Source organism: Nocardia sp. NPDC055050 (genome assembly GCF_053608345.1).
In genome coordinates this window covers 1-56254 of the sequence record NZ_JBSGVG010000036.1, presented here as the reverse complement: position 1 = coordinate 56254, position 56254 = coordinate 1, and the positions used below count along the sequence as shown (strand labels likewise).

The following is a 56254-nucleotide window of genomic DNA, read 5'->3' as shown; positions in this document are numbered from 1 at the left end:
TCCGTCCAGGACCAGCACCCGGCGGATGTGGCGATGCAGATCGTGTTCGGCGGTGAAGCCGATGCCGCCCAGCGTCTGCTGACAGTGCCGCGCGGTGATCAGGGCGGCCCGCCCCGCGGCGGCCTTGGCCAGCAGCGAACCGAGATCGTCGGTGGCCGCGGCTAAGGTGGCCTCGGCGCCCTCGATCGCGACGAAGGTTTCGGCGAGGCGGTGCCGGATCGCCTGGAACGAGGCCACCGGCCGCCCGAACTGCACGCGATCGACGGCGTGGGTGCGGGCGAGGGTCAGCATGGCCCGGCTCGCGCCGGTGAGCCACCAGCCCAGCGCCCGCCGGCCCTCGGCCAGTGGGATCGGCGTCCCCGCCGGGACCGCGCGGATCGGCAGATCGGCGTCCAGGGTAGGGGATCGGTCAGCGCCGGACGCGTCGTCGGCGTGGTCCCAGCGCACCCAGGTCCCCCCGGACCAGGGCAGCGCGACCGGGTCGTCGGCGGACAGTCCGCCCGCCACCCGGATGACGTCGTTGAGCAGCGGCGCGTGCGCGCCGGTCTCGCCGAGCAACCGGAACACCAGGGGGACAGTGGCATCAGGCGCGTCGGTCAGCATCTCCTGCCAGCCCAGGTCGACGAGCGCTGTGTGCAGCTCCGCGCCGGAGGCGTCGCGCATGGTCTTGCGCAGCGTCTGAGCCAGCAGATCGAGTTCGGCAGCATCCACGGTTCACTCTTTCCCCAGGTCGAGCAGTCGACGCGCGATGATGTTGCGTTGGATCTCGGCGGTGCCGCCGTAGATCGTCGCGGCGCGCGAGTACAGGTATTCCGCGCGCCACGGTGAATCGGCGAGCTCGATGACGCCGGGCAGCAGATCGCGGACGGTGTCGAACAGGTGCTGTTCGGCCGTGGCGAGCAGCACCTTGTCGACGGAGGTCTCCGGCCCCAGCTTGCCGCCGGCCGCCAGACGTTCCTGCGTCGCCAGCGAGCGGCAGCGGATGGTGTGCAGGGCCAAGTGGACGGCGCCGAGTTCGGCGTCGTCGTGGCCGGCCCGGTCGTCGTGCGCGGTCTGCTCGAGCAGCTGGTCGAATCGCGTGTAGAGATAAGCGATCCGGTGCCAGAAGCAGGTGGAGCGCTCGTGTGGGAGCAGATCCATCGCGATCCGCCAGCCGTCGCCCGGTCGGCCGAGCATGCGGTCGGCGGGCACGACGACCTCGTCGAAGTACACCTCGGCGAATTCGTCGATGCCGTGCATCGTGCGCAACGGCCGCACGGTGATGCCGGGGGAGTCCATGTCGACGAAGAACGCGGTGATCCCGTCGTGGCCGATTCCGGTGCGGGTCAACAGGACACAGCGCGCCGCGTACTGGGCGAGACTGGTCCACACCTTCTGGCCGGTGATCACCCAGTGATCACCGCGCTGCTCGGCCTTGGTGCTCAGGGACGCGAGATCGCTGCCCGAGCCGGGCTCGGAGAACCCCTGGCACCACTGTTCCCGGCCGCTGAGCAGTCGCGGCACCATTTCCGCTGCCAGCTGCGGGCCGGCGTAGGAGATCATCGTGGGCGCGAGCACCTCGATCATGGAGTAGATGCCGGGCTCGGCGAGGTCGCGGGTCGCGACCTCCTCGCCGAGGATCGCCCGCAGCACCGCCGGTCCGCCGAGACCTCCCACCTCGGCGGGCCAGCCGTACCGCATCCAGTCCGCGTCGAAGAGCGCGCGCCGGACCCTGGCCAGTTGCTCGACCTGTGCGTCGAGCGAATGGTCGGGCCCCGCGGACAGGTCGTTCGCGTCGAGCCAGGACCGCAGACCGGTCCGGAAGTCGGCGCGGTTCACGCACTCGGTCGTTCGAAGGCGTGCGGACGGCCGGAATCGTGGTCGCCGTTGCGACGGATGAACGTCATGGCCCTGGTGCGCAGCCGCCAGCCCGCGTCGGTGCGCGCGTAGGTGTCGCTGTAGTAGCCGATCCGCATGTCGTGGGTCGACTGCTCGATGAAGCACAGCGGCTGGGTGCCGCTGGCGGTGTCGCCGTCGATCTCCAATGCCGGTGTGCCGGTGAGGAACAACCCCTTCGGCGCCGCGGCGACGAGATCGGGGAACTCGTCGAGCGGGTAGGTGTCGCCGAAAGCGCTGTAGTTGCCGTCGGGGGTGAACACCGCGATCAGGCCCTCGATGTCGCCCTTGGTGATGGTGACCGCGTACCGCGCGAGCAGCTGTTCCAGCTCGATCACGTCGTCAATTCTGGACAAAGACTTTTCCGCCTTTCATCACGAACCGCACCCGCTGGGTGACGGTGATGTCGGTGAGTGGGTCGCCGGGAACCGCGATGATGTCGGCGAGCAGACCCTCGGCCAGCCGGCCCCGGTCGGTGACATCGATCAGTTCGGCGGCCGTGGTGGTCGCGGCGCGCAGCACGGCCAACGGGCTCATGCCGCGGTCGACGAGCGCGACCAGCTCGTCGGCGTTGCGGCCGTGCGGGATCGCGGGGGCGTCGGTGCCCACCGCGATCTTCACCCCGGCCTTGTAGGCGGCCAGCACCGAGGTGCGGGCGCGCGGGAACATCTGTGCCGCCTTGGCCTGGAGCTCCGGCGGTGCTTTCGACACGTCCATGGCGTCGGCCAGGCGGGTGGTCGGCACCAGGTAGGTGCCCTTCTCGACCATCAGGGCGATGGCGTCGTCGTCGATCAGGAAGCCGTGTTCGATGCAGTCGATCCCCGCCTCGACCGCGGCGCGCACCGCGTCGGCGCCGTGGGTGTGGGAGGCGACCCGCAACCCGCGCCGGTGCGCCTCGTCGACGATCGCCCGCAGTTCCTCGGACGAATAGTGTTGCGCCCCAGGCGCTCCGGTGAGCGACATGACGCCGCCGGAGACACAGACCTTGATCAGCTGCGCGCCGTGCTTGATCTGGTACCGGACCGCCTTGCGCACCTCATCGACACCGTTGGCGATGCCCTCCTCGATGCTGAGTTCCAGCACGTGCGGGGCGAACGCGGCGAACATCGTCGGATCGAGATGTCCGCCGGTCGGGGTGATCGCGTGCCCGGCGGGCACGATGCGCGGACCGTCGACCCAGCCTGCGTCGATGGCCTTGCCGAGCGCGACGTCGAGCAGATACCCGCCGGTCTTGACGAACAGACCGAGGTTGCGCACGGTCGTGAAACCGGCCCGCAGCGTGCGGCGGGCATTGCCCACCGCACGCAGCATTCGCAGCGGGGGATCATCCTGAACGCTGGAGGCCAGCCCGGTCTCGCCGCGCCCGCCCATCAGGAGGTTGACCTCCATGTCCATCAGGCCGGGCAGCAGGACGGCGTCGCCGAGGTCGATGATCTCGCCCTCGGGTTCGCCGCCGAGGCCGACGATCCGATCACCCTCGATCCGGATGACTCCTGGTCGGACGATCTCGCCGGTGTCGATGTCGAGGTACCCGGCAGCCAACAGCGTCAGCATGATCAGACCACCGGCTCCCGGATGAGGTGGACCATGGCGGCGCCGGAGTCGGGCACCCGCGCCTGCTTCCAGACCTCGACGGGGAAGGACACGTTCACCAGCGACTGCATCAGATGCAGCAGTGCGCGGGCATCCTCGGGCAGGTCGTCGAGCGGGAACTTGTCGCAGTAGGTGATCGCGTCCTCCAGCCGGGGGAACGCCTTGTCGTAGAACTCCTGCATGTCGGGCATGCTCGAGGCGAGACGCTTGGTGTAGCGCTGCGGCTCGGTGGGCAGGACCCAGTCGGAGAACTGCTCCAGATCAGCGAATTCAGCGGGCAGCAGTGGCATCTCGGTACTCCTGAACCTTGTCCTTGGCGACCTTGTGCAGGTGGCGCAGCAAGATCTCCTGGTCGTTGAGGGGGAAATCGGACACGATGCGGGTGGCCAGCATCGTCTGGGTGGCTTCGAGGGTGTTCGCGTCCTGCAGCGCGTACTCCTTGAAGGTGACCGCGGCCAGCTCCTGGCCCAGGCGTTCGCGCGCGGTCTTGGGCGGCACGAAGTACAGGTTCGCCTCGAAGATGTGCTTGTTCACCGCGGTCGGCCAGTAGTGGTAGGTGAGGTACCAGCCGGGCTCCCAGAACAGCAGCGACATGTTCGGGAAGATCTCGAACTCGTCGACGCCCCAGGCCCGGTGGCGGGCGGGGTTGATGCCCTCGGGCAGCTTGTCCAGGCCCTCGATGTCGGGCTTGTCCCACGGTCCGAACAGGCCGCTGCGCAGCACGCGCTCGATCGGCTTGACCATGTTGGGGTCCTTGGGCGGGGCCATGCCGCCCCACGAGGAGATCATCGAGTGCGGGCTCTGCAGCTCGTAGTGCAGCGCCTCGTAACCGGTGCCCGCCAGCTTGTCGGCCTCGTCCTTGACCGCCTGCTTCATGTGCAGGATCGGCGCGTGGTAGAACTCGGCGAACGCGTCGATGAACAGCTTCCAGTTGCTGCCGATCTCGGCGCGGTAGCTGTAGACCTCGGTGAACTCGTGGAACGGGTAGCCTTCGACGCCGGCGACGAGGGTGCCCAGGTACTCGGTGAGCGGCGGGGCGTCCTCGTCGAGGTTGACGAAGATGAAGCCCTCCCATACCTCGCAGCGCACGGTCTTGAGGCCGTAGAGCTGCTTGTCGAGGTCGAAGAACTCCTTCTCCTGCTGGACGAAGTTCACCTCGCCCTCGAGGCTGTAGCGCCAGGCGTGGTACTTGCAGGTGAACTGGCGGCACGTGCCCGAGGTCTCCTCGTTCGGGAAGTCGTCCCAGACCAGCTTGTTGCCGCGGTGGCGGCAGATGTTGTGGAACGCCCGCACGACCTGATCGTTGCCCTTGGCGATGATGAGCGAGGTGCCGACCGAGGGCAGTTCCCTGGTGAAGTAGCTGCCGACCTTCGGAAGTCGTTCGACGCGACCGATATTGAGCCAGGTCTTCTTGAAGATGGCGTTGCGCTCGTCCTCGTAGAAGTCGGGGTCGATGGAGTCGGTGTAGTCCACCGGCTCGGTGCCGAGCTCGGGGTAGTGCTCCGTCCAGCTACCCGCTGTCGGCTTGGTGAAGTGGGCCAAAGGATTACCTTTCCGTGTGTTCGACTTCGACGCCGAAGGTGTTGAAGGCCATGGCCAACATGCCGTAGCCGCCGACCGTGAAGACCAGATCCATGCACTGCCGCTCGTCGAGGTGCGCGCCGAGGGCGGCCCAGGTCGAATCGGACAGGTTCGCTGTGGTGTCGAGTTCGTCGGTCGCGGTGAAGATCACGCGATCGAACTCGTCGGTGGGAGGCCCGCCCTGCGCCGCCGCGATATCGGCGGCGCTCACGCCGGACTCGTGGGCCATCTCCACGTGATGGGCCCACTCGTAGGCGCAGCCGCGTCGATGGGCGACGCGCAGGATCGCCAGTTCGCGTACCCGCGCCGGCAGTGTCGACCGGAACAGCAGGTGCACACCGAGGCTCAGGTAGGCCTTCGTCAGGTCTGGATGGCGGACCAGGGTGGACAGTGCGTTTCCGGCGTCCGCCGGGTTCTGCCGGTCCCGGGGCAGCAGGCCGGACAGGGCGCGCTGAACCTGCTCGTCCCATTGGTCCGCCGGCAGCGGGGGTAGGCGCATCACTGCCTCCTCTCGATTCGGAGAATCACATTCTCGTATTTGAACTGTAAGATTTCCACGGGTTGGGCGGATAGTCAACGGGTCATTGATTCTCGCTGAATGAGAAGCTAGTTTTCATTGAGAGAGAGCGACGTAACCTCAGGAAGGGAGATCCACCATGACCGCAGTGCCACTGCGTCCCGGTGATCAACTCGCCAGCACCGTCTGCGGTACGCGAGTGGTGGTGATCCGGGTACCGGCCAACCGCACGCCCGTGATCACCTGCGGCGCGAGCCCGATGATCCCTGCCGTCAATGCCCCCACGGTCGCCGCGAGTGGTGCGCCGAGCACGGTGATCGGCAAGCGATATGTGGATGTGGCCGAGCACGTCGAGGTGCTGTGCATCGCGGCGGGCGCGGGCTCGTTGAGCTGCGACGGCGAGCCGATGACGGTGAAGGCGGCCAAAGCGCTGCCCGCCTCGGATTGATGGGGGAAGTACGCATGGCCGGTGGGATGAGTTTCGCGCTGAGCGAGGATCAGCAGCTGATCCGCGACTCGGTCGCCGAGCTGATGAAGAAGTTCGACGACAAGTACTGGATGGAGCGCGATCAGGCCCACGAGTTCCCGGCGGCGTTCTACGACACCATCGCCGCGGGCGGCTGGCTCGGCATCACGATTCCGCCGGAGTACGGCGGGCACGGGCTGGGGATCACCGAGGCGTCGATATTGCTCGAGGAGGTCGCCCGCTCCGGCGGTGGGATGAACGCGGCCACCGCGATTCACCTGTCGATCTTCGGCATGCATCCGGTGGTGGTGCACGGATCCGAGGAACTCAAGCGCCGGACCCTGCCCCGCATCGTCAGCGGTGATCTGCACGTGTGTTTCGGGGTCACCGAACCGGGTGCGGGTCTCGACACCACCCGGATCAGTACGTTCGCCCGGCGCGAGGGCGATCACTACGTGGTCAACGGGCGCAAGGTGTGGATCTCCAAAGCCATGGAGTCGGAGAAGATCCTGCTGCTCACGCGCACCACCCGGTACGAGGACGTCGAGAAGAAGACCGACGGCATGACCCTGTTCCTCACCGATCTCGACCGCACCAAGGTCGACATCCGGCCGATCGCGAAAATGGGTCGCAACGCCGTCACCTCGAACGAACTGTTCATCGATGACCTGCGGATTCCGGTCGAGGACCGGGTCGGCGAAGAGGGCATGGGGTTCCGGTACCTGCTGGACGGGCTCAACCCCGAGCGGATGCTGATCGCCGCCGAAGCACTCGGCATCGGCCGGGTCGCGCTGGATCGGGCCGTGCGCTACGCCGGTGACCGCGAGGTCTTCGGCAGGCCGATCGGGATGAACCAGGCCATCCAGTTCCCGCTCGCCGACTCGTTGACCCATCTCGACGCCGCCGAGCTGGTCCTGCGTAAGGCCACCTGGCTCTACGACAACGGCCAACCGTGCGGTCGCGAGGCGAACACCGCCAAGTATCTGTGCGCGGAGGCGGGTTTCACCGCCGCCGATCGCGCGCTGCAAACCCACGGCGGGATGGGTTACGCCGAGGAGTACAACGTCGCCCGCTACTTCCGCGAGGCGCGCGTGATGAAAATCGCGCCGATCAGTCAGGAAATGATCCTGAACTACCTGGGATCGCACACGCTGGGAATGCCGAGGAGCTACTGAAATGACCGTCAACACAGCACTGTTCGATCTGACCGGACGATCGGCACTGGTCACGGGCGCGGCAGGCGGCATCGGTGCCGCTGTCGCGCGGGCCCTGGCCACCGCGGGCGCCGCGGTGCTGGTCACCGATGTCGACGGCGCCGCCGCGGCCGTGGTCGCGGAGAAGATCGTGGCCGAGGGCGGCACCGCTCGCAGCGCGGCGCTCGACGTGCGCGACCGGGCGTCCGCGGACGCGGCCGTCGCCGCGGCGGCCGAGCTGGCCGACGGGGTGCTGCACATTCTGGTGAACAACGCCGGTGTGACCGCTCCGGCCATGTTCGCCGAGACCAGCGAGGAATCGGTGTCGCTGTTGCTCGACATCCACCTGATGGGCACATTCCGGTGCTCGCAGGCCGCGCTGGCGAAATTGGCGACCGACGGTACCGGCCGGATCATCAACGTCACTTCCTCGGCGGGCATCGTCGGCACGCTCGGCCAGGTGAACTACTCCGCGGCCAAGGCCGGCATCATCGGCGTCACGAAGTCGCTGGCGCGCGAGCTGGCCCGCAAGCAGATCCTGGTGAACGCGCTCGCCCCGCTGGCGGCGACTCCGATGACGAGCACCCTGCGCACCAACGAGAAGTTCTCCGCGCAGATGCTGAACCGAATTCCGTTGCGCCGCTGGGCGGAACCGGATGAGGTGGCGGGCGCCTTCGTGTTCCTCGCCTCCGACGCGGCCTCCTTCGTCACCGGGCAGGTGCTGCCGGTCGACGGCGGCATGGTGATGTGATGGCCGCACACGCGGCGGCGGACCCCGCGCCGTTGGCCGGTGTCACGGTGGTGGCGCTGGAGCAGGCGGTGTCCGCGCCGATGTGCACGCGCACCCTGGCCGATCTCGGTGCGCGGGTGCTGAAGATCGAGAACCCGGACGGGGGCGATTTCGCCCGGTACTACGACGATGTGGTCGACGGCCTCGCGGCGCACTTCGTCTGGGTGAATCGTGGCAAGGAATCGGTGGCGCTGAACCTGAAATCGCCGGCCGGAATGGAGGTGCTGCACCGGCTGCTCGACCACGCCGACGTGCTCGTCTCCAATCTCGCTCCCGGCGCCACCGCGCGGCTCGGTATCACCCCGGCCGACCTCGAGCACAGCCATCCCGATCTGATCGCGGTCGAGATCGACGGCTTCGGCGCCGGCGGCCCACTGTCGGGCAAACGCGCGTACGACCTACTGGCACAGGCGGAATCGGGAGTGTGCGCGGTGACCGGTGCGGCGGGCGCGCCCGCCAAGCCCGGTCCACCGGTCGCCGATGTCTGCTCCGGTCTGTACGCGGCGATCTCGATCCTGGCCATGCTGTCCGCGCGCGACCGGCGCACCCGGAAGGGGGCGGCGGTCACGGTCAGTCTGTTCGACACGATGGCCGAGGTGATGGGCTACCAGCTCACCTACACCCGGCACTCCGGCATCGATCAGCAGCCGCTCGGCATGAGTTCGCCCGCGGTGGCGCCCTACGGCGCGTACCCGACCGGTGACGGGCAGACCGTCGTGCTCGGCACCACCAATGACGGGGAATGGCAACGTCTCTCGCGTGAGCTGCTGGGACGAGCGGATCTGGCCGACGACCCACGATTCCGGAGCAATTCCGACCGGGTTCGTCATCGCGAGGTGCTCGACGCCGAGATCGGCGCGTGGTGCGCCGGCCACGACCTGGCCCACATCCAGCAGGCCGCCGACACCGCGGGCATCGGCAACGCCCGCTACAACACCCCGAGCGAAGTGCTGGATCATCCCCAGCTGACCGAGCGCGATCGCTGGCGTCGGATCGATACCCCGGTCGGGCAGATCCCGGCGCTGCTCCCGCCCCCGATCATCAGCGGGTTCGATCCGCCGATGGGCGCGGTGCCCGCGCTGGGCGAACACACGAACGCGGTGCTCGCGGAGTTCGGTCTCACCGACGACGAGATCGCCCTGCTGCGCCTGCACCGTCTCATCGCCACGGCCGCGCCCTGATGGATCAGATCCTGCTGACCGAAGACCGCAACGGGGTGCGCACGCTGACCCTGCATCGTCCGCACCGCAAGAACGCGATCAATCGCGAACTGTGGGCGGCGCTGCGGGAGGCACTGGACGCGGCAGGCCGCGATCGCGACGTCCGCGCCCTCGTGCTCACCGGCGCGGGCGGGGCCTTCTGCTCCGGCGCGGATATCGCCACACCCGACCCCAGCCATCCCCTGCACAAGTTGCGCGCGCTCACCGATGTCGCGCTGCTGCTGCACGAGTTGCCGATTCCGACGATCGCCAAGGTGCACGGGGTGGCGGTGGGCGCGGGCTGGAATCTGGCACTGGGCTGCGATCTGGTGGTCGCGACGCCGGAGTCGCGGTTCTCGCAGATCTTCACCCGTCGCGGGCTCTCGCTCGATCTCGGCGGGTCCTGGTTGCTGCCCAAACTCGTGGGACTACAACAGGCCAAGCGGCTGGCGCTGCTGGCCGAGACGATCGACGCCGAGCGGGCGCACGCGCTGAACCTGGTGACGTGGGTTGTCGCCGAATCCGAGCTCGACGCCTTCGTCGTCGAGCTCGCCGAACGGCTCGCCGCCGGACCGCCGGTGGCGCTGGCCCAGACCAAGGCACTGCTGAACGAGGGCGCGGACCGCACCCTGCGCGACGCGCTGGCCAATGAGGCCCGGGCGCAGGGGGTGAACTTCGCGACCGCCGACGCACCGGAGGCCTTCGCGGCGTTCGCGGCCGCCCGGGAACCGGAGTTCACCGGCCGCTGGGCGATCGCCCGGCAGACCGAACACAACGATGACTAGTTCGAATGGAGAGCGCCATGCGTGAGGTAGTAGTGGTCGAGGCGGTGCGCACGCCGTGGGGCAAACGCAACGGCGGACTGGCGGGGACCCATCCGGCGGATCTGTCCGCGGTGGTGCTCAGCGCACTGATCGAGCGCACCGGGATCGACCCGACCGTGATCGACGACGTGATCTGGGGCTGTGTCTCCCAGGTCGGTGACCAGTCGAGCAATATCGGGCGTTACGCGGTGCTGGCCGCCGGATGGCCGGAGAGCATTCCCGGCACGACGGTGAACCGGGCGTGCGGCTCGAGCCAGCAGGCGGTGGATTTCGCTGTGCAAGCGGTGATGTCGGGGCAGCAGGATGTCGTCGTCGCGGGTGGGGTCGAGGTGATGAGCCGGGTCCCACTCGGCGCGGCGAAGGAGGGTGGGGCCCCCTACGGCCCGAAAGCCCGTGCGCGCTATGAGGATTTCTCGTTCAACCAGGGCATTTCCGCGGAGCTGATCGCCCAGAAGTGGGGGCTGGATCGTCATCGGCTCGACGAATTCGCCACGCTCTCGCACGAACTGGCCGCGGCCGCCCAGGACCGTGGCGCGTTCGACGCCCAGCTCGTGCCCGTCGAGACCGAAGCGGGGACGGTGACCGCCGACGAAGGCGTGCGCCGTGGGACGACACCCCAGACCCTGGCCAAACTCAAGCCGGCCTTCCAAGCCGACGGCGTGATCCACGCGGGTAACTCCTCCCAGATCTCCGACGGCGCCGCCGCCGTGCTGGTGACGACACCGGAGCGGGCCCGCGAACTGGGGCTGACACCGCTGGTGCGCTACCGCGCGGGCGCGGTGACCGGCGCCGACCCGGTACTCATGCTGACCGGTCCGATTCCGGCGACCGAGAAGGTCCTGCGCAAAGCCGGTCTCGATCTCGCCGAGATCGGCGTCTTCGAGGTGAACGAGGCGTTCGCGTCGGTGCCGCTGGCCTGGCTCGCCGAAACCGGCGCCGACGCACAGCTGCTCAACCCGCTCGGCGGCGCCATCGCGCTCGGTCATCCGCTTGGTGGTTCGGGGGCGGGTCTGCTCACCCGGATGGTTCATCACATGCGCGACAACGGAATTCGCTACGGCCTGCAAACGATGTGTGAGGGCGGCGGCACCGCCAACGCCGCCATCGTCGAACTGGTCGCCTGAGCAACAAGGAGACATCGGTGCGCCGAGACATCTACACCGAGGACCACGAAGCCTTCCGCGGGCTGGCCAGGGAATTGATCGACAAGGAGATCGCGCCCCACTACGCCGAGTGGGAAAAGGCCGGGCAGATGCCGCGCGAGGTCTTCGAAAAGCTCGGTGCCCTCGGCATTCTCGGCGTCGCCATCCCACCGGAGTACGGGGGAGCGGGCCTGCGGGACTACCGCTACAACGCCGTCCTGCAGGAGGAAGCGGCGCGGGCGCTGGTGACGCTGAGCACGGTGCGCACCCAGCTCGATGTCATCCTCCCGTATTTCCTGGCCTATGCCGACGAGCAGCAACGTGAACGCTGGTTCCCAGGGCTGGCGAGCGGTTCGTTGCTGACCGCCATCGCGATGACCGAACCCGGCACCGGCTCCGATCTGGCCGGGATGCGCACCTACGCGGTGCACGACGGCGACGACTATCTGCTCAGCGGCGCGAAGACGTTCATCACCGGCGGCCTGCTCGCCGATCTGGTGATCGTGGTGGCGCGGACCTCGACCGATCCGGAGAACCGGCGCGCGGGTCTGACCCTGCTGGTGGTCGAGGACGGCATGCCCGGCTTCGAGCGCGGGCGGGTGCTGGACAAGATGGGCTGCAAGGTGCAGGACACGGTCGAGTTGTCGTTCGACGCGGTCCGGGTTCCCGTGGCGAATCGGCTCGGGACCGAAGGCGAGGCCTTCGGCTACCTCGGCAACAATCTGTCGCAGGAACGGATGACGGTGGCGGTCGGCTCGGTTGCCCAGGCGCGGGCCGCGATCACCGCCACGATCGACTACGTCAAGGAACGCAAGGCCTTCGGGAAACCGGTCGCGTCCTTCCAGAACACCAAGTTCGAACTCGCCGCGATGTCGGCCGAGGTCGAGGCGGCGCAGGCCATGGTGGATCGTGCCGTGCTGGATCTGGTCGATGGTGAACTGTCCGGCCCCGACGCGGCACGCGTGAAGCTGTTCACCACCGAAGTGCAAGGCCGGGTGGTCGATCGGTGTCTGCAGCTGTTCGGTGGTTATGGCTATATGAGCGAGTACCCGATCGCACGGTTGTACACCGACGCGCGGGTGGCCAGGATCTACGCCGGAACCAGCGAGGTCATGAAGGTGATCATCGCCAAATCCCTCGGCCTCTGAGATACCGACGAAATCCGCCCCACGACAATCCTTGTCGTGGGGCGGATTTCGTTGATCGGCGATCTCAGCGGCGCGCGATCACGCATTCCTCGATGAACGACATCACCCGGAGGTGATAGGCGGTCGCCGAATGCCCCATGCTCAGATTGTGGCCCGCGTCGGCCTGCTCGTGGAGCAGCACGCGCGGCGCGGCCGTGAACAGCGCGGTGATCTCGCCCAACGCGAGTGGGTCGGTGCGCCAAACCTTTTCGTACGCGCCCACGGTGAACTGGACGGGAACGCGGACCTTCGCGGCGGTGTGCTCGAAATCGTGCGCCACCCACTGCGGCATCATGGTGGCCTCGTACGCTGGGCCCGGCGACGCGATCGCGGCGCCACCGAAGACCTCGGCCGGGTACAGACGGCTCGGCTGCCAGAGCAGTTCGCGCAGACGTTCGCCGCGCCCCGGCCCGGCCGCTGTCAGGTTGCTGATGGCTTCGGGGTGGTGTTTCCTGCCGGTGCCGGCGAGTTCGATGCCGAGCAACTGCGCGCCGCGCTCGTCGGCGGCCATCCGGACGGCCAGTTCACACCCGGCGGAATGCGCGAGGATGAACATCCCCGCTCCGCGCTCGCGCGTCCCGAGCACGCGCTCCACCAGGGCGTAGGCGAGGTCGACGCGGCGGGCGGCCGGTGCGATGTCGGCCGCGTGCGGCGCCGAACTGCCGTAGCCGGGGCGGTCGATCGCGACCACCGTGAACCCGAGCGCGGGCGCGGTGCGCAACAGCGACAGCCGGGGGTGGCCGGGGCAGTCGAAGTAGGCGGAGGTCGTCACGCCGCCGTGGACGGCGATGATGACGGCGCGCGGGTCGGCCGCCTCGGCGACCGTGGCCGACATCGGGATTCCGTCGATATCGACGACGTAGGAGCTGATCGGTACCTCGTGCGGTAGCCGCACCAGATCGGAACCGGCACTGGTCATGGTGTGGAGTCGCCTTCGGAGTCGGTGGGGGTGAGGGTGAGATGGCCCGCCTCCGCGGAGACGAGCACGGCACAGGCAGCGATCGTGAGATCCGGCAGCACCGCCGTGCCGTAGTGGTAGGCGTACGCGCGCAGGCGCCCGATGACGGTGATGCCGCCGCTGGGCAGCGGGAGAGTTGTCCCAGTCATGAGACTCCCCATTCAATTGTCGGAAAGATCCAGGGAGCGGATCGCAATGTCACCGATTCCGGCCTGTTGCTAGACTGCATTCTCTAATATGAGAATCACATTATCACCTAGGTCGGGAGAGCACGATGCCGTTGATCGCTTCGGTCGGTACCTATCTGCCGTGCTGGGGTACCGCCGAACAGCGCGTACCCGGTGACGACGAGGACGCGATCACCCTCGCCGTCGAAGCGGGGCGGGCCGCGATCGCCTCGGGGGCCGGGGTGGAGCACGTCGTGCTGGTCAGCCGGGATCTGCCGCTGCTGGAAGGCGGCAACGCCGCGGTACTGCTGGCAGGCCTCGGTCTGGATTCCGAACTGGAGGTCACCGAGCGGCTCGGCGGCGCACCCGCGACCCTCGACGCACTCGGCTCTTCGCGGCCGCGAACCCTGGTGATCGGCGTCGACCTCGATCCGGCCGGCGCGGCCGCCGCGGTGACGGGCGAACGAGGACTGCAGGTGCGCACCGCGGCGCGCGTCGCCCGGAGTCTGCCGGTCCGGACCCGCTACGCCACCGGCGTCGTGCACGACTACGGCGACCCCCGACTGTTGCGCGAACGCGGACTTCTCGGGTCACTGGCCGCGTCCTGGCTCGACACCCCGGTCGCGGTGGCCGGTGTCGATCACGAACAGGCCACCGACCTCTGTATCGGCACCCCGCCGCCGCTGCCTACCTTGGGGGCGAGTTCTGGATTGTTCGCGCTGGCGGCGATGGTGGACGCGGGACAGGCCGGCCCGCTGGTCGGAGTGGAACAGGGCAGTCTGTCCGGCGTCACGGTCGCGGCGGGCGCGGTGCCGGTGCATCGGCGCGAACCGCCGCCGCGGGAGAAACCGGTGACGAGCTTCGTGCCCGGGGCCGACATCCCGATCTCGCTGGCCGCCTATGAGCGCGCGTTCGAGGCGAAAGTGCGCTGGGCGGCCGGACGCCACGACGGCACCGACGAACTGGACTTCCCACCCCGCTATCGGGTGGACGACGACGGCACTTTGCGCACCGACTACACGCTGGTGCCGTTGCCCCGCACCGCCACCGTGTACACGTCGGTGACCGTGCACGTGCCGGTGCCCGGGCTGAAAACGCCGTATTCGCTGGTCATCGTCGAACTCGACGAGGTCGGCGTGCGCGCGCTGGTGAAAGTGACCAGCGCCGAACCGGGTTCGGTGGACATCGGCGATCGCGGCCGCATGGTGTTGCGGCGCGTGGCGGTGCGCTCCGGCGTGCCGGACTACGGCTACGCCTTCGAACCGGAAACCCCCGAACGACAGGAGTCGGCAGCATGAGAAGAGTCGCCATCGTCGGCGCCGGAATGACGCCCTTCGCCGAGCATTTCGCGCTCGGTATCAAAGATCTGGTGCCGATGGCCTTCGCCGACTGCGCGCGCACCATCGACAAGGGGTTCCGAAAATCCGACATCCAGGCGGCGTGGTTCGGTGAGCTCGGCACCGCCGACGGGTTCGCCTCCGGCATTCTCGCCGACACCCTCGGGCTGCCCGACATTCCGGTGACCCGCGTCGAGAACGCCTGCGCCACCGGGCACGACGCGGTCCGCAACGCGCTGCTCGCGATCGCCTCCGGCGCTATCGACGTGGCCCTGGTGGTCGGCGCGGACAAGCTGCGTGAGTCGGCATCCAAGGACATGCTGTGGGAGTGGGAGGCGATGACCCGTGACATGGCCTGGGACTACCCGCTCGGGCTGGTCGCGCCTGCCGGGTTCGCGCTGCACGTGGCACGGTACCTGCACGAATCGCCTGCCACGCGCGAACACATGGCCATGGTCGCGGTGAAGAACCATCGGCACGGTGTCCGAAACCTCAAGGCGCGGTTGCGCTTCGAGATCAGTATCGAGGAAGCGCTCGCGGCGCCGACGGTGGTCACGCCCTTCGGGCTCTACGACTGCGCGCCGCAGAGCGACGGGGCGGCGGCGCTCGTGCTGGCCGCCGAGGACGTGGTCGATCGCTACACCGACCGCCCCGTGTGGATTCGCGGGGTGGGACTCGGCATGGATTCGGTGATGCACCAGCACAAGCGGGACATGACGACATTCCCCGCCACGGTCCGCGCCGCGCGCCAGGCGTTCGGCATGGCCGGGCTGACCCCGTCGGACATCGATGTCGCCGAGGTGCACGACTTCTTCACCGGCATCGAGTTGATGAGCTACGAGGATCTCGGGTTCGCCGATCGGTTCGAGGCCCACAAGCTCGTCGAAGCGGGCGTCACCAGCGTGGGCGGCGCGCTACCGGTCAATCCGAGCGGCGGCTTGAAGTCGAAGGGACATCCGCCGGGCGCCACCGGGGTGGCGCAGTGCGTGGAGTTGTTCGAGCAGTTGCGCGGCGACGCGGTGAACCAGGTCGACCGGGCCCGAATCGGGTTGGCGCACTCCATCGGTGGTCCCACCGCGGTCGCGGCCGTGACGATCCTGGCCGGGCCCGACGCGCGAGACACGACTCAGTCGTAGGCGGGTCCGTCGACGACGGTGGCCGCGATCGCTGAGTCGATCAGCACAGTATTGGCGGCAATGCCAGGTGATCGCATCTCGCTTCGGGTTGATGCGGTCATCAGATCGAGCCGCCGGTTCGGGCTACCCGCAGCGTGTGCCGAGTAGTCCGAACCGGCGGGGATCATCCGATTTGTTCAGCCGCGTCGAGTACGTCGGCCGAGATGGTTTCGCGTGCGCCGATCACCTCGATGCCGAGTAACACGCCATCGCCATCGAAATCCAGGATCATCTCGGCCCCGTCGAGTGGTACTGCTTGTTGCCGGACGGCTTGTCCGGGACCGATGCGATCGGCGAGGTAGATCATCGCGGCGTTTGCCGTCGAATCGTAGGTCATCCGCACAAGGACAACTCCTGTCGAGTTGGTTCCGACGTCAATTGCCCATTGTCGTTGATTCTTGATCGGATTACGCACTAGTACTGGCGCGGGCGTCGCTGGAAATGAGCGATGGGTACCAGCGTGTCGGACGACTTCGATGGCCGATCCGCAGGAGGTCGTAGCCGTACAGGCCAGCGGGCGAGTTGAGACCTGATCGCCCGGTATCGACTTTGCTGGAAATCGAGGGTGGCCAAGCGTTCTCGAGCTGCGCGCCGATGGCGTCGGTTCGGCACCATCGGCGCGCTGATGCGAGCCTGTACGTGGTCGCTGCGTGGGCTTTCGCGGCTCTACGTCTGGGCGCGGGAGTTCAGCCGTTCATCGGTTGGCGGTCGGCGATGTTTCGTCGGACGTGGAACTTCTGCACTTTGCCGCTGGCGGTTCGGGGGAAGTCCTCGACCTGGTGCAGCTCCTCGGGCCACTTCTGTTTAGCGACACCGGCTTTGTCGAAATGCGTACGCATCTCGTCGATGGTCGGCATCTCGTGGCCGGTGCGCAGCCGCACCACAGCGGCGGCGTGCTCGCCGAGGCGGGCATCCGGTGCGGCGACGACGACTGCCTCGGCGATTCCGGGCATTGTCAGCAGGACCTCCTCGACTTCGAGGGCGCTGATGTTCTCGCCGCCGCGGATGATGATGTCGGCCTTGCGGTCGGTGATCGTGAGGTAGCCGTCGGCGTCTAGTTCGCCGATGTCGCCGGTGCGGTACCAGCCGTCGGCGTCGAAGGCGGCGGCGGTGAGGGCGGCGTCGGTGTAGCCGAGGCACAATTCCGGTCCGCGACTGAGGATTTCGCCGTCGGGGGCCAGGCGGATCTCCACTCCGGGTAGGACATCGCCGTCGGTGAACAGGCGTTTGTCCGAGGCCGCGGTGATCTGTGACCCGGTGATCGACGGGTGCTCGGTGCTGCCGTAAGAGCGGAAGACCGTGATACCCAGATCGTCGAGCCTGCGGGTGACCGCCGCGGGGACCGACGATCCGCCCAGGCCCGCGTACCGCATCCGGGGCAGATGCGCGGCGGTGAAATCGGGGTGGTCGAGCAGGCTGGTGACGAAGTACGTCGCGCCGCCGCCCACGGTGAGTCCGTCGCTGTGCATCAGCGCGAGGACGCGCTGCGGGTCCCACACATCGGCCAGGTTCACCGGCGACGCGTCCAGCACCGGGATCAGGAAGGCGTTCACCATGCCGATGAAGTGCCCGACGGGCGCCGCGGTGAGTTGTTTGCCGCGGTCGGGCGAGTACCAGGCGGACAGCTGCCGGGTTTCGTGACCGAGGGTTTCATGGCTGTGTACGACGCCCTTGGGCGCGCTGGTGGTTCCCGAGGTGAAGGCGATCAGTGCGGGGCCGCCCGGATCGGTCGGGAGGAATCCGGGCATCGGTTCGTCGGCGAGCAGGTCGTCGAAGTCGCGTCCCACCACGCCGACGATCGGGATATCGGCGCAGAGATCGGCCTGGAACTCGAGGCGCCCGAAGCGCTCCGCTCCGATGAACACCCGTGGCGTGGTCGCCTCGAGGATGTAGGTGAGTTCCTTGCGGCCGTAGAAGTGCACGATGGGCACTACCACCGCGCCGAGGAAGGCCGACGCCCAGAAGGTGGCGGCGGCCTCCATCCAGTTGGGCAGCTGGAAGGCCACGACGTCGCCGGGCCCGACGCCGCGAGCGCGCAGGCCCGCGGCGAGGCGACGGGCCCGGTGCTCGACCTCGCCGAAGGTGCCCGACCAGGGACGCTCGGCGGAGTGCACCCGGAATTCGGTGTCCGGGGCGGCGGCGAGGCCGCGCGTCAGCAGCTCGCCGATCGGTTCGCCGGTCCACCAGCCCTGCGTTCGGTAGTGCTCGACCAAGTCGGCGGGAATGCTGCGCACGTGAGACTCCAATGCCCGATCCGAAGTTCTGCGGCGATGATGTTATTCTCTGAAAACAAGAATGACAATCTCGTGATGGGAGAATCTTAGATGGTCGAGCTCGAGCTGGACGAGGGCGTCGCGGTCATCACGATCGATCGACCGCACGCGCGCAACGCCATCGCGCCCGTCACGATGGACGAGCTCGACGAGGCGCTCGACAAGGCGGCGGGTGCGCGTGCTCTCGTCGTGCGCGGAGCCGGTGAGCGCGCGTTCGTCTCCGGCGGTGACCTGAAAGAACTCAGCGCTCTGCGCACCGAGGAACAGGCCGCCGCGATGGCCTGGCGGATGCGCTCGATCTGCGACCGGCTGGCGAGTTTCCCCGCCCCCGTGATCGCCGCGCTCAACGGGCACGCGCTCGGCGGCGGCGCCGAGTTCGCGGTGGCCGCTGACATCCGCGTCGCCGCCGACGATATCAAGATCGGCTTCAACCAGTCCGCGCTGGCGATCATGCCGGCCTGGGGCGGCGCGGAACGCCTCGCCGCCCTCGTCGGCAAGAGCCGCGCGCTGCTGCTCGCCGGGTCCGGCGCGATCCTCGACGTCGTCGAGGCGCAGCGCCTCGGCCTGGTGGATCGGGTGCTGCCGCGCGCGGAGTTCGAGGACGGCTGGCGCGCGCTGGCCCGATCGCTGGCCACCCCGCAGGCCGCCGAGATCAAGCGCGTCGTCGGCGGGGTGTCGGCCGAGGAGGCCGTCACGGCCTTCGCTCGCCTGTGGGTGGCGGACGAGCACTGGGCCGCGGCCGACGCAGTGCTCGCCCGACGCGGCTAGTTCGCGCTCACCTGCCCGCGCTCACTCCGGTGCGGGCAGGTACGGAACCAGCGCGGCTTCGGCCGCCACGGCGAACGAGCTCAGAGCCATGGCGAGCATCGCGTACATGCCCACGGTGAACACCACATCCATCAGCTGGTGCTCGTCGAACTCGGTCGCCAGGGCGGTCCAGGTCGGGCCGCTCACGGCCCCGTCGCCGAGCAGCTCGTCGACGGCGGCCAGCAGCGCGCCGTCGATCGCCGACCACCCCGACGCGCTCGGACCCCGTTCGATTCGGGCGATCTCCTCGGGCTCCAGGCCCGCGTCGGCGGCCAGGATCGAATGCTGGGCCCACTCGTAGCCGCAGCGCTGGACCGCCGCCACCCGCAGCACCAGCAGCTCGCGCTGCCGGGCCGAGAGCGTGGAGCCGTAGAGGAAGTGCCCGTTGAAGGTGAGGAACGGTTTGGCCAGCGCCGGGTATCTGGCCAGCGTGCCCAGCAGGTTCGCCCCGCTCTGCCGCCCGGTCGACGGCTTGTCGCCGATCGCCGCGCTGCGATACTCGGCCATGAACGTGGTCATCTCCGTGGACCATTCCGCCTTCGGCAACGGCGCGATGCGGGGCTCTTGCGCCGCTGTCACGTGTTCCGCCCGCCGTTGACGCCGATGATCTGACCGGTGAGATAACCGGCCTCCTCGCTCACCAGGAACGCGCAGGTGGCGGCCACGTCGGCGGGTGTGCCGATCCGGCCGACCGGGGTGCGCGCGATCTGCGCCTCGACGTCGATGAACCCCCGGTCCACGGTGTGGCGCAGCATCGGGGTGTCGATGAAGCCCGGCGGGATGGTGTTCACCGTGATCCCGCGTTTGGCGAACTCGAGCGCGAGCACCTTGGTCAGACCCACCACGCCCGATTTCGCCGCGACGTACCCGGCCAGCCCGGCCGCGCCGCTGTGCACGCTCGACGACGAGATGTTGACGATGCGCCCCCAGCCCTGCTCGATCATGTCCGGGATCACCGCCTGGCAGCAGTCGAAGGTCCCGGTGAGATTGATCGCCAAGGCCCGGTTCCAGGTCTCGGCGCTGATCTCGAGGAACGGTCCGTCCAGGGTGAGACCGGCGCTGTTCACCAGCACCGCCGGTCGGCCGAGCCGGGCGCGGACCTCGGCGACCCCGGCGTCGATCGCCGCGCGGTCGGTGACGTCGACGGGCAGGCCGATCGCCCGACCGCCGGTGTTCTCGATCGCGGCGGCGGCGTCCTTGGCCGCGTCACCGTTGAGGTCGAAGATGGCGACGGATGCCCCGTCGGCGGCGAGCCGTGCGCTGATCGCGCCGCCGATCCCCGACGCGCCGCCGGTGACGATCGCGGTGCGGGCGCTCATTTGATGGCCTCGTCGCCGGCGAGGGTGGTGCGGTGCATCCGGCGCGGTTCACGCCGGTCGAACTCGCACGCCCGGTGGACCAGGCCCCGGTTGTCCCAGATCACCAGATCGCCCACCGACCAGGCGTGGCGCAGCACGCGCTCCGGTGCGGTGGCGCGCGCCTGGAGGTCGTCGAGCAGTGCGCGCCCCTGCTCGGGGTCCATGTCGACGATGTGGGACGTGGTCGCCCCGAAGACCAGGGAGCGCCGCCCGGTGTCGTGCTGCCACACCAGCGGATGCTCGCGCACGGTGCGCGAGGCCCATTCGGTGAGCTGCTCCTCGGTGGGGTCCGGGTAGGTCAGGCGCTGGATCGCGGCGAAGGTGTGCACCACCCGCAGGTCGGCGAAGCGCTGCCGCTCGTCGTCGGAGAGGTTGTCGTAGGCCGCGTAGGTGCTGGCGAACTCGGTCTCGCCGCCCTCGGTGGCGATCACGTGCGCGCTGAGCATCGACGCCTTGGCCGGGATGGCGTCCAACGCGCCGTCGAGGTGCCAGAAATCGTTGCTCGCGAAGTACTCCGCGTTGGGATTGTCGGGGTCGAAGCTGATCTGCATGACATCGGGGTTGGCGTAGAGCGGGAACTGCACCAGCTCGCCCAACCGCCGCCCGAACGCCGCCTGCGCCTCGTCGCCGATGTGCAGTTCGCGAAACAGCAGCACGCCGTGCTCCTCGAGCGCCGCCATGCACGCGGCCGGAATGTCGGGGTCGTGCAGCAGCCGGTCGGCGTCGGCGTCGAGCACCTCCACGCCGACGGCGTCGCTCAGTTTCTTCGTGGCCAGGGTAGGCATCGGTCGCCCTCTCATTCTTCCGGCGGCGCGTAACCGAGCACGCCCTTGATCTCGAGGTAGTCGTGGAAGCCGAAATCGCCCCACTCGCGGCCGTTGCCGCTCTTCTTGTATCCGCCGAAGGGCGTGTGGAAATCGAACCCGTCGTTGATCGCGATCGACCCCGCCCTGATCCGGCGGGCGACCGCGCGCGCCTGCGCCAGGTCGGTGCCGGCGACGAAGCCGGCCAGGCCGTACTCGGTGTCGTTGGCGATCTCGACGGCGTGGTCGAGATCGTCGTAACCCAGGATCGTCAGGACCGGCCCGAAGATCTCCTCGCGGGCGATCGTCATGTCGTTGGTGACCTCGGCGAAGACGGTGGGCCGCACGTAGTAGCCGGTGCTCAGACCGTCCGGTTTGCCGGGTCCGCCTGCCACCAGTGTGGCTCCCTCGCCGATGCCCTTGGCGATCAGTGTCTGGATCTTGTCGAACTGGTTGGCCGAGACCACCGGGCCGATGGCGAACTCGCCGTGCGGATCGCCGACGGTGACCCCCTCGGCCGCACCGCGGGCGACCTCGATCGCCTCGGCCATCCGCGCGGCGGGCACCAGCATGCGCGAGGGCGCGCTACAGGTTTGGCCCGAGTTGAGCATCATGCTCACCACGCCCTTGCCGACGTTCGCGGCGAAGGCATCGTCATCGAGGATGATGTTGGGGTTCTTGCCGCCGAGCTCCTGGGTGACCCGCTTGACCCCGGCCGCCGCGTTGCGCGCGATGTCGATGCCCGCCCTGGCCGAGCCGGTGAACGAGACCAGGTCGACGTCGGGATGACTCGCCAACGGCACGCCGACGGCGAGGCCGTCGCCCTGCACCAGGTTGAACACCCCGGCCGGAACACCGGCGGCATCGAGGATCTCGGCGAAGATCTGTCCGGAGAACGGCGCGAGTTCGGAGGGCTTGAGCACCATCGTGCAGCCGGTGGCCAGCGCGGGGAAGACCTTCACCGCGATCTGGTTCAACGGCCAGTTCCACGGGGTGATCAGGGCGCAGACCCCGATCGGCTCCTTCACGATCAGTGACGCGCCGCGCTGTTCCTCGAAGCGGAATCCCTCGAGGACCTCGATCGTGGTGCTGAGGTGGCCCGTCCCCAGGTCCACCTGGAAGCCGTTGGCCAGGGCGGCCGGTGCCCCCAGCTCCTCGATCAGCGCCGCCCCGAGATCGGGGGCGCGTTTCTGATATTCGGCGAGAACCGCGCGCAGCAGCGCGAGCCGTTGCGCGGGCTCGGTGCTCGACCACCCGTCGAACGCGGCGCGCGCGGCGGCGACCGCGCGGTCCACGTCCGCCGCCGTGCCGACGGCCACCGTGCCGCACACCTGCTCGGTGGCCGGATTCACCACGTCGATGGTGTGGGGCTCGGCGGGGTCGGTCCACTGCCCGTCGATGTAGAGCTTCAGATATTCACGCATGATTTCCTCACTGAGTGCCTTCCGCGTACCAGGTGCGGAATTCGTCGTAGCTCGGCATTTCTTCCGAATTCGCCTTCGGGTCGACCGCGACGTGGATGACGCCCGGTCGCCCGCTGGCGTAGGCGCGTTTGATGGCGGGGGCGATGTCCTCGTCGCGCTCGACGTATTCGCCGTAGCAGCCGAAGCCCTCGGCGACCTTGTCCAGCCGGGTGTTCTTGCTCCAGTGCACGCCCGTCTCGAGCGAGCCCTGCCCGTAGGTGCGCTTGTAGACGCCGACCTCGAGCCCCCAGGCGTAGTCGACCGCGACCACACAGACCAGAGGGAGGTTCAGTCGCGCGGCGGTTTCGAGTTCGGCGATGTGGAACTGGAACGAGGAGTCGCCGGTGATCAGCATCATCGGTCGTTTGCCGCCGTCGGCCACGCCCGCGCCTACCGCGTAGGGCAGTCCGGTGCCCAGGTGCCCGAAGTTCTGATTCCACATGACGTCGTGCGGTTTGGCTTGCGAGTAGGTCCAGCCGAAGATCGTCGTGGCGCCGCCGTCGCGCACCATGATGCCGTCGGCCGGAAACGCCTGCGTCGCCTCCACGATCAGCCGCGCAGGGTGCACCGGCGACATCCCCGACGGCGCGGTCTCGGCCAGTTCCGCAAGCTGGGCCGCGTCCTGTTCGATCCAGCCCGCGAGCTCGGGGGTGGGGGTGCGTGGGGTCTCGCGCAGCGCCTCGACCAGCTGCGGGACGATCGCGCGCAGGTCACCGACCAGCGGCACGTCCACCGATCGGTTCACCCCGATGGCCTCGGGGTCCTGCTCGACGAGGATCCACTTGCGGTTGGCCTCGTTGTCGACCCAGTGCCGTCCGCGCCCGTAGTGCACCGGTTCGCCCAGTTCGGTGCCGACGGCCAGGCACAGGTCGGATTTCACGACCGCGTCGATCGCCGCCGCCGAGAACCCGTACGGGAAGGTGCGGTCCTCGAGCCCGGGGATGAAGGAGGTGCCGCCCGAGGTCTGGATGACCGGGCAGGCCATGGCCTCGGCCAGCGCGCGGACCGACTCGCCGGCGCGCGTGGTGTGCACGCCGTGTCCCACGAGCAGCACGGGCTGGCTCGCCGCGCGGATGTAGTTCACCGCCTCGGCGATCCGGTCCGCACCGGCCGTCTGCCCGACCAGGCGATACGCCGACGGCGCCAGCGCGGGCCCGACCTCGAGTTCCTCCTGGATGACGTGCGAGGGGTACTCGATGTACACCGGGCCGGGGGTGCCCGAGAGCGCCTTGCGCAGACCCTGCCGGATGACCTCGTCGGTCTGGTCGGCGTATTCGATACTGGCGCAGTACTTCACCGACGGCTCGAACAGTTCCGCCTGCTTGACGAACTGGATGCGACCGCGCCGCACCCGCTGTTCGGTGATCCGCGCGCGCTGCCCGCCCAGGAAGATCACCGGCGAGTTCTCGACCTTGGCGCACATCATGGCCCCGGCCAGGTTGGCGACGCCGGGGCCGAGGGTGCCGATGCACACCGCGGCCTTGCCGGTCATCCGGGACACCGCCTCGGCCATGAAACCGGCCGACTCCTCGTGGTGCGGGGCCACCACCGTCCAACCGCGTTCTTCGGCGAGATGGAACATGTGCACGAAGTTGGGGTCGGGAATGCCGAACAGGGTGTTGATGCCCTCGGCTTCGAAGAGTTGCAGAATGCGTTCGTAGACTTTAACCGACATGCGTGCTGCCCTTCATAGCTGTCGCGAAGCTCTTGGTGATGTGGTCGATGTGTCCGGAGGGGACGACCGGCAGGATCCAGGGATCCTCGGTCGCCCGGATGTCGTCGATCCGCGCGCCGACCTCCTCGATCGACCAGCTCGGCTGGTACACCCCGGGGGTCTCGGCGATGAACGCCCGCGCCACGCGTCCGGCGATCGACACCAGCATCTCGCCGGTGATCGAGCAGGATTCGTGCGCGAGCCACCCCACCACCGGCGCCGCCAGTTCCGGGTCCATGGGCGGATAGGCCGAGGTGTCGATGCCCTCGGCGAGGCGGGTGAGCGCGGCGGGCACGATCACGTTGCAGCGCACGCCGTGTTCGGCGCCCTCGAGCGCGATCACGTTCGACAGTCCGATCAGCCCCGCCTTGGCGGCGCCGTAGTTGGCGACGCGGTGGTTGCCGTAGAGCCCGCCGATCGAGGAGGTGAGGACCACCCGGCCGTATCCGGCCTCGCACATCAGCGCGAACGCCGGGCGCACCACGTGGAACGCGCCGCGCAGGTGGACGTCGAGGACGGCGTCGAAATCCTCGTACGACATCTGCGCCAGCGGCGCGTACCGGTTGTTGCCCGCGTTGTGCACGATGATGTCGATCCGGCCGAAGGCCTCGATCGCGGTCGCCACGATCGCGCGCCCGCCCTGCGCCGTCGCCACCGAATCGGTGCTGGCCACCGCGATGCCGCCGGCGGCGGTGATCTCCTCGACCACCGCCGCGGCGACCCCGGCGTCGCCGCTGTCTCCGCTGATGGTGCTGCCGGGATCGTTGACGACGACCCTGGCACCCTTCGCGGCGAGCAGCAGCGCGTAGGCGCGGCCCAATCCGCGTCCAGCGCCGGTGATCACGGCGACTCTGCCCTCGAACCCGAGTTCAGACATGGTGGGCTCCGCTCGCCGCGCGCCTCATCGGGCCGGTTCGGACGGGGTGCCCAGCGCCAGGCCTGGCAGCTCGCCGGTGTCGCGCCACGCCTGGAGCAGATCCTCGAAGGCGTAGAAGCCGGGCCAGTACGGGTCGCCGAGGTGGGAGCGGATCTGCTGTTCGCCCTCGTTGTTGTAGTAGCCGGGGGTGCACTCGCGCTGAAAGTTGCTGTTGTCGATCGCGCTCTCGCGCACGGTCGCGCACCACTGCTCCTGCGCGTCGGCGGTGGGTTCCACCGTGGTCGCGCCCCGGCTCATCGTCTGCTCGATGATGAAGGCGATGTGGCGGGCCTGCTGTTCGAACATGGCCGTCGTGCTCGCGGTCACCCCGCCCTGGACGAACCCGGTGAAGAACTGGTTCGGGAAACCGGTGGTCATCGTGCCGTGCAGGGTGCGGTAGCCCTTGGCCCAGTGGTCGTAGAGCGAGAGCTCGTCGCGGCCCACGTAGGGGGCGATGCCGAAGCGTCGGTCGAGGTCGGTGGTGATCTCGAAACCGCTGGCGAAGATGATGCAGTCCACCTCGTGTTCGACGCCGTCGGCGACGATGCCCTTGGCGGTGATCCGCTCCACGCCCTTGGTGCCGGAAACATCGACGAGGGTGACGTTGTCGCGGTTGAAGGTCGGCAGGTACTCGTCGTTGAAACACGGCCGCTTGCACAGGAACCGGTAGTAGGGCTTGAGCGCCTCGGCGGTCGCCGGGTCGGTGACGATCTCGTCGACCCGGTCGCGCACCCGCTGCATCGCCCGATAGTCGGCCAGCTCGCGCAGCTCCATGAACTTCTCCGGCGTCAGCTCCGCCCAGCCGCCGGTGCTGTCGAGGTGGTCGCGCACGTTGCGGCTGACCTCGGTCCAGCCGTCGCAGACCAGATCGTCCTGACCGGGACCGTAGGCTTCGAACGCGCCGGTGTGGAAGTTGCGGCGGATCTCCTCCTGCCAGCCGGGCTGCAAGCTCTCGGCCCACGCGGGGTCGGTGGGCACGTTGCCGCGCTCGTAGATGTAGGACGGGGTGCGCTGGAAGACGGTGAGATGGCGCGCCGAGCGGGCCAGGTGGGGGATGGACTGCACGCCGCTGGCGCCGGTCCCGATGATCGCCACCCGCTTGTCGGCGAGCTTGTCCAGGCCCCCGCGCATGTCGCCGCCGGTGTACTCGTAGTCCCAGCGCGCGGTGTGGAAGGTGTGTCCCGCGAAATCGCCGAGACCGGGGATGCCGGGCAGCTTGGGCCGGTTGAACGGGCCCTGACACATGACGACGAAGCGGGCGCGGATCTCATCGCCCCGATCGGTGCCGATCCGCCAGCGCTGGATCGACTCGTCCCACGCCATCGAGCGGGTGAGCGTGCCGAAGATCGCCTTGTCGTAGAGACCGAAGTGCCTGCCGATGCGCTGGCAGTGCTCGAAGACCTCGTCACCGTAGGAGTACTTCTGCTTCGGGACGTAGCCGACTTCCTCGAGCAACGGCAGATAGCAGTAGCAGTCGGTGTCGCACTGGATGCCGGGGTAGCGATTCCAGTACCACGCGCCGCCGAAATCGCCGGCGTGCTCGATGATCCGGAAGTCCGCCACCCCGGCCTCGCTGATCCGGGCGGCGGTGACGAGTCCGGCCAGCCCGCCGCCGAGGATCGCCACGTCGATGTCCTGGGAGATCGGCGGTCGCGGCTGGACCGGGGTGTACGGGTCGGCTTCGTGATACTCGGCGAAGTCCGCCTCGGCCGTCACGTACTGCTGCTGGCCCTCGGGGCGGATGCGCTTGTCGCGTTCGGCGAGATACTTCGCCCGGAGCGCTTCGTGATCGACCTCGGGTGTCTGCGTTGGTGCGCAGTTCTGCATGCGAATTCCTCGGTGTGGTGCGGTGTTTCGGGTGATCAGGGCACGGGACTCAGGCGAGGTCGCGCGGTGCGCCGGTGCCCATGTAGGTGGCCAGGTTGTGGTGCAGGTTCACGACGCTGCGTTCGCGGTAGGGGTTGGGCATCGGCCCGGCGAAGCCGCGCGTCTTCATGCCCTGCTGCACAGCGGCCATGTTCGAGAAGTCCTGGGGCAGGACGGTGCGCCAGGCCGGATCGTCGGCGGCGGTGTACTCCCACTCGGTCGTCGGTTCCTGGCCGACCGGGAACAGTTCGTAGACGGCCGCCTCGAAGATGCACTTGTCGGGGTCGTAGCCGTAGGGCCGGGCGCTGTAGCAGAGCATGTTGTTGAGCGCGTGCCCGATCTGGAAGTTGGGGAAGATCTGCCACGCGGTCCCCGCCGCCGCGACGACCTGCGGGTCCACCGTCGGCCACACCACCCCGCGATCGGCGTCGTACTCGCGGGCCGATTGCAGCCAGTGCTTGAGCACCTGATCTGCCGGGGTGCCCTCGGGCAGCTCCGCGACCAGCCGATTCGCGGCGTCGACCAGGGTGCGGGTGGTGTTGGTGTTGGCGTTCTCCCAGGTGAAGTTCTGGAGTTCGGCCGTGGACATGCGGGCGTCGGGTCCGGCGCCGAGGCGCAGCTTGGCCTGGTTCTCCTCCATGCCCTTGGGCGCGTCGTAGCCGATGTTGCTGTGCTTGCCCTGCGCGCGCGACCACCCGAGGAAATTGCCGAAGTTCATGAACTCGGGGTGGGTGTAGGGCACGTGGTAGGTCTCCATGAACGCCTCCAACGCGACCTTCCAGTTGCAGTCGAAGACCAGCCAGCGCCGCCACCGGTAGCGCATGTTCTCCAGCTGGAACGGATCGAGCAGACCGGCCGCGGGCTCCAGGTACTCCCGCAGCGGCTCGGCCTCGGGGTCCATGGTGATCCAGATCCAGCCGCCCCAGGTGTCGACCCGCACCTCGCCGAGCCGGGTGCGGTCCGGGGTCAGCCCGCACGGCCAGTCCTGCTGCTCGGCCGCGAAGGTATTGCGGCCCTCGAGGTCGTAACGCCAGCCGTGGAACCCGCAGACGAACTGCTTGCGGCGGCCGTGCGCCTCCCGCGCGCCCGGGGGAGTGTCGATCAGCCGGCGGCCCCGATGCGAGCAGACGTTGTAGTAGGCGCGCAGCGTGTCGGGCGCCGAGCGCACCACGATGATCGAGTCGTCGAGGATGTCGTAGGTGAGGAAGTCGCCGACCTGGGCCAGTTCCTCGACCCGACCGACCTGCTGCCACACCTTGGTCCACAGCTTGTCGCGTTCGGCGCGGGCGTAGTCCGGCGACAGATAGGCCTCCACGCCGATCGTGCGCGGGGTCGACAGCGCCTCCTCGGTAGCGGTGAGCGCGGACTCGGTGGTGTCGGTCATGACCTCTCCTAGCGGGTGATGGCGGTGCGGAACGCGTCGTCCTCGAGGAACAGCGATGTGTGATCGGCGTCGAGATGGGTCCACTTGAGGTCGAGTCCGCCGTCGACCAGCAGCGTCTGACCCGTGATGTAGGTCGACAGGTCCGAGAGCAAGAACAGGATCGCGCCCGCCTGCTCCTCGGGCCGCGCGCGCCGACCCATGGCGATGGCGCGCCGGTCCCGGTCGGCGTCCTCGCCGACATAGGTCGCCGAAGCGGGGGTCTTGGTCACCCCGGGGGCGATGGCGTTGACCCGGATGCCGTCGGCGGCGAGTTCGACCGCCATGGTCCGGGTCGCGGCCACCAACGCGGCTTTGGCCGTGCCGTAGCCGATGTGGAACGGCGCGGTGTTCATGCCGCTGATCGAGGAGATCGAGACGATCGAGCCGGGCCGTTGCCGCGTTTTCAATTCGGCGGCGACGGCCTGACTCATGAAGAACATCGTTTCGAGGTTCTGGGTGAACAGCGCTCGCCAATCGGCGCGACTCACCCGCAGCGCGGGCATCCACGTCGCCGGGGCCGCGCCGCCCGCCACGTTGACCAGACCGTGCAGGTCGCCCTCGGTGGCGCGGATTGTCGCGAGCACCGTGGCGATGCCGTCGTCGGTGGCGGCGTCGGCCGCCACCGGCACCACCGCGAGCCCCTGCTCGATCAGCGGGTCGATGTGGGTCGTGAGGTTGTCCTTCGATCGGCTCACCGCGATCACGGTGGCCCCGGCCCGCGCGACCATCTCCACCACCGAGGTGCCGATGCCGCCGCCCGCCGCCCCGGACACCACGACGACGCGTCCGCTCAGCTCGATCGACCCGGCCGCCACCGCCGGGTTCATGCCGTGGCGCGCAGCGCGAGCACGCTGCCCTCGGCGTCGGCCGACAGGTACAGGGTCCCGTCGGGTCCGGCGGTGATCCCCGCGAAGGGGCCCTGTGGACCGGAGAACGGCGGCAGCCCACGCAGCGGCTTGGGGGTGACTCCGGGCGGTGCCCCGACCGGCAGGTTCTTGGCCAGGGTGGTCCGGACCTTGGTCGCGAGATCGACGCTGATCAGCGACTTGCTGCCGACATCGACGATGTACAGCGTGTCGCCGCGCACCAGGATGCCCTGGGGCTGCTCGAGCGCGTCGACCACCGTGTCGACCCCGGCGCTGCTCACCGAGACGATGCGTCCCGCGCCGGCTTCGGCGACCAGGCAGGTCCCGCCGGTGGTGAAGGCGACGCCGATCGGCTGGTTCAGGCCCGAGGCCAGCTCCTCGACCCGGCCGCCGGACCGCACGGCCAGCACCCGGCCGCGGCCGAACTCCGTGGCGACGATGTCGCCGTTGGGTCCGAGCGCCACGCCGTAGAGCTGGTCGAGTTCGTCGGCCAGCACCTCGCTCTCCTGACTCGCCGGCCGCCACCGCGTGATCTGCCCGCCCGAGGTGGTGACCGCGAATTCCCCCGCGCCGACAGCGGTGACGCCCCGGATGAAGCCGGGATAGCCGGGGCTGAACAGCATGCCGACCGTTTCCGGGGCCTGTCCCGGGCGCAGCACGTAGAAGTAGGTGCCGTCGGCGACGTAGAGTTCGCCGTCGCTGCCGACGGTGAGGTCCAGCGGCCAGTTCAGGCCCCCGGGCAGGGTGGTTCTGGTCTCGCCGCCATCGAGGATCTCGGTGATCTCGCCGGTGAAGTTGGAGACGAAGAGCCGACCGTCGACGAACGTGCAGTTGTCCAGGCCGGGGTTCAGGGTGGCCAGGACGGTGCGCTGTCCGGTTCGGGGATCGATGCGCAGGACCTCGCCGGTGCTCACCTGGGTGGAGACGATGTTGCCCGCCGCGTCGAACTTCACCGAGTCGGGCACGCCGAGATCGCCGACGACGCGTTCGGGTTCGCCGCCGCGCGGGTCGATCCGCCAGATGTCGTTGGTGCCCATCACCGGGTAGTAGAGGAGCCCGTCGGGACCGACCTCCATGGCGTTGGGCATGGCGAGGTTCTCCGCCAGGACGCGGGGCTCGCTGCCATCGGTGAACAGCTCCATCAGCCGTCCGCCGACGCGACATTCGTTGACGAACAACCGGTTCTGGTGCACGGTGATGCCGTTCGCGCTCGGCAGATCGTCGCGCAACACCCTGGTCTGGCCGTCGGCGCCGCGCATGCTGACCCGCCCGTCCATCACCTCGGTGGCGAACAGGTTGCCGTGGTCGTCGAAGGCCAGGTCGTCGGGGGCGATGATGTCGCCGCCCTTGGCGCTGATCGTCTCGAGTCCGCCGGTGGCGACGTCGAGGGCGCTGATCTGGCTGCCGGTCACCTGGGCGACGTAGATGCGGCCGTCGGGGCCGGTGCGCAGACCGTTGGCGCCGAAGAGCCGGCTCGGCGGCGTGAGGCGTTCCAGGCTCCACCCTTCGGCGAGGCTCGTTGCTGTGGTGCTGATGTAGCGCGCCCCTTGTATCAAGGTGGGGCCTCCTCCGGGTGAGTGCGTCGGGGTCCGCGATGGGGTGGCGTCGCAGTCCTGCGGATCGCCGGAGGGTGATGCGGACCACTTCATCGTGGCTCGGAGCCTGCCAGCAAGCGGTGAGCATTGCAAGTATTGTTATCCTTGTAAGGATTAGCTAGCATGCGCGAAGAGTGAGAATCGCAATCTCTTCTGAGGCAAGGCAAACTCTACCGCTGATGACGTGCGGTTTTGTGGGGAATTGCGTGGTGATCCGCGCACGAAGAAGCCTCGCGCTGGGTCGCACGGGGTGGGTCGCGCGATTCGGCTCCGTCAGCGGGGGTGAACGCGGTGGCGTACTGCCGGTCGGCGCATAGCGGGGGGCTACGGCACGCGGCGACTGAATATTGTTGTGCCCCGCCGTGATTCGACTATCGGCGTGGTGCGGTCAGGATGCGGAGAGTCGCGCGAAGTCCGGGGGTTCGGCCGGACTCGGCTAGAGGCGTGCGCGGTGGCCGGACTGGATCGACTGGCGCGACATGGCCGACGACGCGTTGACGACACCGCCGTCGAATCGCTCGAGCACCACGGACTGGGTCGCCGCCAGGTGCGCGCGCGCCAACCGCTCGGCCTCCTCGGCCTGACCCGCGGCGATCTGCTCGACGAGCCGGCGATGGAAGCGCACGGCGTCGCGCGCGTCGGCCTCGGACGGGTACTCGCCGCGCCGGGTCGTCGCTTCCGCCCAGGCTTGCTCCTGTGCCGACCACAGGGCTACGAGCGTGCTGACGACGTAGCGGATGGTCACGTTCGGGGTGAACGAGACGACGAGATCGTGGAACTCGCGGGCGGATTGGGTGAAGGCCACACCGTCGCCGACCTTGGTGGCCGAGTCGTCGATGGCGGCCTCGAGGGCTGGGACGACCACCTCGGCGCGGTCCTCGCGCCGCGCGCACGCGGCGGCGCACATCGGCTCGAGCGACTGGAGTCCGGACGCGAGATCGCCCAGTGTCACGCGCGCGCCCTGCAGGGCGAGCCCGAGGTGATAGGCCGCCGAGACTTCGTCGGGCCGGTGTACCTCGGCGCCGCCGACGTTGCCGCGGCGGACCGTGACCAGGCCCTCGGTCTCGAGGATGCGCAGCGCTTCCCGGATGGAGGGATAGCTGACGCCGAAGTCCTTGACCAGCTGATCCTGGGTGGGGAGGCGGTAGTTGTCGTCGGAGAGGATGTGGTCGCGCAGTTCGGCCGCGACGGTCTCCGCGATGCGGCGCTGCGGAACTCGGCCCCTTCTCGGGGTGGTCAACGAACCCGCCGATCATCCATGGCGGGAGTGTAATTGATCGCGGGTCAACCATTCAAGTATTGCTATCCTTATTATCTCAAATATTGCTATCCTTATGAGGATTAACTACAGTCCGATCATGGATTTCACGATGGGAACGGCCGCCGCGGACCTGCGGGGGGAGCTGCGTCGTCTGGTGGACGAGCACGTCCCGGCTGATTTTCTGGGGGCCTTCACCGACGACCCGGCCGATTTCGAGGCCGCCCAGCGGTTCTCCCGCCTGCTGGCCGAACGCGGCCTGCTCTGCCTGGCCTGGCCCGCCGAGTTCGGCGGACGCGACGCCTCCATCTGGGAACAGACCGTGGTGCGCGAGGAGATGTGGGCCCACCACGAGCCGCGCGGTGCGCAGTACATGGGCGTGAACTGGGTGGGGCCCACCATCATGCGCCACGGCACCGAGGCCCAGCAGCGGACCCATCTGCCGCCGATCGCGCGGGGGGAGGTGATCTGGTGCCAGGGTTTCAGCGAACCGGATTCGGGCTCTGACCTGGCATCGTTGCGCACCGCGGCACGCCGCGACGGCGACGGCTGGCGGATCACCGGACAGAAGGTGTGGACCTCCTACGCCGCGATGGCCCAGTGGTGTTTCCTGCTCGCGCGCACCTCGACCGGCGAACGCAAACAGGCCGGCCTGACGATCTTCCTCGTCCCGATGTCCAACCCGGCTATCGAGGTGCGCCCGATCCGTTCCATGATCGGCCCGCACCACCTCAACGAGGTCTTCTTCGACGACCTGCGGGTGACCGAAGCCGATGTACTCGGCCCGGTCGACGAGGGCTGGAAGGTGGTGCAGGAGGTGTTGGCCTTCGAACGGGTCGGCATCGCCCGCTACGCCCGCTGCGAACGGCTGCTGCTCGCCGCGCCGTCGGCGCTGGGCGAACGCTGGGACGCGCTGCCCGCCGAACTGCGTGGCCGATGGGCCCGCATGCTGACCCACTGCCGCCGCGCGCGATTACTGGCCTACCGGGTGCTGTCGCTGCAACGCCTGGGCCAGGTACGACCCAGCGACGCCGCCGCCTACCGCATCGCGGTGACCACCCTCGACCAGGACAGCGCGGAGGTACTCGTGGAACTCGCCGCCCACCTCGACCCGGCCGGCGCCGACGGGCCACATCGGTTCCGGCGCGAGGCCGAGGAACATTGGCGCTACTCCCAGGCTGCCACCGTCGCCTCGGGCAGTATCGAGATGCAGCGGATTCTGCTGGCCCGCGCGCTGCTGGCGGCGTCGTGAACATCGAGCTGAGCGCGGACGCGCTCGAATTCGGCCGACAGGCATCGCTGGCGCTGGCGGCGGCGGGCGGTGACGACCTGGTCCAGCTCGGTGAACGCGAACCTGCGCGGCGCGAGAGCGTGTTCGCGCCGGTGCTCGCGCGGTTGGGTGCGTGGGATCTCGATCCGCGCGGCGACGCCGACGAGCTGGAGGCGGCAGCGGCCCTGTGCCGCAGCGCGGGCTACTGGGCGCTGCCCTATCCGCTGGCCGAACGGCTGGCCCGGCCCACCGATCTCGCGGTCGACGGACTGCTCGTCGTCGCCGAGACCAATCCGGCCGCGCCCGTCGCCGACCTCGCGCTGCGCTGGGCGGCGGTCACAATCACCGGTCGACGCTCCGTCGTCGAGGTCGGGCCCGCGCACCCGCCCCGCACCTCCGCGTTCGTCACCTCGCTCGCGCTGCGCCACCTCGACGACGACGGCGCCGCCGATGTGGCGTTGGGGCTGGTGCTGCCGTGCTGGACGCTGCTCGGCATGCTGGACCGCGCCCTGGATCTCACCCGCGCCCACGTGCTGCTGCGCGAGCAGTTCGGCAAGCCGCTGGCCCAGTTGCAGGGCGTGCAGTTCCAGTTCACCGACGCCGAGGTGGAGCGTAGCGGCGTCGACATGCTGGCCAAGTACGCGCTGTGGAGTATCCAGGCCGGGCGGCCCGAGGCGCTCGACGACGCGCTCGCGCTGCGCTCGCCCGCGATCGAGGCCGCCGAGATCGTCTTCCGGGTCGCGCACCAGTTGCACGGCGCCATCGGCTTCTGCGACGAGTCGCCGCTGTCGTGGCTCTCGCGTTACAGCCTGCCGCTGCGGCGGCTGCCGCTGGGCCTGTCCGCGACCAGCGAGGTCCTCACCGACCGCCTCGGCCGCACCGGGCTGACCGGGCTGTTCGGCGCGGGCCATGCCGACGAGTACCCGGAGGTGGCGCGGTGAAATACGAGCTGCCCGACGAACTGATCGTCGAATGCGACGGCCCGATCCGCACGGTGGTGATCAACCGGCCCGACGAGCTCAACGCGGTGAACAAGGCGCTGCACTGGGCGCTGGCGAACGTGTGGCGGCAGTTGGCCGCCGACCGCGAAGCCTCGGTGGTGATCCTCACCGGGGCGGGTCGCGCGTTCAGCGCGGGCGGCGATCTGGGCTGGATCACCTCCTTCCTCGACGACCCCGTCGGCCGCGACGAGAGCATCCGGGAGGGCGCGCAGATCATCGAGGAGATGCTGCGTTTCCCGCTGCCGGTGATCGCGGCGGTCAACGGCCCCGCCGTGGGGCTCGGGGCCAGCCTCGCGGTGCTCTGCGATGTGGCGCTGATCTCCGAGCGGGCGCATCTGGCCGATCCGCACGTCGCGGTCGGGCTGATCGCCGGGGACGGTGGGGCGGCGTTCTGGCCGCTGCTCACCCCGATCCTGCGCTCGCGCGAATTCCTGTTCACCGGTGACCGGATCCCGGCGGCCACCGCCGTGGAACTCGGGCTCGCCACCCGCAGCGTCGCCCCCGACGCCCTGCTCGACGAGGCGCGGACGTTGGCGCACCGGCTGGCCGCGCTGCCGCCCGAGGCCGTGCGCGGCACCAAGCGGATCGTGAACATGTATCTGTCCCAGGCGCTCGGCGGTCCGATGCAGGCCGGCTTCGCGGCCGAGGTCGCCACCATGCAGTCCGCCGCGCACCGCGATCGGCTGCTGGCCCTGCACGAGAACGCGCGCCCCCGATGACCTCGACGGCGCGCACCATCGACGACTTCCGCGCCGAGGTCAGGCAGTGGTGCCGGACGCGGATTCCCGCCGACTGGCGACAGGCGCAGACAGGAGTCTCCGAGCGCGAGTTCGTCGATTTCCAGCAGTCCTGGTTCCAGACGTTGCGCGGGGCCGGTTTCGCGGTCCCGCACTGGCCGGAGGAATACGGTGGCGGCATGTCGACGGCCGAGCAGGTGGTGCTCTATCAGGAGCTCGCCGCCCACGACGCGCCCCGACTGGTCCTGGCCTTCGTCTCGATCCACCACGCCGCCGCCACCCTGCTCGCCGCGGGCACCGACGAGCAACGCCGTCGCCACCTGCCGGCGATCCTCGACGGCGAGATCTGGTGCCAGGGCTTCTCCGAGCCGGGCGCGGGCTCGGACCTCGCGGCACTCGCGACCACCGCCCGCCGCGACGGCGACGGCTATGTCGTCTCCGGACAGAAGCTGTGGGCCAGCGGCGCGCGGCACGCGGACTGGTGTCTGCTGCTCGCCCGCACCGATCCCGACGCGCCCGCGCGCCACGGCATCTCGTACTTCCTGCTGGACATGCGCGCCCCCGGCGTCGAGGTGCGGCCTATCCGGCAGGCGACGGGGGAGTCGCACTTCTGCGAGATATTCCTCGACGAGGTGGTTATCCCGGCCGATCGGCTGGTCGGCGCGGAGAACGAAGGCTGGCAGGTGGCCCAGCGCACGCTCGGCGCCGAACGCGGCATGACCATGCTCGAACTGGCCGAACGGCTGGGCAACAACGGTTTCCGCCGCCTGGTCGAGAGCTGTCCGCTCGATGATCCGCTGGTCGCCGACCGTCTCGCCGAACTGGAGATCGAGCTCACCGGGCTGCGCGCGCTGTGCGCCGATATCGCGGGCGCCGAGGATCGGCCAGGCCCGGCCGACGCCTCGATCGTGAAACTGTTCTACAGCGAACTGCTGCAACGGATGACCGACTTCGGCACCGAGATGGCCGGGCTGGCCACCCACACCGAGCTGCGCAAACCGCTGTCGAGCGGCTGGGAGTCCGGCGCCTGGATGCTGGACTTCCTCGGCTCGTGGGAATGGACGATTCCGGGCGGCGCCAGCGAGATCCAGCGCACCATCATCGGTGAGCGCGGCCTCGGCCTGCCTCGAGAACCCAGGGGAAAATGATGACCTCCGACGAGCACGACCTCGCCGACCTACACGACGAGGTGGCCGAGGTGGCGCGCGAGCTGCTGCGCCGATCCGCCGCCGCGCCCGACTGGACGGCGATCGCGGACGCGGGCTGGCCCGGCCTCGAGATCCCCGCCGCCTTCGACGGTGCCGAGGCCACCTTCGCCGAGGTCGCGGTGGTCCTCGCCGAGATCGGCCGGGCCGCCGCGAGCGGCGCGTATCCGGCGGTCGCGGCGCTCGGCGTCGGTGCGCTCGCGCACGTCGTCGCGACGCCGCGGCGGGACCGGCTCCTGCGCGAGACCGCTGTGGGTGCGGCCGTCCCGATCCTCGTGCTCGCGGGTGAGGCGACGGGACCGACGCGGTTCCGGATCGAGCCGTCGACGCGGGGGCCGCTGCTGCACGGCACAGCCGATTTCGTTCTCGACGCACCGACCGCCGGACAGTTGCTCGTTCCCGCGCTCGATCGGGCGGGCCGAGGGGTGCTCGTCGAGGTCGATCCCCGCGCGCGGGGGCTGCTCGTGGCCGAACAGCCGGTGCTCGACGCTACCCGCCGGTTCGGCAGCGTCGTCGCCGACGGGGTGGCGGTGGCCCCGGAGTCGTTGTGGCCCTTCGTCGATGACGATGCCGTCCGGGTGCTCGATCAGCTGCGCGACCGGGCCGCCGTCGCGGTGGCCTGCGACAGTCTCGGCCTGAGCCGGGCCATGCTCGACGCCACCGTCGCCCATGTCGGTACGCGCGAACAGTTCGGCCGACCGATCGGCTCGTTCCAGGCCGTCAAACACGCATGCGCCGACATGCTCGTGCGGGTGCGGGTCGCGGGCAAACTGGTCGAGGCCGCGGTGCGCGACCAGGCGCGTGAAGCCGCCGACGCGTCGACCTCGGCGTCGATGGCCAAGTCCTATGCGTGCGCGGCGGCGGTCGACATCGCGGGTAAGGCGATGCAGTTGCACGGGGGCATGGGCTACACCTGGGAGAGCGGCATCCACGTCTATCTCAAGCGGGCCGCGCTCAACCGTTCGCTGTTCGGTTCGCCCGCGCGCCATCGCGCCGCACTGGCCCGGCGGTATTCCGTTCAGGCGCCGCATCGCGCGGGCGCCTGAACGGAACCGGCCCGGCTACCCCCGCAGCCGGGCTTCGGCCAGCTCGCGCAGATCGCTGGACTTGATCTTGGCGCTGCCGGTGAGCGCGATATCGGCGTCGTCGAAGAACAGCACGTGGCGCGGCACCTTGTAGCTGGCGAGCTGCGCCTTGAGGAAGGCGCGGATCTCCTCGGCCGCGGGCTCGGCCCCGGCGTGCGGCACGATGCACGCGACGACCACCTCGCCGAGGGTCGGATGCGCGACGCCGACCGTGCGGGTGACCTTCACGCCGGGATGGTTGTTCAGGGCCGCGTCGACCTCGAGCGGTGAGACGTTCGCCCCGCCGGTCTTGATGATGTCGGTGAGCCGGCCCTCCCAGTAGAGCCGGCCCGTGTCGTCGAGGTAGCCGCCGTCGCCGGTGTGGAAGTACCCGTCGGGGTCGAAGGTGTCTTCGCGCCGGACCCCGAGATAGCCGAGCATCAGGGTGGGGCCCTTCACGCAGATCTCGCCGCGCGCACCGCGGGCGACGATCTCGCCGGTGAGCGCGTCGGCGATCTTGATCGTCATGCCGGGCAGGGCCAGGCCGCTGCTGCCCGCGTGCACCTCGGGCGGGGTGTCGGCGGGGAAACACGTTGCGATCGTGAAGGTTTCGGTGCAGCCGTAGGCGTGGCCGGGTTCGTACCACCTGGTCGAGACGGTGGGATGGTGGGCGATCGGGGTGTCGTAGTCCACGAACCGCATGCTGCTCAGATCGACGGTGGCCCAGTTGGGGGCGGCCTCGAGCTGGGCCCACTGGTGCGGCCAGGCGATCGGGAAGTTCACCCGCTGCGCCGCCATCAGATCCAGCGCCTCGGCGGCGTCGAAGGTCGGCTGGAGCACGAGGACCCCGCCCGCCGCGAGCGTCGATCCCAGCGCCTGACCGAAATTGCCCGACCAGAAGAACCCATTGGCCGCCCAGCACCGCACATTGTCAGAGGGGGTGAAGGCGAACATGCGCTGGAAGCGCCACATCTGGATGGTCACCCCGGCGTGCGCGCTGAGGATGCCCTTGGGCGTGCTGGTCGAGCCGGAGGAGAAGAACAGCACCGCCGCGTCGCTGGGCCGCACCGAGGCGGCGGTGGCCTCGACCAGCGCGCGGGGGGTGCCGTGGCCCTGCGCCAGGAAGTCGGTCCAGGTCTGGATCGCAGTGCTCGGTGTCGGCTCGCCGATCATCGCGAGCCTGCGCAGAAAGGGGAATTCGGTCGAGTCCAGCGCGCCGGGCTCGGCTGTGGCGATGCGGGGCTCGAGCTCGGCCAGGATCGCCGCGAAGTCCTTGCCCGCCACGGTCCGCTCGAACAGCAGCACCGAGACGCTGGACTCGCGCAGCAAAAATTCCAGTTCGGCGCGGGTGGAGAAGGTGCTCAGGGCCACGGCGACCCCGCCCGCGAGCGAGGCGCCGAACATCGCCGCGATCCATTCGGGCCGGTTGGTCATCAGCACCCCGACCCGGCCGTCCTTGCCGAGGCCGGTGGCGCGCAGCGCCGTGGCGACCTCGACGGCGCGCTCCCACAGATCGGTGTAGGTCCACCGGATCTCGCCCTGTGCGGATGTGGCGATCACGGCCTCGCGATCGCCGTACTTCTGGGTCACCGTGCGCAGGAACCCGGGCAGCGTGAGCGGCCCGAGGCCGGGCTCGCTGCTCAGGTCGGGTCCCGTCACGAGCGAAACAGCCTGTGCGGATACGGTTTCGGACTCCACGCCCATCATCGGCCTCTCTCGCGGATTCGTCTCGGCGCCGCTAGAACGGCAACTCGACCTCGGCGGTGCAGTCCACCAGCACACCGAAGTCCTGATTGGTCAGGCGCAGCTTGATCTGCACGATCGGCACGCCCCATGCCGACTCCGCGTCCTTGCCGATCACCTCGGCGTCGAAGTAGGTCACATCGCCCTCGAAGGCGGGCAGCCGGAAATTCGCCTTGGAGTGGCGGACCATGCCGTCGTAACCGGCCCAGTAGGCGAGGTAGTCGGTGCACCAGGCGCCCATGGTGGCGCCGTAGCCGTAGGCGCGCGCCATCCCGACCTCGCTGGCCTTGTCCGCGTCGATGTGCCCGCGCGACGGGCCGACGTAGAGTCCGTCCCGCTTGCGCGGGTCGATCTTGGCGCCCTCCTCGTCGAAGGCGAAACCCTCCACCCAGCCCGGGTCCTGATACACCCACGGGTCGGCGATGCCCGGCGGGGCGACCCAGCCGAAGGTGCCCCAGATGTTGAACAGGAACGCCCGGTACTCGGTGGTGAAGCTGGCGACCGTGTGCGGTCCGATCACGCGGCGCGGCAGGGTGTCGCCGACCTTCACCTCGTCGAAGTGGGGCGAGATTCCGTGGCGGTTGGACAGCAGCCAGTCGTTGCGCAGCGCGTCGACCGCGCCGAGTTCGGCCGGGGTCCAGCTCTTCACCGCGCCGAACTGGTTCTCGTAGAGCCCGCGTTCGGCGGCCTCGGCGGCGAGATAGCGGATCGCGGTGGACCGTTCGCGCGCCACCAGGACGCCGTGCTGGTTGGTGTGGGTGGTGTCGCCGCGCGAGAACATGGTCGGTCCGGCGAATTTCGTGTCGGCGACCTTGTAGTCGTGGAAGCGGCGCTGCTGGAACAGGGTGTCGCCGGGCCGCACCGGGCAGCCGTAGAACCACCATTCCTCGCCGCCGAAGATCAGGTGGCTGCCGGGAATGTGGCCGACGCAGGCGGGCGCCGCGCCGTGCCCGTAGTCCAAGGCGACGGCGATCGACTGGGGAGCGACGAGTCCGCCGAAGCGGGATTCCTTGGCGAACTCGTGATCCCAGTGCACGGGATTGGGGTAGTCCATCGCCATCACCCAGCGGCGAATGTCGGAGGTACTGCACGGGTCCCACAGTTGGCCGCCGCCGATCGGCTGACCGACCCGATGGTCGACATCGGACAGATCGAGTTGGGCGGTCGCGGGTCGGTCCGGCTTCGTGCTCACAGCTGCTCCTGAATTATCGATTGACGTCGACGACGATGCGACCGCGCACCGTGCCCGCGATGAGCCGTTCGGCGGCGGCGATGGTGTCGGCCAGCGTGATCTCCTCGACGATCGCCTCGATGGTGTCGGCGGCGAGGTCGCGGGCGAGCCGGGTCCAGGCGGCGTCGCGTCGCGAGCGCGGCGCCATGACGCTGTCGATGCCGTAGAGGGTCACCCCGCGCAGAATGAACGGCGCGACCGAGGACGGGAAATCCATACCCTGGGCCAACCCGCACGCGGCGACCGCGCCGCCGTAGCGGGTCTGGGCGCAGGCATTGGCCAGGGTGTGACTGCCGACCGAGTCGACGACGCCCGCCCAGCGTTCCTTCTGCAACGGCTTGCCGCCCGCACCCAGTTCGGCGCGGTCGAGCACCGTGGCCGCACCGAGCCGGCGCAGGTAGTCGGCCTCGTCGGTCTTACCGGTCGCGGCGGCCACGGTGAAGCCGGCCGCGGTGAGTAGGGCGATCGCGATGCCGCCGACTCCGCCGGTCGCGCCGGTGACCAGGACCTCGCCCTGCTCGGGTCGCACGCCGTGGTCGAGCAGCGCGCTCACGCACAGGCTCGCGGTGTAGCCCGCGGTGCCGATGGCCATCGCCTGACGGGCGGTGAACGCCTCGGGTAGTGGCACGAGCCAGTCGCCGTCGAGCCGGGCGCGCTGGGCGAGGCCACCCCAATGGGTCTCCCCAACACCCCAGCCGTTGAGTACCACGCGGTCGCCCTTGGCCCAGTCCGGGTGCGCGCTGTCGGTGACGATGCCGGCGAGGTCGATGCCGGGCACCATCGGAAAGCTGCGCACCACGGGGGAGGTGCCGGTGATCGCCAGGGCGTCCTTGTAATTCAGCGTCGAGTACTCGACGTCGATGTCGACGGTGCCGTCCGGGAGTGCGGACTCGGCCACGCTGGTCAGCGCGACTCTTCGTCCCGCATCGTCTTTTTCGATCAGTACCGCGGAGAACTTCGCCGTCGTCGTGTCGTCCATGGCGAGCACATTACGTCAATCCTATTAAGGATAGCAATGCTTGACTGTTCAATGGATCAGCGGGTGGTCCAGCCGCCGTCGACCACGATCGTCTGGCCGGTGACGTAGCTGCCCGCGTCGCCCGCCAGCCAGAGCACGGCCCCGACGATGTCCTGCGCGGTGCCCTCCTTCGGCAGTGGCGTGTTGCGCCGCAGATACTCCGTGGCACGCTCGCTCTCGTAGAGCGGCCCGGTGATCTCGCTGCGGAAGAAGCCCGGCGCGACCGTGTTCACCCGGATCGAATGCCGCGCCCACTGCACCGCGAGTTCGGCGGTGAGCCCGGACAACCCGGCCTTGCTCGCGGCGTAGGACGCCTGCGGGATGCCGGGGATGCCGACCCGCCCGCTGATCGAGGAGATGTTCACGATCGTGCCGCGACCGAGCGCGCGCATATGCGGAAACACCTGCTGCGACAGCCGCAACGGCGCGACGAGGTTGAGATCCATCGTGCGACGGACGGCGTCGAGGGGTTCGTCCTCGGCGCGTTCGGTGGTGAACATCGTTCCCGCGGCGTTGATCAGGATCTCCGGTGGACCCAGCGCGGCGACGACCGCGGGCACGATCGCCTCGAGCCCCTCGCCGCTGCCGTCGACATCGGACAGATCGCACGCGATGGCGAGGCCGTCGATGCGCGCGGCGAGTTCGGCCAAACGATCCCGGCGTCGGGCCACCACCGCCACCCGGGCGCCGAGGCCGGCCAGGGCCGTCGCCACCGCGGCGCCGAGACCCGACGACGCGCCGGTCACGATCGCCACCCGTCCGTCGAGGGCGAAAAGCCGTGCGGTCGTGTCGCGCTCGGGTGTCATGGTGGTTCCCTCAGGCTTCGGTGGCGTGTGGTCGCCGGGCGGCGAGCGCGGGCAGTTTCGTGCGTTCGACCTTGCCCATCGCGTTGACCGGCAGGGCATCGACCACCGACCAGATCTCGGGCACCTTGTACGGCGAGAGCTCGCGCCGGCACAGCGCGGTGAGTTCGGCGATATCGATCGGGGCGCCGGCGCGCTCGAGCACGGCGGCGACGCGATGGCCGAGCCGGTCGTCGGCGATGCCACAGACCGCGACCTTGGCGACGCCGGGGTGGGCGGCGATGACACGTTCCACCTCGAGCGGATAGACGTTCGCGCCACCACGGATGATGACGAGCTTCTTGCGGTCGAGCACGGTCAGCCAGCCGTCCGCGTCGACGGTCCCGATGTCACCGGTCGGGATCGGGCCGGGGGCCGGCGCTCGAATGCCCTCGGGTTCCCAGTAACCCAGCATCGGTCGCCACCGGTGCGCCCACGGTCCGGTGGTGACGCCGTCGAGGCGCAATTCACCGAGCTCACCCGCGCGCAGCGGATGGCCGTCGTCGTCGTACGCCGCGACCGTGTACTGCGGTAGTACCTGCCCGCAGGTTCCGGGGCGTGGGGCCGCGCGCGGCGGGTCGATGGAGACGACGGTCGGCGCCTCGGTCAGGCCGTAGGTGACGTGGGGCACGAGCCCGTGCGCCGCGTGGAACGCCTGTCGCAGCGATTCCGGGGTGTCGCCGCCGCCGCTCCACACCTCGGTGAGCGAGCTGAGATCGAGGTCGGGGCGGCGGGCGAGGTCGTAGAGCTGCGCGGGCGCGCCGTTCCACACGGTGACCCGTCGCGTTGCGATCCATTCGGCGACACCGTCGACGTCGCGCCGGTTCATCACCACCGCGCATCCACCGGCCTGGGCGGTGAGCAGGGTGGACAGGACCATGAGGTTGAGAATGGTGAGCGGAAAGCTGTCGCCCTTGCGCAGTTCGGGGCCCCAGCCACGTGTGGCAACGAGCGTCGCGCCGGGCAGGAGCAGGTTGCGCTGGCTGTGCACTACGGCTTTGGGTTGTCCCGACGTGCCGCTGGTGAAGGCGATGGCGGCGGGCGCGTCGACGTCGGCCTCGACCCGCGGCGCGACCGACCCGGCGGCGATCAGGTCCGCCCATCGATCGGAATCGACGCACGTGGACGCGGTCAATCGGCAGTGCTCCCCGGCGAGCACGACCATCGGAGCGCAGAGCTCGTCTAGGTAGCGCTGCTCACTCGCCGTGAGCGCCTCGCCGATCCCCGCCCAGATCGCGCCGATCCGTTGCGCACCGTGAAACGCGGCGACGATGTCGAGGTCGTTGGGCAGGCACGCGGCGACCCGGTCGCCGGGCCGCACGCCCAGCGACCACAGTGCCCCCGCCGCCCGGTCGGCCCGTTCGTCGAGTTCGGCATAGGTCCAGACGCCCGACACCGCCTCCACCGCGGCGGTGTCCGGGCGCTCGCGCAGGGCGGTGTCGAATACCCCGGCGACGGTCGCGTGCCGAGGTGGGTGCGAGCCCGATGGGTCGCTGTTGTCGATGTCGTCCACGACTTCTTCCCCTCACTATCCTTGTAATGATTCATACTATAGGCTCGGTCCCGCTGTCCCGGAGCACGCGCGAGCTCCTGGATGTGGCTTCCGCCGATGCCGAATCCGCCCGGCCGCCAACATCTCTCGGCTGCCGGTTCCCTGTGACGGAGGAGAGGTCGAGCCGTGATGGCACCTCGAACAACGACGCGCTCGGGACCACTGTCCGAGCTGCGTGTCCTGGATCTGACCGCGATGGTCATGGGCCCCTACTGCACCCAGATCATGGCCGACATGGGCGCGGACGTGATCAAGATCGAGCCGCCCGCCGGGGACAACACCCGCTACATCTCGGTCGGCCCCGACCCGGCGATGGGAGGGGTGTTCGTCAATGTGAACCGGGGCAAACGCAGCGTGGTCCTGGATCTGCGCTCGGAGCCGGGCAAGCAGGCGCTGCGCGCGCTGATCGCCGACGCCGACGTGTTCGTCCACTCGATGCGCGCTACCGCGATCGCCGGACTCGGCTTCGACTACGCCGCGGTGTCGGCGATCAATCCGTCGATCGTCTACACCAACTGCTACGGGTACGGCAGGCGTGGGCCCTACGCGAACTTCACTGCCTACGACGACACCATCCAGGCCGAGAGCGGCCTGCTTTCCGCGCAGGAGCAGCTGACCGGAACGGCGGGCTACGTCGGCACCATCCTGGCCGACAAGGTGGCCGGGCTGACAGCGCTCTACGCCACCACCATGGCGCTGTTCCATCGGGAGCGGACGGGGGAGGGCCAGGAGGTCGAGGTCGCCATGTTCGAGACCATGGCCGCGTTCATGCTGGTCGAACACGCCAACGGCGCGCTGTTCAGCCCACCGCTCGGCCCCGCCGTGTACCCCCGCGCCGTCACGCCCAACCGCAAGCCCTACCGGACCAGCGACGGCGGCTATGTCAGCGCGCTGGTCTACAACGACAAACAGTGGTCGGCGTTCGTCGACGCGGTCCAACCACCGTGGGCCGGAACGGAATTCGCCACCCTCGCCCAGCGCGCGGCCCGGATCGATACCGTCTACGGCCTGCTGAGCGAGACGTTCGCCGAGCGCACGACCCAGCAATGGCTCGATTTGCTGCGCGCGCTCGATATCCCGGCCGCCCCGGTGCGCACCCTCGACGAACTCTTCGACGATCCGCACCTGAACACGGCGGGTTTCTTCGAGACGGTCCAGACCGAGCACGGTGCGGTCCGCTTTCCCGGCCCGCCGACCTGGTTCTCCCGCACCCCCGGTCGGGTCGCCGGTGGCGCGCCCGGACTCGGCGCCCACACCACGGAAGTACTCGACGAGATAACGACCCATCACACCACCGCAGCATCGGAGCAGCAATGACCAGTCTCGGAGAAGCGTTTCGCGCGCGTTCCTGGCTCTTCGCGCCAGGCGACAGCAGGCGCAAGATGGAGAAGGCGGCGGCCAGCGCGGCCGACGTCGTCATCTTCGATCTGGAGGACGCCGTCCTCGACGCGGCGAAAGCGCAGTCCCGCGCGATGATCGCCGATCTGCTCGCCACGCGGCCCGCGGACGCGAGCCGGCTGTGGGTACGGGTCAATCCGCTCGACGGGCCCCACACCCTGGCCGATCTGGCGGCCGTCGTCGCGGCTCGGCCCGGCGGCATCATGCTGCCCAAGTCGCGCGGTCGCGCCGATGTCGAACGTCTCGACCACTATCTGAGCGCGCTGGAGGTGGCCGCCGGGATCGAACAGGGCTCCACCAAGGTCATCGTGTTGGTGACCGAGACCGCCGAAGCCATGTTCACCACCGGCTCCTACCGCGGCGCGCCCCGGGTGGTCGCGATGACCTGGGGCGCCGAGGACCTCGCCGATTCGGTGGGCGCCGTCGAGAACCGAAATCCGGACGGGAGTTACGGATTCACCTACGAGCTGGCACGGAGTCTGTGTCTGCTCGGTGCCACCGCCGCCGGGGTGGCGGCGGTGGAGACCATCCAGGGCGACTTCCGCGACCTGGCCGGGCTGCGCGCGAGAGCCGAGCGGGTGCGTCGCGACGGCTACAGCGGCATGCTCGCCATCCATCCCGACCAGGTCGAGGTGATCAACGCGGCGTTCACCCCCACGCTCGCGGAATTGGCCGCGGCCCAGGAGATCGTCGACCTGTTCGCCGCCCATCCCGGTGTCGGCGCGCTCGGTCATCGCGGCGCCATGCTCGATCGTCCGCACCTGGCCCGCGCGCAGGCGCTGCTGGCATCGGGCGGACGGGCGTGAGCGTCTCGGTCGCGGCGACAGAGCTGGATCTGGGCCGCTACCTGCGCCACGGCGACCGCATCGTCATCGGTCAGGCGTGCGGCGAGCCGACCACCCTCGTCGAGGCGTTGATCGCGGATGGTCGCGAGATCGGCGGGCTCTCCGCGTTCATCGCCACCAGCTTCTCCGGACTGTTCACCCCCGAGACGGCCGACAGTTTCGCGCTGTCGAGCATGGGCGCGATCGGCACGTTGCGGTCGATGACCAAGGCGCACAAGCTGACCGTGATCCCGTGCCACGTGAGCCGGGTCGCGCCGATGATCGCGGCGGGCACGCTCGGCTGCGACGTCGCCTTCGTCCAGGTGAGCCCCGCCGACGCGCACGGCAACCACAGCCTCGGGCTGATCAGCGACTACGTCCGGGCCGCTGTCACGAAGGCGCGGGTCGTGATCGCCGAGGTGAACGAGCGCGTGCCCTACACCCACGGCGCGCTGCTCGCGAGCGCCGACATCGACTGTGCTGTCACGGTTTCGCGGCCACCGGTCGCCGTCGCGCCGACCGCCGCCGACCCGACCGACGACGCCATCGCCCGACATGCCGCGCAGTACATCGGCGACGGCGCCGTGCTGCAGGTCGGCGTCGGCGCGGTGCCGGACGCGGTTCTTCGGCTGCTGGGCGATCGCACCGATCTCGGTGTGCACTCCGGGATGATCGGCGACGGTGTCGTCGATCTCATCGAGTCCGGCGCGATCACCAACGCGCGCAAAGGGATCGATCGAGGGGTGTCGATCACCGGGGCGCTGATCGGCACCGAACGGCTCTACTCCTTCGCCCATCGCAACCCGCTGATCGGCATGCGCGCCACCTCCTACACCCACGACGCGGGCGTGCTGTCGACCCTGGACAATCTGGTGTCGCTCAATTCCGCTCTCGAGGTCGATCTGACCGGCCAGGTGAACGCCGAACAGAGCGGTTCGGCCTATCTGGGCGGGACCGGCGGTCAAGTCGACTTCGTTCGCGGCGGCCTGCGCTCACCGGGCGGGCACGCCGTGATCGCGTTGCCCGCCACCGCGAAAGGCGGCACCCTCAGCCGGATCACCGCGAGCCTGTCCGGTCCGGTGACGACCGCGCGCAGCGACGTGGATGTGATCGTCACCGAGTTCGGCGCCGCCGAACTCGCGGGCGCATCGGTCGCCGAGCGCACGCGCCGACTGATCGCCATCGCCCATCCCGACTTCCGGGCCGAGCTCGACCGAGCCGCCCACCTGATCCAGCAGCGAGGTTTCTGATGAACGACGCCGTGCTCTTCGACGCCAGGGCCGACGGCATCGCCGTGATCACCCTGAACCGGCCGGAAACCCGCAACTGTCTGGCCGCCGATGTGCGCGCGGGTCTGTACGCCGCGTGGGACCGGTTCGAACACGATCCCGCGCTGCGGGTGGCCGTGCTCACGGGTGCGGGTGACAAGGCGTTCTGCGCGGGCGGCGATCTCAAGGAGATGGTGGACACCGGGATGCGGGTGCCCCCGCCGGAGATGTTCCCGCTGCCCTACGACACCATCGAGCTGTCCAAGCCCACGATCGCCGCGGTCAACGGCGCCGCGTTCGCCGGCGGGTGGATGATCGCGCAGGCCTGCGACCTGTGTGTGGCGAGCACGGCGGCGACGTTCGCGATCACCGAGGTGAAGGTGGGGCGCAGCTCGCCGTGGGCCGCGCCGCTGATTCATATGATCCCCCAGCGGATCATGATGGAGCTGCTGCTCACCGGCGCGCCGATCACCGCGCGCCGGGCCTACGAGGTGGGCCTGGTCAATCGCCTCGCCGAGCCGGGCGCGGTCCTGGCGGCGGCGCTGGAGCTGGCTGCCGAGATCCTGCGCGGCGCACCGCTGTCGGTGCGGGCGGCGCGGGATACGGTGATGCTCGCCACCGAGATGGGCCGTTCCGACGCGCTGGGGGCCGCCAGAGCTGCCGCCGTCGAGTGCTACGACAGTGCCGACGCGCAGGAAGGGCCGCGCGCGTTCGCGGAGAAGCGAACCCCGATCTGGCTGGGCCGCTGAGACATTCGGCTGCCGCCACAGCCAGTTCGGTGGGTGCACCGGGAACGTCGGCTCGTGCCCGTGGGCCGAATCCGGGCGAGGGGAATGTGCTTGCCTCGGCCCGGTTCGGATGCCCTCGGTGGTCGTCGCATCGACCGTCGCGAGCGTCAATGCGTGCCGACCGTGGTCACTTCGGCGGGAAGCGGAGCGCGCCGTCGAGGCGGATCACTTCGCCGTTGAGGTAGTCGTTCTCGATGATGGACTGCGCCAGCTGCGCGTACTCCGGCGACTGCCCCATCCGCTTCGGGTGGGGGACCTGTGTGCTCCAGTGGGCCTCCAAGCGGTCGGCGGCCTTGCCGTAGGCGGGGGTGTTGAACGTACCGGGTGCGATCGTGACGACACGGATGCCGAGCGGGGACAGGTCGCGGGCCGCGACCAGGGTCATGCCGACCACGCCGCCTTTGGCCGCGGCGTAGGGGAGCTGGCCGATCTGCCCCTCGTAGGCCGCGATCGAGGCGGTGTTGACGATGACGCCGCGGCTGCCTTCGTCGAGCGGTTCCTGCTTGGCGATGGCGGCGGCCGAGAGCCGCAGCACATTGAACACGGCGGTCAGGTAGAACTCGATCGTGGTGCGGAAGCCGTCGAGCGCGAGCGGGCTGCCGTCTTTGCCGACCAGTCGTCCGCCGCTGGCGGGGCCGCCGTGCGTATCGACCGAAATCCGCAGCGGGCCCAGGGTTTGCGCTTCGTCGATGGCGGCCTGAACGGACTCCTCGCTGGTGGCGTCGGTGTGCACGTAGCGGATGCCGAGTTCGGCCGCGAGTTCCTTGCCCTTGTCGTCGGCGACATCGGCGACGACCACCTTCGCCCCCGCGGCGTGCAAGCGACGGACGGTGGCCTCCCCGAGCCCGCCGGTACCGCCGACCACGATGGCGGAACTACCACTTATATCCATGTTGTTTTCCTCTCTTGAAATCAACACTCTCTTGCTGTGAGAATAATGTTCTCATGAACATTGGCATGATCCTAGACATGGCCGCCTCGGCCGGGAGCCGATCGGTGATCACGGTCGGCGACCGCTCGCTGACCGCGGCAGACCTGCTCGACCGCGCCCGACGTGCGACCCCGCGCTTCCAGGAGCACTCCGCGGTGCTGTATCTGGGCGCCAACCACCTGGCCTATCCGATCGCCCTGTTCGGCGCCGTGCTGGCCGGTGTGCCGTTCGTGCCGCTGAACTACCGGCTCGGCGACGCCCAGCTGAGCGCGCTGCTCGAACGCCACCCCGGCGCGCTGGTCCTGCGACCGGAGGACCTCGACGCCCTGGTGGTGGTCGACCCCGCGCAGCCCGACGCGCCCGAGGTGGCGACGCCGTGGGACGCCGACTCGGTGGCGGTGATCCTCTACACCAGCGGCACCACCTCCGCGCCCAAGGCCGCGCTGCTGCGCCACCGGCACCTGATGGCCTACCTGCTCAACACCGTGGAGTTCGGTGCCGCCGCGACCACCGACGCGACCTTGGTGTCGGTGCCGCCGTATCACATCGCGGGGCTGACGAACCTGCTCTCCAATCTCTACGCCGGCCGCCGGGTGGTCTATCTGCCCGCGTTCGACCCCGCCGAGTGGCTGGCGACGGTACGCCGGGAACAGATCACCCAGGCGATGCTGGTGCCGACCATGCTGGCGCGCATCGTCGCCGCGGTCGACGGACCCGACGCGAGCACCCCGACCTTGGCGACGCTGGCCTACGGCGGCTCGCGCATGCCGCGTCCGGTGCTCGATCGCGCACTGCGGGTGTTCCCCGAGACCGGTTTCGTCAACGCCTACGGGCTCACCGAGACCGCGTCCTCGGTCGCGGTCCTCGGACCGGAGGACCACCGGGCCGCCGCCGCCTCCGCCGACGAGCTCGTGCGCGATCGTCTCGGCTCGGTGGGCCGTCCGCTGCCCGGCATCGAGTTCGAGATCCGCAGCGCCGCGGGCGAACCCGTCGCGGTCGGCGAGACCGGATCGGTCTTCGTCCGTGGTGATCAGATCTCGGGCGAATACGGCGGCCGCAGCGCCCTCGACGCCGAGGGCTGGTTCCCCACCGGTGATCTCGGCAGGCTCGACTCCGCCGGCTACCTGTTCATCGACGGTCGCGCCGACGACACCATCATCCGGGGCGGGGAGAACATCGCACCGGCCGAGATCGAGGACGTGCTGCTCGAATGCCCCGGCATCACCGAGGCCGCGGTGATCGGCGTTCCCGACGCGGAATGGGGTCAGCGCCTGGTCGCGGTGGTCGTCGGGGTCGGTGACGAAGCGCAGGTCAAGCAGTGGGTCAAGGACCGGCTGCGCTCGTCGAAGACTCCCGACGCCGTCGTGTTCCGTACCGAGCTGCCCAAGACCGACACCGGAAAACTATTGCGACGCACCCTTGTCGCCGAAATGGAGGGCACCCATGCCTGAAGCAGTCATCGTCTCCGCGCTGCGCACGCCCATCGGGACCGCGCGCAAGGGGACGCTGCGCGACACCGACGGCTTCACGCTGGCCGATCATGTGGTCGCCGCGGTGGCGGCCGACCTCGATCCGAATCAGATCGACGATGTCATCCTGGGCGAGGGGCGTTACGGCGGCGGCGTGCTGGCCCGGCACGCCGCGGTCACCTCGGGGCTCACCACGGTGCCCGGCCTCGCCACCAACCGGCACTGCGCGGCGGGGATGGCGGCGGTGCAGTCCGCCGCGGCGAGCATCCGCGCGGGTATGGACCGGCTCATCATCGCCGGCGGCGTGAACGCCGATTCCACCGCGCCGCGCCTGCGTTTCCGGGTCGGCGAGGACGAATGGCTCGACCCGTGGACCTCGCCGACGCATCCCGATCGTCCGGATGCGCCGAATCTGGACATGTCCATCACCGTCGGCTGGAACGCGGCGGTCAAAGCCGGTATCTCGCGTGCGGAGATGGACGCCTGGGCGCTGCGTTCGCACCGCAACGCCATCGCCGCCATCGACGAAGGGCGCTTCGCCGACGAGATCGTGCCGATCAAGACCCCGCACGGCCTGTTCGAGGTCGACGAGCACCCGCGCCGCGACACCACCATCGAGAAGCTGGCCGGGTTGAAGGTGCTGCACCCCGAGATCGAGGGTTTCAGCATCACGGCGGGCAACGCCGCGGGCGCCAACGACGGGGCCGCGGCCCTGGCCATCGCCAGTGATCGGCTCGGGCTGCCCGCGCTCGGTGTCATCCGGTCGTGGGCGTCGGTCGCGGTCGACCCCGCCGTCACCGGCCTCGCGCCCATCGAGGCGATCGCGAAAGCGGTGTCGCGGGCGGGGATCTCGCTGTCGCAGGTGAGTCTGATCGAGATCAACGAAGCGTTCGCGGTGGTGCCGCTGGCCGCGATCAAGGCGCTCGACATCGACCCGGAACTGGTCAACGTCAGTGGCAGCGGGTGCTCGCTGGGGCATCCGGTCGCGGCGACCGGGGCCAGGATGATCGCCACCCTGGTGCACGAATTGCGGCGCCGTGGTGGCGGTTTCGGCATCGCGGCGCTGTGCGCCGGTGGTGGCATGGGCTCGGCGACGGTCATCGAGGTAGCCGCGCCCTGAGGTGATACCGGGTGGCCTCCGCGGCCACCCGGTCGTTCAGGATTCGGCGAACCCGAACGCGCAGAAGTCCCAGACCTCGCCCGCGGTGATGGGGTGTGCGCTGTCCTCGTCGGCGCCGCCCGCCGACTGGGCGGTGAACATGACCGTCTGCATCACGACGGCGGCCATGCGGTGCGGGTTGAGGTCGGCGCGCAGCGCACCCGCCTTCTTGGCCTGTTCCATCAGGTCGGTGAACAGCGACAGCAGGGGCGCGTGCGCGACCTTGACCTGAGCGGGGTGCGAGACCAGTAGCTGCGGCGCGAAATCGGTGAACAGGGGCCGTTGGGCGACCGGGTCGGGCCTGCATAATTCGAACAGCAGCTCCACGGTCACCCGCAGCCGATCCAGCGGCTCGGTCTTGCCCTCGGCGGCCGCCGCCAGCTGATCCGCGGTCCGGCTCAGCGCGTCCTCGAACAGGGCGAGCAACAGCTCGTGCTTACCGTCGAACTGCAGGTAGAAGCTGCGCAGCGACTGGCGGGAGCGGTCGACGACTTCCTGCACGGTGAAGTCGGTGGTGCCCTTCTCGGTGATGATCGCCTGCGCCGCGTCGAGGAATTTTTGCACCCGCTGTTCGGCGCGCAGTTTCGCCCCGCGGATGGACCGCTCGACGGCCCGCTGTTTCCACGCGGGCTCTTCGCTGACGCTGGTCACGGTTGCCTCCATCCTCGGTCAGGTGTGCAGAACATGCATGCACTGTACCGGAGAACGTCATATCCAAGGGCTACCAGCCCCGCGTGTCCGCGATCTTGGAGACTATTACTTTCTTCTGACGAGAATGCTATTCTCCGTATCGATACTGACGGTTGCTGGCAAGGAGGCCCTCCGGATGCTCGTGGAGTTCGACTCCGATCAACGGCTGTGGCAGGAAACTGTGCGCGCCGTCCTCACCAAGGAATGTCCGCCCACGCTGATTCGCGCGGTCGCCGACCAGGACGCCGATCCGGACCCGCTGTGGCAGACCTACGTCGAGCTGGGCTGGACCGAATTGGTCGACGCAGGCGATGCGGTGGAACTGGCCATCGTGCTCGAGGAGCTGGGCCGGGCGACCGATCCCACGCCGTACCTGGCGACGATGAGCCAGTTCGCCCCGCTCGCACCGGAGTTCGTGCAGGGTGGGCGCTCGGGAACGGCCGTGTTCACCGGCGTCACGGTGCGGCGCGACGGTGCGGACTGGGTGCTCGACGGCACCGCGCACCATGTCCTCGACGGTGACCGCGCGCAGCACTACGCGGTCGTCACCGATGCCGGGGTGTTCGTCGTCGAGGCGGCCGAGGTGATCGCCCGGCGCACAGCGGTTTTCGACCCGGTCCTGCACCTCGCCGAGGTGAGCTTCGTCGGGGTGCGCGTGCGCGACGACCGGCGCGTCGCCTCGGTGCCCGAACGCGCGCGCCACCTCGCGCTGACCGGGCTGGCGTTGACCACAGTCGGTGCGTGTCAGCGGATTCTGGACCTGGTGCTCGAGCACGTGCGCACACGTCAGCAGTTCGGCGTCGCGCTCGGTTCCTTCCAGGCGGTCAAACACAAGGCCGCCGACATGCAGATCGCGATCGAACGGGCCAGGGCGCTGGCCTATTTCGCGGCGCTGACGATCGCCACCGATGATCCACGCCGCCGGATCGCCGCCTCGATGGCGAAGGCCGCGTCCGGCGAGTGCCAGTCCCTGGTATTCCGCCACGGCGTGCAGTTGTTCGGCGGAATGGGTTTCACCTGGGAAAACGACCTGCAATTCGCGCTGAAGCGGGCCAAGGCCGGCGAGCTGCTGCTCGGCGGCGCGCACACGCATCGGGCGCTGATCGCCGAGGAGTACCGTGCAACTGACTTTTGACGCCGACGTCGAGGCCTTCCGGGCCGAATTCGTGGCGTTCCTGGACGAGAACCTGCCCGACGCGGCGGTCGCCGGCGCGGACCGGGCGGCGTCGAGCGCCGACATTCCCGGCTGGGCCCGCGAATGGCAACGCCTCCAGTTCGACAGCGGCTGGCTGCTTCCCGGCAACGCCCCGGAATACGGCGGCCGCAACGCGACGCTCGTGCAGCAGTACGTGCACCTCGAGGAGCTGTCCAAGCGGCACATGTATCACAGCTTCAACCCCCAGGGGCTCGGCATCATCGCCGCCTCGCTGCTGTCCTTCGGTACCGAGGAGCAGAAGCAGAACTGGGCGGTGCGGATCCTGCGCGCCGAGATCACCGCGGCGCTGGGAATGAGCGAACCGGGCGCCGGGTCCGATCTGGCCGGCCTGCGGACCCGCGCGGTGCTCGACGGTGACCACTTCGTCGTCAACGGCCAGAAGGTCTGGACCTCCGGGGCCCACGACGCCGACGTGCTGCTGACCTTCGTCCGCACCGACCCCGACGTCCCCAAGCACAAGGGGATCAGCGTGCTGCTGATCCCGACCGACACCCCGGGCGTGACCCGACGCCCGTTCGCGTCGATCTGCGGCCCGCACGATCTGGACTTCAACGAGGTGTTCTTCGAGGACGTCGTGGTGCCTGCGCAGAATCTGGTCGGCCCGCTGCACGGCGGGTGGGGCGTGGCCAACGGCTCCCTCGGGCACGAGCGCACGCTGCTGTGGCTGAGTTTCGCCGACCGCCTGCGGGAACTGATCGAGGACTTCCGGCCCGAGACCGTGCTCGAGCGTGATGCCTACGCGACCATGGTCATGGACAACCAGGCCCTGCGCCTGCTCGGCTCGGCGGCGCTGGCCCGCGCGGCCCGCGGCGATCAGGATGTGGCCGCGCTGTCGGTGCTCAAGGTCTTCGGTTCGGAGGCGGTGCAGAGCGCCGCGGAGCAGACGCTGCTCGCGGCAGGCGCGGACGGGCTGGTGCACCCGGCCGTCACCGCGCCGTTCAATCCGCTGAATCTGGACAACTTCTCGTGCAGTTGGTTCGAGCGCTACGCGCGCAGCTTCGCGGGGACCATCGCGGGCGGCACGTCCGAAATCCAACGCAACATCATCGCCGAGCGTGTGCTCGGTCTCCCTCGGAGCTGAGGAGCTCGCTGTGTACATCCGCTATGAGGTCGCCGACAAGATCGCGACCATCACCCTGGATCGGCCCGAGGCGGCCAACGCCCAGAACTCGGACCTGCTCGACGAACTCGACGCGGCGTGGACCCGCGCCGCCCAGGACCCCGAGGTCGCGGTGATCGTGTTGCGCGGCGAGGGCAAGCACTTCTCGGCCGGTCACGACCTGAAGGATCGCTGGCCTTCGCCGCAGGACATCACGCTGGAGTGGATCTACCAGAACGAGAGCCGCCGCTACCTCGAGTACTCGCTGCGCTGGCGCAATGTGCCCAAGCCGTCCATCGCCGCGGTTCAGGGGCGGTGCATCGCCGGGGGACTGCTGCTGTGCTGGCCGTGCGATCTGATCGTGGCCGCCGATGACGCGCTGTTCTCCGATCCGGTGGTGCTGATGGGTATCGGCGGCGTCGAATACCACGGGCACACCTGGGAACTCGGCGCGCGCAAGGCCAAGGAGATCCTGTTCACCGGTCGCGCGGTGACCGCGACCGAGGCCGAGCAGGTCGGCATGGTGAACAAGGTGGTGCCGCGCGCGGAGCTCGACGAGCAGACCCGTGCGCTGGCCACCCGGATCGCCGGGATGCCGTCGTTCGGTTTGCGGCAGGCCAAACGCGCGGTCAATCAGACACTCGACGTCCAGGGCTTCTACGCCGCCATTCAGTCCGTCTTCGACGTGCACTCGACCGGTCACGGGAACGCGTTGAGCGTGAACGGCTTTCCGATCCTGATGGCGCTGGACGAGATGAAACAGAAGATCGAGTGATTCGTCGCTCATGAAGAGAGGTACCACCAATGCGAAATACACTGCGCCGCAAGGCAATGGCCTGTTGTGGTCTCGTGGCGATCGCCCTCGTCACGGTCACCGGCTGCGGCTCCGACGACGAGGCTTCGAGTAGTTCGTCGACCACGTCGGCGGCCACCTCCTCGGCCAAGGCCGCGGCGGCGGACCCGGCGGCGGTCAAGTCCATCACCGATGCCTATGTGCTGTTCTTCGACGGCAAGGCGGGGGCCGACAAGAAGGTCGCGGTGGTCGAGAAGGGCGCCGAGTTCACCCCGTTGCTGCAGGCGCAAGCGGCCAACCCGCAGGCTCAGAGCACCTCGGTCACCGTGGGTGGGGTGAAGCTGATCGACGCGGACAACGCCGACGTCACCTATTCGCTGCTCATGAACGGCACGCCGGTACTGCCCGACCAGACCGGTCAGGCAGTGCGTCAGGGCGGCCAGTGGAAGGTGGCCGCGGCCACCTACTGCGCGCTGATGGCGATTCAGGGCGGCACCTCGCCCGCCTGTTGAGGTAGTCGAAACAGTGTGGGGGGGCGCGCGGGGGGGGCGGGGGGCCCCCCGGGTTTATAGTGTGGGTGGGTTTAAAAACAAAAAGACCCCCCCACAGA

At 69.2% G+C, this 56254-nt stretch carries 54 protein-coding genes (1 of these 54 cut by a window edge); 25 read left to right on the top strand and 29 right to left on the bottom strand.

Annotated features, from left to right (window positions below):
* The 7 genes in view from ACWGCN_RS28400 to ACWGCN_RS28370 are tightly spaced (at most 51 nt apart) and all read right to left on the bottom strand, a layout consistent with a single transcriptional unit that may run on beyond the window.
* Positions 1-663, bottom strand: the 5' portion of a protein-coding gene (locus tag ACWGCN_RS28400) for an acyl-CoA dehydrogenase family protein (RefSeq protein ID WP_452459024.1). Its footprint begins 87 nt before the window's first position; 663 of the gene's 750 nt are visible here — the first part of the coding sequence; its start codon is at positions 661-663; the stop codon falls past the left edge of the window.
* Between the two features lie 51 nt (positions 664-714).
* Positions 715-1818: an acyl-CoA dehydrogenase family protein gene (locus ACWGCN_RS28395; protein ID WP_378990255.1), complete on the bottom strand. Its 1104-nt coding sequence runs from the start codon at positions 1816-1818 to the stop codon at positions 715-717.
* Positions 1815-2222, bottom strand: coding sequence for a nuclear transport factor 2 family protein (locus ACWGCN_RS28390; RefSeq protein WP_378990423.1), 408 nt, complete (start codon positions 2220-2222; stop codon positions 1815-1817). Before ACWGCN_RS28390 ends, ACWGCN_RS28395 begins: the two co-directional genes overlap by 4 nt.
* Entirely contained in the window at positions 2218-3429 is a 1212-nt protein-coding gene (locus ACWGCN_RS28385) for a metal-dependent hydrolase family protein (RefSeq protein ID WP_067444766.1), read from the bottom strand. The genes ACWGCN_RS28390 and ACWGCN_RS28385 overlap by 5 nt, the downstream gene beginning before the upstream one ends.
* Before the next feature lie 2 nt (positions 3430-3431).
* Entirely contained in the window at positions 3432-3758 is a 327-nt protein-coding gene (locus ACWGCN_RS28380) for a hypothetical protein (protein WP_387444603.1), read from the bottom strand.
* Positions 3739-5010 (bottom strand): aromatic ring-hydroxylating oxygenase subunit alpha, encoded by a 1272-nt coding sequence (locus ACWGCN_RS28375; RefSeq protein ID WP_067444784.1) that lies wholly within the window; start codon positions 5008-5010, stop codon positions 3739-3741. Before ACWGCN_RS28375 ends, ACWGCN_RS28380 begins: the two co-directional genes overlap by 20 nt.
* A 4-nt stretch (positions 5011-5014) precedes the next feature.
* A complete protein-coding gene (locus ACWGCN_RS28370) occupies positions 5015-5548 on the bottom strand; it encodes a carboxymuconolactone decarboxylase family protein (RefSeq protein ID WP_067444787.1) in 534 nt (177 codons plus the stop codon).
* 157 nt (positions 5549-5705) lie between these two features.
* On the opposite strand from ACWGCN_RS28370, the gene ACWGCN_RS28365 reads away from it, so the two are divergent.
* The 7 genes from ACWGCN_RS28365 to ACWGCN_RS28335 are packed head-to-tail and all read left to right on the top strand — an operon-like array spanning position 5706 to position 12328.
* On the top strand, positions 5706-6014 hold the full coding sequence (locus tag ACWGCN_RS28365; RefSeq protein WP_378990252.1) for a hypothetical protein: 309 nt from the start codon (positions 5706-5708) through the stop codon (positions 6012-6014).
* A 14-nt stretch (positions 6015-6028) separates the two neighbouring features.
* A complete protein-coding gene (locus ACWGCN_RS28360) occupies positions 6029-7207 on the top strand; it encodes an acyl-CoA dehydrogenase family protein (RefSeq protein ID WP_378990251.1) in 1179 nt (392 codons plus the stop codon).
* Between the two features lies 1 nt (position 7208).
* Positions 7209-7976 carry an SDR family NAD(P)-dependent oxidoreductase gene (locus ACWGCN_RS28355; RefSeq protein WP_452459018.1) on the top strand — a complete coding sequence of 256 codons (768 nt, stop codon included), beginning with the start codon at positions 7209-7211 and terminating at the stop codon, positions 7974-7976.
* A complete protein-coding gene (locus tag ACWGCN_RS28350; protein ID WP_452459017.1) occupies positions 7976-9196 on the top strand; it encodes a CaiB/BaiF CoA transferase family protein in 1221 nt (406 codons plus the stop codon). The genes ACWGCN_RS28355 and ACWGCN_RS28350 overlap by 1 nt, the downstream gene beginning before the upstream one ends.
* Complete coding sequence (locus tag ACWGCN_RS28345; protein ID WP_452459016.1) at positions 9196-9999, top strand: enoyl-CoA hydratase/isomerase family protein; 804 nt, start codon at positions 9196-9198, stop codon at positions 9997-9999. The genes ACWGCN_RS28350 and ACWGCN_RS28345 overlap by 1 nt, the downstream gene beginning before the upstream one ends.
* 17 nt (positions 10000-10016) lie before the next feature.
* Complete coding sequence (locus ACWGCN_RS28340) at positions 10017-11162, top strand: thiolase family protein (protein ID WP_452459015.1); 1146 nt, start codon at positions 10017-10019, stop codon at positions 11160-11162.
* 17 nt (positions 11163-11179) lie between these two features.
* On the top strand, positions 11180-12328 hold the full coding sequence (locus ACWGCN_RS28335; RefSeq protein ID WP_452459014.1) for an acyl-CoA dehydrogenase family protein: 1149 nt from the start codon (positions 11180-11182) through the stop codon (positions 12326-12328).
* Positions 12329-12392: 64 nt separating this feature from the next.
* Here the strand turns inward: ACWGCN_RS28335 and ACWGCN_RS28330 are convergent, their stop codons facing one another.
* Positions 12393-13286: an alpha/beta fold hydrolase gene (locus ACWGCN_RS28330; RefSeq protein WP_067444810.1), complete on the bottom strand. Its 894-nt coding sequence runs from the start codon at positions 13284-13286 to the stop codon at positions 12393-12395.
* Positions 13283-13474 (bottom strand): hypothetical protein, encoded by a 192-nt coding sequence (locus ACWGCN_RS28325; protein ID WP_379318798.1) that lies wholly within the window; start codon positions 13472-13474, stop codon positions 13283-13285. The genes ACWGCN_RS28330 and ACWGCN_RS28325 overlap by 4 nt, the downstream gene beginning before the upstream one ends.
* 125 nt (positions 13475-13599) lie before the next feature.
* Here ACWGCN_RS28325 and ACWGCN_RS28320 point away from each other — a divergent pair, with 125 nt between their 5' ends.
* Together ACWGCN_RS28320 and ACWGCN_RS28315 are read left to right on the top strand one after the other, a co-directional pair.
* The gene (locus ACWGCN_RS28320) at positions 13600-14790 is read left to right on the top strand and encodes an OB-fold domain-containing protein (protein ID WP_452459013.1); all 1191 of its coding nucleotides are present in this window, start codon (positions 13600-13602) and stop codon (positions 14788-14790) included.
* The gene (locus ACWGCN_RS28315) at positions 14787-15965 is read left to right on the top strand and encodes a thiolase C-terminal domain-containing protein (RefSeq protein ID WP_452459012.1); all 1179 of its coding nucleotides are present in this window, start codon (positions 14787-14789) and stop codon (positions 15963-15965) included. The genes ACWGCN_RS28320 and ACWGCN_RS28315 overlap by 4 nt, the downstream gene beginning before the upstream one ends.
* A gap of 163 nt (positions 15966-16128) precedes the next feature.
* Here the strand turns inward: ACWGCN_RS28315 and ACWGCN_RS28310 are convergent, their stop codons facing one another.
* Both ACWGCN_RS28310 and ACWGCN_RS28305 read right to left on the bottom strand, forming a co-directional pair.
* Positions 16129-16341 (bottom strand): DUF2283 domain-containing protein, encoded by a 213-nt coding sequence (locus ACWGCN_RS28310; RefSeq protein WP_452459011.1) that lies wholly within the window; start codon positions 16339-16341, stop codon positions 16129-16131.
* 349 nt (positions 16342-16690) lie between these two features.
* Complete coding sequence (locus ACWGCN_RS28305; RefSeq protein ID WP_452459010.1) at positions 16691-18238, bottom strand: AMP-binding protein; 1548 nt, start codon at positions 18236-18238, stop codon at positions 16691-16693.
* Positions 18239-18328: 90 nt separating this feature from the next.
* Between ACWGCN_RS28305 and ACWGCN_RS28300 the strand changes: the two genes are divergently transcribed.
* Positions 18329-19045, top strand: a complete 717-nt coding sequence (locus ACWGCN_RS28300; protein WP_452459009.1) for an enoyl-CoA hydratase/isomerase family protein — start codon at positions 18329-18331, stop codon at positions 19043-19045.
* Between the two features lie 21 nt (positions 19046-19066).
* On the opposite strand, the gene ACWGCN_RS28295 is transcribed toward ACWGCN_RS28300, so the two are convergent.
* The 11 genes from ACWGCN_RS28295 to ACWGCN_RS28245 all read right to left on the bottom strand — a co-directional run bounded on the left by ACWGCN_RS28295 (position 19067) and on the right by ACWGCN_RS28245 (position 32328).
* Entirely contained in the window at positions 19067-19603 is a 537-nt protein-coding gene (locus tag ACWGCN_RS28295) for a carboxymuconolactone decarboxylase family protein (RefSeq protein WP_067445225.1), read from the bottom strand.
* 56 nt (positions 19604-19659) lie between these two features.
* Complete coding sequence (locus ACWGCN_RS28290; protein ID WP_452459008.1) at positions 19660-20403, bottom strand: SDR family NAD(P)-dependent oxidoreductase; 744 nt, start codon at positions 20401-20403, stop codon at positions 19660-19662.
* On the bottom strand, positions 20400-21227 hold the full coding sequence (locus ACWGCN_RS28285) for a TauD/TfdA dioxygenase family protein (RefSeq protein WP_452459007.1): 828 nt from the start codon (positions 21225-21227) through the stop codon (positions 20400-20402). The genes ACWGCN_RS28290 and ACWGCN_RS28285 overlap by 4 nt, the downstream gene beginning before the upstream one ends.
* An 11-nt stretch (positions 21228-21238) precedes the next feature.
* Positions 21239-22669, bottom strand: coding sequence for an aldehyde dehydrogenase family protein (locus ACWGCN_RS28280; protein ID WP_452459006.1), 1431 nt, complete (start codon positions 22667-22669; stop codon positions 21239-21241).
* 7 nt (positions 22670-22676) lie between these two features.
* A complete protein-coding gene (locus tag ACWGCN_RS28275) occupies positions 22677-24383 on the bottom strand; it encodes a thiamine pyrophosphate-binding protein (RefSeq protein WP_387444637.1) in 1707 nt (568 codons plus the stop codon).
* Positions 24373-25299, bottom strand: a complete 927-nt coding sequence (locus ACWGCN_RS28270) for an SDR family NAD(P)-dependent oxidoreductase (protein ID WP_452459005.1) — start codon at positions 25297-25299, stop codon at positions 24373-24375. Before ACWGCN_RS28270 ends, ACWGCN_RS28275 begins: the two co-directional genes overlap by 11 nt.
* Positions 25300-25323: 24 nt before the next feature.
* A complete protein-coding gene (locus ACWGCN_RS28265; RefSeq protein WP_452459004.1) occupies positions 25324-27165 on the bottom strand; it encodes a flavin-containing monooxygenase in 1842 nt (613 codons plus the stop codon).
* 49 nt (positions 27166-27214) lie between these two features.
* A complete protein-coding gene (locus tag ACWGCN_RS28260) occupies positions 27215-28588 on the bottom strand; it encodes an aromatic ring-hydroxylating oxygenase subunit alpha (RefSeq protein ID WP_452459003.1) in 1374 nt (457 codons plus the stop codon).
* 8 nt (positions 28589-28596) lie between these two features.
* The gene (locus ACWGCN_RS28255) at positions 28597-29454 is read right to left on the bottom strand and encodes an SDR family NAD(P)-dependent oxidoreductase (RefSeq protein WP_452459002.1); all 858 of its coding nucleotides are present in this window, start codon (positions 29452-29454) and stop codon (positions 28597-28599) included.
* Entirely contained in the window at positions 29451-31049 is a 1599-nt protein-coding gene (locus tag ACWGCN_RS28250; protein ID WP_452459001.1) for an SMP-30/gluconolactonase/LRE family protein, read from the bottom strand. The genes ACWGCN_RS28255 and ACWGCN_RS28250 overlap by 4 nt, the downstream gene beginning before the upstream one ends.
* Positions 31050-31524: 475 nt before the next feature.
* The gene (locus ACWGCN_RS28245) at positions 31525-32328 is read right to left on the bottom strand and encodes a FadR/GntR family transcriptional regulator (RefSeq protein ID WP_452459000.1); all 804 of its coding nucleotides are present in this window, start codon (positions 32326-32328) and stop codon (positions 31525-31527) included.
* A gap of 118 nt (positions 32329-32446) precedes the next feature.
* Here ACWGCN_RS28245 and ACWGCN_RS28240 point away from each other — a divergent pair, with 118 nt between their 5' ends.
* The 5 genes from ACWGCN_RS28240 to ACWGCN_RS28220 are packed head-to-tail and all read left to right on the top strand — an operon-like array spanning position 32447 to position 37605.
* Entirely contained in the window at positions 32447-33598 is a 1152-nt protein-coding gene (locus tag ACWGCN_RS28240; RefSeq protein WP_452458999.1) for an acyl-CoA dehydrogenase family protein, read from the top strand.
* Positions 33595-34557, top strand: coding sequence for an acyl-CoA dehydrogenase family protein (locus ACWGCN_RS28235; RefSeq protein WP_452458998.1), 963 nt, complete (start codon positions 33595-33597; stop codon positions 34555-34557). The genes ACWGCN_RS28240 and ACWGCN_RS28235 overlap by 4 nt, the downstream gene beginning before the upstream one ends.
* Positions 34554-35336 (top strand): enoyl-CoA hydratase/isomerase family protein, encoded by a 783-nt coding sequence (locus ACWGCN_RS28230; protein ID WP_452458997.1) that lies wholly within the window; start codon positions 34554-34556, stop codon positions 35334-35336. The genes ACWGCN_RS28235 and ACWGCN_RS28230 overlap by 4 nt, the downstream gene beginning before the upstream one ends.
* A complete protein-coding gene (locus ACWGCN_RS28225; RefSeq protein ID WP_452458996.1) occupies positions 35333-36502 on the top strand; it encodes an acyl-CoA dehydrogenase family protein in 1170 nt (389 codons plus the stop codon). The genes ACWGCN_RS28230 and ACWGCN_RS28225 overlap by 4 nt, the downstream gene beginning before the upstream one ends.
* Complete coding sequence (locus tag ACWGCN_RS28220; RefSeq protein WP_452529138.1) at positions 36499-37605, top strand: acyl-CoA dehydrogenase family protein; 1107 nt, start codon at positions 36499-36501, stop codon at positions 37603-37605. The genes ACWGCN_RS28225 and ACWGCN_RS28220 overlap by 4 nt, the downstream gene beginning before the upstream one ends.
* 15 nt (positions 37606-37620) lie before the next feature.
* On the opposite strand, the gene ACWGCN_RS28215 is transcribed toward ACWGCN_RS28220, so the two are convergent.
* The 5 genes from ACWGCN_RS28215 to ACWGCN_RS28195 all read right to left on the bottom strand — a co-directional run bounded on the left by ACWGCN_RS28215 (position 37621) and on the right by ACWGCN_RS28195 (position 43970).
* Entirely contained in the window at positions 37621-39282 is a 1662-nt protein-coding gene (locus ACWGCN_RS28215; RefSeq protein ID WP_452460033.1) for a class I adenylate-forming enzyme family protein, read from the bottom strand.
* A 79-nt stretch (positions 39283-39361) separates the two neighbouring features.
* Entirely contained in the window at positions 39362-40558 is a 1197-nt protein-coding gene (locus ACWGCN_RS28210) for a MaoC family dehydratase (protein WP_067444876.1), read from the bottom strand.
* Between the two features lie 13 nt (positions 40559-40571).
* The gene (gene acuI, locus ACWGCN_RS28205) at positions 40572-41576 is read right to left on the bottom strand and encodes an acrylyl-CoA reductase (NADPH) (protein ID WP_452460034.1); all 1005 of its coding nucleotides are present in this window, start codon (positions 41574-41576) and stop codon (positions 40572-40574) included.
* 56 nt (positions 41577-41632) lie between these two features.
* On the bottom strand, positions 41633-42421 hold the full coding sequence (locus tag ACWGCN_RS28200) for an SDR family NAD(P)-dependent oxidoreductase (protein ID WP_452460035.1): 789 nt from the start codon (positions 42419-42421) through the stop codon (positions 41633-41635).
* Between the two features lie 10 nt (positions 42422-42431).
* The gene (locus tag ACWGCN_RS28195) at positions 42432-43970 is read right to left on the bottom strand and encodes an AMP-binding protein (RefSeq protein ID WP_452460036.1); all 1539 of its coding nucleotides are present in this window, start codon (positions 43968-43970) and stop codon (positions 42432-42434) included.
* A 168-nt stretch (positions 43971-44138) separates the two neighbouring features.
* On the opposite strand from ACWGCN_RS28195, the gene ACWGCN_RS28190 reads away from it, so the two are divergent.
* From ACWGCN_RS28190 to ACWGCN_RS28175, 4 genes are read left to right on the top strand one after another with little or no spacing between them, the layout of a single operon-like run.
* Entirely contained in the window at positions 44139-45326 is a 1188-nt protein-coding gene (locus ACWGCN_RS28190) for a CaiB/BaiF CoA transferase family protein (RefSeq protein ID WP_452460037.1), read from the top strand.
* Complete coding sequence (locus ACWGCN_RS28185) at positions 45323-46213, top strand: HpcH/HpaI aldolase/citrate lyase family protein (RefSeq protein ID WP_452460038.1); 891 nt, start codon at positions 45323-45325, stop codon at positions 46211-46213. The genes ACWGCN_RS28190 and ACWGCN_RS28185 overlap by 4 nt, the downstream gene beginning before the upstream one ends.
* Positions 46210-47481 carry an acetyl-CoA hydrolase/transferase family protein gene (locus ACWGCN_RS28180; RefSeq protein WP_084472256.1) on the top strand — a complete coding sequence of 424 codons (1272 nt, stop codon included), beginning with the start codon at positions 46210-46212 and terminating at the stop codon, positions 47479-47481. The genes ACWGCN_RS28185 and ACWGCN_RS28180 overlap by 4 nt, the downstream gene beginning before the upstream one ends.
* A complete protein-coding gene (locus tag ACWGCN_RS28175; protein ID WP_067444890.1) occupies positions 47481-48248 on the top strand; it encodes an enoyl-CoA hydratase-related protein in 768 nt (255 codons plus the stop codon). The genes ACWGCN_RS28180 and ACWGCN_RS28175 overlap by 1 nt, the downstream gene beginning before the upstream one ends.
* 166 nt (positions 48249-48414) lie before the next feature.
* Here the strand turns inward: ACWGCN_RS28175 and ACWGCN_RS28170 are convergent, their stop codons facing one another.
* On the bottom strand, positions 48415-49179 hold the full coding sequence (locus ACWGCN_RS28170) for an SDR family NAD(P)-dependent oxidoreductase (protein ID WP_378990217.1): 765 nt from the start codon (positions 49177-49179) through the stop codon (positions 48415-48417).
* Positions 49180-49232: 53 nt separating this feature from the next.
* Here ACWGCN_RS28170 and ACWGCN_RS28165 point away from each other — a divergent pair, with 53 nt between their 5' ends.
* On the top strand, positions 49233-50669 hold the full coding sequence (locus ACWGCN_RS28165; protein WP_452460039.1) for a class I adenylate-forming enzyme family protein: 1437 nt from the start codon (positions 49233-49235) through the stop codon (positions 50667-50669).
* On the top strand, positions 50662-51807 hold the full coding sequence (locus tag ACWGCN_RS28160) for a thiolase family protein (RefSeq protein WP_452448842.1): 1146 nt from the start codon (positions 50662-50664) through the stop codon (positions 51805-51807). Before ACWGCN_RS28165 ends, ACWGCN_RS28160 begins: the two co-directional genes overlap by 8 nt.
* A gap of 36 nt (positions 51808-51843) precedes the next feature.
* On the opposite strand, the gene ACWGCN_RS28155 is transcribed toward ACWGCN_RS28160, so the two are convergent.
* A complete protein-coding gene (locus ACWGCN_RS28155; protein WP_174551036.1) occupies positions 51844-52497 on the bottom strand; it encodes a TetR/AcrR family transcriptional regulator in 654 nt (217 codons plus the stop codon).
* A gap of 175 nt (positions 52498-52672) precedes the next feature.
* Between ACWGCN_RS28155 and ACWGCN_RS28150 the strand changes: the two genes are divergently transcribed.
* The 4 genes from ACWGCN_RS28150 to ACWGCN_RS28135 are packed head-to-tail and all read left to right on the top strand — an operon-like array spanning position 52673 to position 56156.
* Positions 52673-53671, top strand: a complete 999-nt coding sequence (locus ACWGCN_RS28150) for an acyl-CoA dehydrogenase family protein (RefSeq protein WP_452460040.1) — start codon at positions 52673-52675, stop codon at positions 53669-53671.
* Positions 53655-54833: an acyl-CoA dehydrogenase family protein gene (locus ACWGCN_RS28145; RefSeq protein WP_067444907.1), complete on the top strand. Its 1179-nt coding sequence runs from the start codon at positions 53655-53657 to the stop codon at positions 54831-54833. Before ACWGCN_RS28150 ends, ACWGCN_RS28145 begins: the two co-directional genes overlap by 17 nt.
* 10 nt (positions 54834-54843) lie before the next feature.
* Positions 54844-55626, top strand: a complete 783-nt coding sequence (locus tag ACWGCN_RS28140) for an enoyl-CoA hydratase (protein WP_452460041.1) — start codon at positions 54844-54846, stop codon at positions 55624-55626.
* Positions 55627-55655: 29 nt separating this feature from the next.
* Positions 55656-56156, top strand: a complete 501-nt coding sequence (locus ACWGCN_RS28135; protein ID WP_067444912.1) for a hypothetical protein — start codon at positions 55656-55658, stop codon at positions 56154-56156.
* Positions 56157-56254: the final 98 nt, after the last annotated feature.

Bases quoted from the DNA above. Each gene is read 5' to 3' on its own strand.
- ACWGCN_RS28220 (WP_452529138.1), top strand. From the start codon at position 36,499: ATGATGACCTCCGACGAGCACGACCTCGCCGACCTACACGACGAGGTG.
- ACWGCN_RS28165 (WP_452460039.1), top strand. From the start codon at position 49,233: ATGAACATTGGCATGATCCTAGACATGGCCGCCTCGGCCGGGAGCCGA.
- ACWGCN_RS28380 (WP_387444603.1), bottom strand. From the start codon at position 3,758: ATGCCACTGCTGCCCGCTGAATTCGCTGATCTGGAGCAGTTCTCCGAC.
- ACWGCN_RS28285 (WP_452459007.1), bottom strand. From the start codon at position 21,227: ATGCCTACCCTGGCCACGAAGAAACTGAGCGACGCCGTCGGCGTGGAG.
- ACWGCN_RS28355 (WP_452459018.1), top strand. From the start codon at position 7,209: ATGACCGTCAACACAGCACTGTTCGATCTGACCGGACGATCGGCACTG.
- ACWGCN_RS28295 (WP_067445225.1), bottom strand. From the start codon at position 19,603: ATGACCACGTTCATGGCCGAGTATCGCAGCGCGGCGATCGGCGACAAG.
- ACWGCN_RS28175 (WP_067444890.1), top strand. From the start codon at position 47,481: ATGAACGACGCCGTGCTCTTCGACGCCAGGGCCGACGGCATCGCCGTG.
- ACWGCN_RS28185 (WP_452460038.1), top strand. From the start codon at position 45,323: ATGACCAGTCTCGGAGAAGCGTTTCGCGCGCGTTCCTGGCTCTTCGCG.
- ACWGCN_RS28275 (WP_387444637.1), bottom strand. From the start codon at position 24,383: ATGTCGGTTAAAGTCTACGAACGCATTCTGCAACTCTTCGAAGCCGAG.
- ACWGCN_RS28310 (WP_452459011.1), bottom strand. From the start codon at position 16,341: ATGACCTACGATTCGACGGCAAACGCCGCGATGATCTACCTCGCCGAT.
- ACWGCN_RS28330 (WP_067444810.1), bottom strand. From the start codon at position 13,286: ATGACCAGTGCCGGTTCCGATCTGGTGCGGCTACCGCACGAGGTACCG.
- ACWGCN_RS28270 (WP_452459005.1), bottom strand. From the start codon at position 25,299: ATGTCTGAACTCGGGTTCGAGGGCAGAGTCGCCGTGATCACCGGCGCT.
- ACWGCN_RS28200 (WP_452460035.1), bottom strand. From the start codon at position 42,421: ATGACACCCGAGCGCGACACGACCGCACGGCTTTTCGCCCTCGACGGA.
- ACWGCN_RS28280 (WP_452459006.1), bottom strand. From the start codon at position 22,669: ATGCGTGAATATCTGAAGCTCTACATCGACGGGCAGTGGACCGACCCC.
- ACWGCN_RS28190 (WP_452460037.1), top strand. From the start codon at position 44,139: ATGGCACCTCGAACAACGACGCGCTCGGGACCACTGTCCGAGCTGCGT.
- ACWGCN_RS28240 (WP_452458999.1), top strand. From the start codon at position 32,447: ATGGATTTCACGATGGGAACGGCCGCCGCGGACCTGCGGGGGGAGCTG.
- ACWGCN_RS28315 (WP_452459012.1), top strand. From the start codon at position 14,787: ATGAGAAGAGTCGCCATCGTCGGCGCCGGAATGACGCCCTTCGCCGAG.
- ACWGCN_RS28340 (WP_452459015.1), top strand. From the start codon at position 10,017: ATGCGTGAGGTAGTAGTGGTCGAGGCGGTGCGCACGCCGTGGGGCAAA.
- acuI (WP_452460034.1), bottom strand. From the start codon at position 41,576: ATGGACGACACGACGACGGCGAAGTTCTCCGCGGTACTGATCGAAAAA.
- ACWGCN_RS28265 (WP_452459004.1), bottom strand. From the start codon at position 27,165: ATGCAGAACTGCGCACCAACGCAGACACCCGAGGTCGATCACGAAGCG.
- ACWGCN_RS28290 (WP_452459008.1), bottom strand. From the start codon at position 20,403: ATGAGCGCCCGCACCGCGATCGTCACCGGCGGCGCGTCGGGGATCGGC.
- ACWGCN_RS28360 (WP_378990251.1), top strand. From the start codon at position 6,029: ATGGCCGGTGGGATGAGTTTCGCGCTGAGCGAGGATCAGCAGCTGATC.
- ACWGCN_RS28225 (WP_452458996.1), top strand. From the start codon at position 35,333: ATGACCTCGACGGCGCGCACCATCGACGACTTCCGCGCCGAGGTCAGG.
- ACWGCN_RS28135 (WP_067444912.1), top strand. From the start codon at position 55,656: ATGCGAAATACACTGCGCCGCAAGGCAATGGCCTGTTGTGGTCTCGTG.
- ACWGCN_RS28260 (WP_452459003.1), bottom strand. From the start codon at position 28,588: ATGACCGACACCACCGAGTCCGCGCTCACCGCTACCGAGGAGGCGCTG.
- ACWGCN_RS28365 (WP_378990252.1), top strand. From the start codon at position 5,706: ATGACCGCAGTGCCACTGCGTCCCGGTGATCAACTCGCCAGCACCGTC.
- ACWGCN_RS28370 (WP_067444787.1), bottom strand. From the start codon at position 5,548: ATGCGCCTACCCCCGCTGCCGGCGGACCAATGGGACGAGCAGGTTCAG.
- ACWGCN_RS28385 (WP_067444766.1), bottom strand. From the start codon at position 3,429: ATGCTGACGCTGTTGGCTGCCGGGTACCTCGACATCGACACCGGCGAG.
- ACWGCN_RS28160 (WP_452448842.1), top strand. From the start codon at position 50,662: ATGCCTGAAGCAGTCATCGTCTCCGCGCTGCGCACGCCCATCGGGACC.
- ACWGCN_RS28150 (WP_452460040.1), top strand. From the start codon at position 52,673: ATGCTCGTGGAGTTCGACTCCGATCAACGGCTGTGGCAGGAAACTGTG.
- ACWGCN_RS28350 (WP_452459017.1), top strand. From the start codon at position 7,976: ATGGCCGCACACGCGGCGGCGGACCCCGCGCCGTTGGCCGGTGTCACG.
- ACWGCN_RS28170 (WP_378990217.1), bottom strand. From the start codon at position 49,179: ATGGATATAAGTGGTAGTTCCGCCATCGTGGTCGGCGGTACCGGCGGG.
- ACWGCN_RS28255 (WP_452459002.1), bottom strand. From the start codon at position 29,454: ATGAACCCGGCGGTGGCGGCCGGGTCGATCGAGCTGAGCGGACGCGTC.
- ACWGCN_RS28320 (WP_452459013.1), top strand. From the start codon at position 13,600: ATGCCGTTGATCGCTTCGGTCGGTACCTATCTGCCGTGCTGGGGTACC.
- ACWGCN_RS28325 (WP_379318798.1), bottom strand. From the start codon at position 13,474: ATGACTGGGACAACTCTCCCGCTGCCCAGCGGCGGCATCACCGTCATC.
- ACWGCN_RS28300 (WP_452459009.1), top strand. From the start codon at position 18,329: ATGGTCGAGCTCGAGCTGGACGAGGGCGTCGCGGTCATCACGATCGAT.
- ACWGCN_RS28345 (WP_452459016.1), top strand. From the start codon at position 9,196: ATGGATCAGATCCTGCTGACCGAAGACCGCAACGGGGTGCGCACGCTG.